54 protein-coding genes and 1 other RNA gene (1 of these 55 running past the window's edge) are annotated in these 57,671 nt (G+C 51.9%); 37 read left to right on the forward strand and 18 right to left on the reverse strand.

From position 1 onward, the window contains the following. The 8 genes from IE092_RS10990 to IE092_RS11025 form a co-directional block, all read left to right on the forward strand. On the forward strand, positions 1 to 1,151 hold a 1,151-nt coding region (locus IE092_RS10990; protein ID WP_189357235.1), incomplete at its 5' end, for a hypothetical protein. Positions 1,152 to 1,550: 399 nt separating this feature from the next. Further along, positions 1,551 to 2,234: a hypothetical protein gene (locus IE092_RS10995; protein WP_189357236.1), complete on the forward strand. Its 684-nt coding sequence runs from the start codon at positions 1,551 to 1,553 to the stop codon at positions 2,232 to 2,234. Between the two features lie 221 nt (positions 2,235 to 2,455). Continuing rightward, positions 2,456 to 3,058 (forward strand): hypothetical protein, encoded by a 603-nt coding sequence (locus tag IE092_RS11000; protein WP_189357237.1) that lies wholly within the window; start codon positions 2,456 to 2,458, stop codon positions 3,056 to 3,058. A gap of 2 nt (positions 3,059 to 3,060) precedes the next feature. After that, positions 3,061 to 4,665 (forward strand): tail fiber domain-containing protein, encoded by a 1,605-nt coding sequence (locus IE092_RS11005; protein ID WP_189357238.1) that lies wholly within the window; start codon positions 3,061 to 3,063, stop codon positions 4,663 to 4,665. An 88-nt stretch (positions 4,666 to 4,753) separates the two neighbouring features. After that, positions 4,754 to 4,930 (forward strand): hypothetical protein, encoded by a 177-nt coding sequence (locus tag IE092_RS11010; protein ID WP_189357239.1) that lies wholly within the window; start codon positions 4,754 to 4,756, stop codon positions 4,928 to 4,930. Continuing rightward, positions 4,927 to 5,337 (forward strand): glycoside hydrolase family protein, encoded by a 411-nt coding sequence (locus IE092_RS11015; RefSeq protein WP_189357240.1) that lies wholly within the window; start codon positions 4,927 to 4,929, stop codon positions 5,335 to 5,337. Before IE092_RS11010 ends, IE092_RS11015 begins: the two co-directional genes overlap by 4 nt. Positions 5,338 to 5,339: 2 nt before the next feature. Continuing rightward, on the forward strand, positions 5,340 to 5,594 hold the full coding sequence (locus IE092_RS11020) for a hypothetical protein (RefSeq protein ID WP_189357241.1): 255 nt from the start codon (positions 5,340 to 5,342) through the stop codon (positions 5,592 to 5,594). 181 nt (positions 5,595 to 5,775) lie between these two features. Continuing rightward, the gene (locus IE092_RS11025) at positions 5,776 to 6,564 is read left to right on the forward strand and encodes a DNA adenine methylase (protein WP_189357242.1); all 789 of its coding nucleotides are present in this window, start codon (positions 5,776 to 5,778) and stop codon (positions 6,562 to 6,564) included. 136 nt (positions 6,565 to 6,700) lie between these two features. Here the strand turns inward: IE092_RS11025 and ssrA are convergent. From ssrA to ompA, 4 genes are all read right to left on the reverse strand, one after another. Beyond that, positions 6,701 to 7,060, reverse strand: a transfer-messenger RNA (tmRNA) gene (gene ssrA / locus IE092_RS11030). A gap of 39 nt (positions 7,061 to 7,099) precedes the next feature. Beyond that, positions 7,100 to 7,789, reverse strand: a complete 690-nt coding sequence (locus IE092_RS11035; protein WP_189357243.1) for an HAD family hydrolase — start codon at positions 7,787 to 7,789, stop codon at positions 7,100 to 7,102. A gap of 43 nt (positions 7,790 to 7,832) precedes the next feature. Next, the gene (ubiG, locus tag IE092_RS11040) at positions 7,833 to 8,543 is read right to left on the reverse strand and encodes a bifunctional 2-polyprenyl-6-hydroxyphenol methylase/3-demethylubiquinol 3-O-methyltransferase UbiG (RefSeq protein WP_189357244.1); all 711 of its coding nucleotides are present in this window, start codon (positions 8,541 to 8,543) and stop codon (positions 7,833 to 7,835) included. A gap of 310 nt (positions 8,544 to 8,853) precedes the next feature. Next, entirely contained in the window at positions 8,854 to 9,513 is a 660-nt protein-coding gene (ompA, locus tag IE092_RS11045; RefSeq protein ID WP_189357245.1) for an outer membrane protein OmpA, read from the reverse strand. A 620-nt stretch (positions 9,514 to 10,133) separates the two neighbouring features. On the opposite strand from ompA, the gene gyrA reads away from it, so the two are divergent. From gyrA to cysM, 14 genes are all read left to right on the forward strand, one after another. After that, positions 10,134 to 12,785, forward strand: a complete 2,652-nt coding sequence (gene gyrA, locus IE092_RS11050; protein ID WP_189357246.1) for a DNA gyrase subunit A — start codon at positions 10,134 to 10,136, stop codon at positions 12,783 to 12,785. A 4-nt stretch (positions 12,786 to 12,789) separates the two neighbouring features. Then, positions 12,790 to 13,890 (forward strand): 3-phosphoserine/phosphohydroxythreonine transaminase, encoded by a 1,101-nt coding sequence (gene serC, locus IE092_RS11055; protein WP_189357247.1) that lies wholly within the window; start codon positions 12,790 to 12,792, stop codon positions 13,888 to 13,890. A 148-nt stretch (positions 13,891 to 14,038) separates the two neighbouring features. Then, the gene (pheA, locus tag IE092_RS11060; protein ID WP_189357248.1) at positions 14,039 to 15,112 is read left to right on the forward strand and encodes a prephenate dehydratase; all 1,074 of its coding nucleotides are present in this window, start codon (positions 14,039 to 14,041) and stop codon (positions 15,110 to 15,112) included. Positions 15,113 to 15,126: 14 nt separating this feature from the next. Beyond that, complete coding sequence (locus IE092_RS11065; protein WP_189357249.1) at positions 15,127 to 16,032, forward strand: prephenate dehydrogenase; 906 nt, start codon at positions 15,127 to 15,129, stop codon at positions 16,030 to 16,032. Positions 16,033 to 16,053: 21 nt separating this feature from the next. After that, a complete protein-coding gene (gene aroA / locus IE092_RS11070) occupies positions 16,054 to 17,391 on the forward strand; it encodes a 3-phosphoshikimate 1-carboxyvinyltransferase (protein ID WP_189357250.1) in 1,338 nt (445 codons plus the stop codon). 54 nt (positions 17,392 to 17,445) lie between these two features. Then, complete coding sequence (gene cmk / locus IE092_RS11075) at positions 17,446 to 18,123, forward strand: (d)CMP kinase (RefSeq protein ID WP_189357251.1); 678 nt, start codon at positions 17,446 to 17,448, stop codon at positions 18,121 to 18,123. 110 nt (positions 18,124 to 18,233) lie between these two features. Continuing rightward, complete coding sequence (gene rpsA, locus IE092_RS11080) at positions 18,234 to 19,934, forward strand: 30S ribosomal protein S1 (protein ID WP_189357252.1); 1,701 nt, start codon at positions 18,234 to 18,236, stop codon at positions 19,932 to 19,934. 26 nt (positions 19,935 to 19,960) lie between these two features. Continuing rightward, positions 19,961 to 20,266 carry an integration host factor subunit beta gene (locus tag IE092_RS11085; protein ID WP_189357253.1) on the forward strand — a complete coding sequence of 102 codons (306 nt, stop codon included), beginning with the start codon at positions 19,961 to 19,963 and terminating at the stop codon, positions 20,264 to 20,266. Between the two features lie 131 nt (positions 20,267 to 20,397). Next, on the forward strand, positions 20,398 to 20,712 hold the full coding sequence (locus tag IE092_RS11090) for a LapA family protein (protein ID WP_189357254.1): 315 nt from the start codon (positions 20,398 to 20,400) through the stop codon (positions 20,710 to 20,712). A gap of 47 nt (positions 20,713 to 20,759) precedes the next feature. Further along, a complete protein-coding gene (gene lapB, locus IE092_RS11095; protein ID WP_189357255.1) occupies positions 20,760 to 21,935 on the forward strand; it encodes a lipopolysaccharide assembly protein LapB in 1,176 nt (391 codons plus the stop codon). A 58-nt stretch (positions 21,936 to 21,993) separates the two neighbouring features. Beyond that, a complete protein-coding gene (locus IE092_RS11100) occupies positions 21,994 to 23,367 on the forward strand; it encodes a UDP-glucose dehydrogenase family protein (RefSeq protein ID WP_189357476.1) in 1,374 nt (457 codons plus the stop codon). Next, on the forward strand, positions 23,367 to 24,296 hold the full coding sequence (gene rfaE1, locus IE092_RS11105; RefSeq protein WP_189357256.1) for a D-glycero-beta-D-manno-heptose-7-phosphate kinase: 930 nt from the start codon (positions 23,367 to 23,369) through the stop codon (positions 24,294 to 24,296). The genes IE092_RS11100 and rfaE1 overlap by 1 nt, the downstream gene beginning before the upstream one ends. Positions 24,297 to 24,404: 108 nt before the next feature. Then, entirely contained in the window at positions 24,405 to 24,788 is a 384-nt protein-coding gene (locus tag IE092_RS11110) for a ComEA family DNA-binding protein (RefSeq protein ID WP_229793139.1), read from the forward strand. Between the two features lie 238 nt (positions 24,789 to 25,026). After that, positions 25,027 to 25,929, forward strand: coding sequence for a cysteine synthase CysM (gene cysM / locus IE092_RS11115; protein WP_189357257.1), 903 nt, complete (start codon positions 25,027 to 25,029; stop codon positions 25,927 to 25,929). A gap of 164 nt (positions 25,930 to 26,093) precedes the next feature. Here the strand turns inward: cysM and IE092_RS11120 are convergent, their stop codons facing one another. The 5 genes from IE092_RS11120 to IE092_RS11140 all read right to left on the reverse strand — a co-directional run bounded on the left by IE092_RS11120 (position 26,094) and on the right by IE092_RS11140 (position 31,794). Then, positions 26,094 to 26,396 (reverse strand): hypothetical protein, encoded by a 303-nt coding sequence (locus IE092_RS11120; RefSeq protein WP_189357258.1) that lies wholly within the window; start codon positions 26,394 to 26,396, stop codon positions 26,094 to 26,096. A 357-nt stretch (positions 26,397 to 26,753) separates the two neighbouring features. Further along, positions 26,754 to 27,881, reverse strand: a complete 1,128-nt coding sequence (mltB, locus tag IE092_RS11125) for a lytic murein transglycosylase B (RefSeq protein WP_189357259.1) — start codon at positions 27,879 to 27,881, stop codon at positions 26,754 to 26,756. Next, positions 27,871 to 29,874, reverse strand: a complete 2,004-nt coding sequence (locus tag IE092_RS11130; RefSeq protein WP_189357260.1) for a transglutaminase TgpA family protein — start codon at positions 29,872 to 29,874, stop codon at positions 27,871 to 27,873. The genes mltB and IE092_RS11130 overlap by 11 nt, the downstream gene beginning before the upstream one ends. Further along, a complete protein-coding gene (locus tag IE092_RS11135; protein WP_229793140.1) occupies positions 29,871 to 30,872 on the reverse strand; it encodes a DUF58 domain-containing protein in 1,002 nt (333 codons plus the stop codon). Before IE092_RS11135 ends, IE092_RS11130 begins: the two co-directional genes overlap by 4 nt. 1 nt (position 30,873) lies before the next feature. After that, the gene (locus IE092_RS11140) at positions 30,874 to 31,794 is read right to left on the reverse strand and encodes an AAA family ATPase (protein WP_189357262.1); all 921 of its coding nucleotides are present in this window, start codon (positions 31,792 to 31,794) and stop codon (positions 30,874 to 30,876) included. A 222-nt stretch (positions 31,795 to 32,016) separates the two neighbouring features. On the opposite strand from IE092_RS11140, the gene IE092_RS11145 reads away from it, so the two are divergent. The 3 genes from IE092_RS11145 to ylqF all read left to right on the forward strand — a co-directional run bounded on the left by IE092_RS11145 (position 32,017) and on the right by ylqF (position 34,925). After that, entirely contained in the window at positions 32,017 to 32,955 is a 939-nt protein-coding gene (locus IE092_RS11145; RefSeq protein ID WP_189357263.1) for a histone deacetylase family protein, read from the forward strand. Positions 32,956 to 32,993: 38 nt separating this feature from the next. After that, positions 32,994 to 33,539 (forward strand): nuclear transport factor 2 family protein, encoded by a 546-nt coding sequence (locus IE092_RS11150; protein WP_189357264.1) that lies wholly within the window; start codon positions 32,994 to 32,996, stop codon positions 33,537 to 33,539. A 438-nt stretch (positions 33,540 to 33,977) separates the two neighbouring features. Next, entirely contained in the window at positions 33,978 to 34,925 is a 948-nt protein-coding gene (gene ylqF, locus IE092_RS11155) for a ribosome biogenesis GTPase YlqF (protein ID WP_189357265.1), read from the forward strand. A 154-nt stretch (positions 34,926 to 35,079) separates the two neighbouring features. On the opposite strand, the gene IE092_RS11160 is transcribed toward ylqF, so the two are convergent. Then, complete coding sequence (locus IE092_RS11160) at positions 35,080 to 35,748, reverse strand: GntR family transcriptional regulator (RefSeq protein ID WP_189357266.1); 669 nt, start codon at positions 35,746 to 35,748, stop codon at positions 35,080 to 35,082. A gap of 502 nt (positions 35,749 to 36,250) precedes the next feature. Between IE092_RS11160 and IE092_RS11165 the strand changes: the two genes are divergently transcribed. Beyond that, on the forward strand, positions 36,251 to 37,018 hold the full coding sequence (locus IE092_RS11165; RefSeq protein ID WP_189357267.1) for an AraC family transcriptional regulator: 768 nt from the start codon (positions 36,251 to 36,253) through the stop codon (positions 37,016 to 37,018). Positions 37,019 to 37,281: 263 nt separating this feature from the next. Here IE092_RS11165 and IE092_RS11170 read toward each other — a convergent pair whose 3' ends face one another. Further along, complete coding sequence (locus tag IE092_RS11170) at positions 37,282 to 38,226, reverse strand: 4-hydroxyproline epimerase (RefSeq protein ID WP_189357268.1); 945 nt, start codon at positions 38,224 to 38,226, stop codon at positions 37,282 to 37,284. Between the two features lie 289 nt (positions 38,227 to 38,515). Here IE092_RS11170 and IE092_RS11175 point away from each other — a divergent pair, with 289 nt between their 5' ends. After that, a complete protein-coding gene (locus IE092_RS11175) occupies positions 38,516 to 40,432 on the forward strand; it encodes a TonB family protein (RefSeq protein ID WP_189357269.1) in 1,917 nt (638 codons plus the stop codon). A gap of 312 nt (positions 40,433 to 40,744) precedes the next feature. After that, a complete protein-coding gene (locus tag IE092_RS11180; protein ID WP_189357270.1) occupies positions 40,745 to 41,656 on the forward strand; it encodes a TIGR01777 family oxidoreductase in 912 nt (303 codons plus the stop codon). Here the strand turns inward: IE092_RS11180 and IE092_RS11185 are convergent. Continuing rightward, a complete protein-coding gene (locus tag IE092_RS11185) occupies positions 41,653 to 42,891 on the reverse strand; it encodes a hypothetical protein (RefSeq protein WP_229793141.1) in 1,239 nt (412 codons plus the stop codon). The genes IE092_RS11180 and IE092_RS11185 overlap by 4 nt on opposite strands. Positions 42,892 to 42,993: 102 nt before the next feature. On the opposite strand from IE092_RS11185, the gene IE092_RS11190 reads away from it, so the two are divergent. Continuing rightward, positions 42,994 to 43,614 (forward strand): tRNA-uridine aminocarboxypropyltransferase, encoded by a 621-nt coding sequence (locus IE092_RS11190; protein WP_268249277.1) that lies wholly within the window; start codon positions 42,994 to 42,996, stop codon positions 43,612 to 43,614. A 78-nt stretch (positions 43,615 to 43,692) separates the two neighbouring features. Here IE092_RS11190 and IE092_RS11195 read toward each other — a convergent pair whose 3' ends face one another. The 3 genes from IE092_RS11195 to groES form a co-directional block, all read right to left on the reverse strand. Next, a complete protein-coding gene (locus IE092_RS11195; protein ID WP_189357272.1) occupies positions 43,693 to 45,672 on the reverse strand; it encodes an OPT family oligopeptide transporter in 1,980 nt (659 codons plus the stop codon). A gap of 276 nt (positions 45,673 to 45,948) precedes the next feature. After that, a complete protein-coding gene (gene groL / locus IE092_RS11200) occupies positions 45,949 to 47,583 on the reverse strand; it encodes a chaperonin GroEL (RefSeq protein WP_189357273.1) in 1,635 nt (544 codons plus the stop codon). Positions 47,584 to 47,631: 48 nt separating this feature from the next. Further along, on the reverse strand, positions 47,632 to 47,922 hold the full coding sequence (groES, locus tag IE092_RS11205; RefSeq protein ID WP_189357274.1) for a co-chaperone GroES: 291 nt from the start codon (positions 47,920 to 47,922) through the stop codon (positions 47,632 to 47,634). A 144-nt stretch (positions 47,923 to 48,066) separates the two neighbouring features. On the opposite strand from groES, the gene IE092_RS11210 reads away from it, so the two are divergent. The 6 genes from IE092_RS11210 to IE092_RS11235 all read left to right on the forward strand — a co-directional run bounded on the left by IE092_RS11210 (position 48,067) and on the right by IE092_RS11235 (position 54,187). Then, positions 48,067 to 48,387 (forward strand): hypothetical protein, encoded by a 321-nt coding sequence (locus IE092_RS11210; protein ID WP_189357275.1) that lies wholly within the window; start codon positions 48,067 to 48,069, stop codon positions 48,385 to 48,387. A gap of 18 nt (positions 48,388 to 48,405) precedes the next feature. Continuing rightward, entirely contained in the window at positions 48,406 to 49,524 is a 1,119-nt protein-coding gene (locus IE092_RS11215; protein ID WP_229793143.1) for an ABC transporter substrate-binding protein, read from the forward strand. Further along, positions 49,521 to 50,849 carry a sensor domain-containing diguanylate cyclase gene (locus tag IE092_RS11220; RefSeq protein ID WP_189357276.1) on the forward strand — a complete coding sequence of 443 codons (1,329 nt, stop codon included), beginning with the start codon at positions 49,521 to 49,523 and terminating at the stop codon, positions 50,847 to 50,849. The genes IE092_RS11215 and IE092_RS11220 overlap by 4 nt, the downstream gene beginning before the upstream one ends. Before the next feature lie 45 nt (positions 50,850 to 50,894). Beyond that, positions 50,895 to 51,284, forward strand: coding sequence for a hypothetical protein (locus tag IE092_RS11225; protein WP_189357277.1), 390 nt, complete (start codon positions 50,895 to 50,897; stop codon positions 51,282 to 51,284). Positions 51,285 to 51,380: 96 nt separating this feature from the next. Continuing rightward, on the forward strand, positions 51,381 to 52,718 hold the full coding sequence (locus IE092_RS11230; RefSeq protein WP_189357278.1) for a TolC family protein: 1,338 nt from the start codon (positions 51,381 to 51,383) through the stop codon (positions 52,716 to 52,718). 14 nt (positions 52,719 to 52,732) lie between these two features. Then, a complete protein-coding gene (locus IE092_RS11235) occupies positions 52,733 to 54,187 on the forward strand; it encodes a multicopper oxidase family protein (protein ID WP_189357480.1) in 1,455 nt (484 codons plus the stop codon). On the opposite strand, the gene IE092_RS11240 is transcribed toward IE092_RS11235, so the two are convergent. From IE092_RS11240 to IE092_RS11250, 3 genes are read right to left on the reverse strand one after another with little or no spacing between them, the layout of a single operon-like run. Then, positions 54,188 to 54,637 (reverse strand): hypothetical protein, encoded by a 450-nt coding sequence (locus IE092_RS11240; RefSeq protein ID WP_189357279.1) that lies wholly within the window; start codon positions 54,635 to 54,637, stop codon positions 54,188 to 54,190. Beyond that, complete coding sequence (gluQRS, locus tag IE092_RS11245) at positions 54,634 to 55,527, reverse strand: tRNA glutamyl-Q(34) synthetase GluQRS (RefSeq protein WP_189357280.1); 894 nt, start codon at positions 55,525 to 55,527, stop codon at positions 54,634 to 54,636. The genes IE092_RS11240 and gluQRS overlap by 4 nt, the downstream gene beginning before the upstream one ends. Positions 55,528 to 55,532: 5 nt before the next feature. Then, complete coding sequence (locus tag IE092_RS11250) at positions 55,533 to 56,453, reverse strand: LysR substrate-binding domain-containing protein (protein WP_189357281.1); 921 nt, start codon at positions 56,451 to 56,453, stop codon at positions 55,533 to 55,535. A 106-nt stretch (positions 56,454 to 56,559) separates the two neighbouring features. Between IE092_RS11250 and IE092_RS11255 the strand changes: the two genes are divergently transcribed. Both IE092_RS11255 and IE092_RS11260 read left to right on the forward strand, forming a co-directional pair. After that, entirely contained in the window at positions 56,560 to 57,267 is a 708-nt protein-coding gene (locus IE092_RS11255; RefSeq protein ID WP_189357282.1) for a pirin family protein, read from the forward strand. Positions 57,268 to 57,386: 119 nt separating this feature from the next. Next, positions 57,387 to 57,671, forward strand: partial view of a flavodoxin family protein gene (locus IE092_RS11260; RefSeq protein ID WP_189357283.1) — the beginning only. 291 nt of this gene lie beyond the right edge of the window; the window shows 285 of its 576 coding nt (coding positions 1-285); its start codon is at positions 57,387 to 57,389; its stop codon lies off the right edge, out of view.

Here is a 57,671-nt window from a genome sequence, read left to right on the forward strand (position 1 = left end):
ATAGTCCGGTATATGTGCGTGCTGCCAGTGCAAGTGGCAGCGGTGCGACTGTAACTGTAGGGGCTGGGCGTTTCTCTGGCGCGGTGCAGCTGTTCAAGGATGGTGTAGATGGAGTGAACGGTCTGAACTCAGTGACAGTGAGTATTTATCAGCGCTCAGACAGCGCAACGCCGCCAGCGCTGCCCAGCCAGCAAGTGACATACACGTTTGCGACAGCAGAAGTATCCGGCCTTGACCGTGGTTGGTCGGCAACGATTCCTGCTGCGGGTGGCAAGTATCTGTATGTGTCGCAGAGTGTTGCAATCAGTAAGGATGCGAGCGACACCATCCTGCCAAGCGAATGGAGCGCTGTAGTGCTGCACGCGAAAAACGGTGATAACGGACAGCCGGGACAAAGCGGCGGCAACGGTGTGACTGCTGTTTATGCGCGCTGTTACTGCTGGGCGTTAAACGGGCCGCCGACAATTATCGGTACAGCAACGATGACGTTTTTGACCGGCGCAATCTCTTCGATTCCGAATGGCTGGTTCGCATCGAGACCTGCGCCTCCGTCTAAGGGTGTAACTTTGTATGAGGCATCGGTCTTGGTGGTCGATGCAACAGGTGCAGCGACTAAGGATTTTGACTGGAGTATTGCCGCGATTAATGCGGTCGGATACATCGGTCTTGATGGTTCGGCTGGTCAAGATGGGGCAGTCGGTGCGCAGGGGGCGTCGGCGGTAACGGCGTATGTGTTGATTGATGGCAGCACGTTAAATGGGTCGCCTGCGTTTTATTCGGTAGATGGCAATGCCTTGCCGCCGCAGGGAGTGTGGGGTGAGGCGAGGCCGTGGCAAACGACGCCGCCTGTTCCGGTTGCCGGGCAATCTGTGATGCAGTCAAACGGGATTTACAACCCGGCGACTAATAGGACGATCTGGAGTCTGCCGATACTTGCGCATTTTCGTGCTGCGTCGCTGTCAGCAATTTCAGCCAATTTCGGGAAGATGACAAGCGGTGAAATTCAGATTGGCGGTGACAGGTTTGTGGTTACTGAAGCGGGTGAGGTTCAGATTAAATCGACGCTCGCAAACGGCACATTTATTTTGAACAGTCGGGGGATTTTTCTAATTGCAAGTAACGGTGTAACGGCTTTTGAAGCGAGTTTGTAAATATGCAGGTTGTTATTCGTGATATAACTACGGGTAGAACGTTACTTGATTCAAATTCACGGCTAGGCCGATTTCTCGGAAAGTTGGAAATAACAGGGTCAAGCGGTAACGGTCAGGTAGAAATAAATTCACTAGCGAACGGAAACCCGTTCGCTTTTTTTTTCAGTGATGGAACCGGGTCGATCATGGTGATGTGTGATGTGACTGTATCTGGAACCACGATTAAATGGGAGTTTAAAGGCAATGGTGCGAACACGGGTACGAACAATCCTTCTGGCTACATTATGTACGGCGTTTTTTAGCGCCTGTGGCGGTGGTTCCGGTGGTGATCAACAGACTGCGCAGCAGGTGCAGCCGGAGGTGCAAATTGATAATTCGTTGTTAGAAACGGTGAAAAATATGCCGCTGAATTTTGCGATCAGAAACGGAAATAATGGTGTTATTCAGATCGGAATTGACTTCTTTAATCTGCAGATGGTGAATAAAGGCTTGCTGCAAATTCCGGCTAGTTCTTCTGATATGTCTTTTGTTGATGTCACAGTATCTGCTGAAAGTCCGATTATCTGTATCCGCCCTACGCAGCGTTATGTCGCGCTGGTGAAGGTGCAAAAAACAGGGAATCAGTACACCTATACTTTCGGCAGCTGGAGCCAGTCAGGGGTGGCAGCAGAGGCTGTGCAGTGGTATCTGTTCGACAGAGTGCCAGTCAATGCGCAGAAAGGGGTCGTGATGGTGCGCAATCCGAATACTGGCGAACTGGTGTTTAACTCAAATTTCCCGGTGATGCGAGTTGCAGCAATTGCGCCGCTGCCAAGTGCCGCATTAACGCAGCAGGCAGCTTCGATTGATGCTGGCGTAGGTGGCACTTATGCAGTCTGTATCAGTCAGGGGCGCATCGAGCATACGTCGCAAAGCAAGGGCGTCGGGTTGGGTTTTGATGGGCAGCTGTGGGTGGAGGGGGTCAAGATGTCCGGAAATGGCGCTGTGACGTCTGCGCTGCTTCGGCAGAGAGACAGTGCAGGGGTGCGGTTTGCTTCTGGTACTGGTGGGCAAATGATGCTGATCGACGTCGCGGGACTGTGATGCCGAATCTGCGTATATCTTCATATAACGCAGCAGACGCCGCTGTGATCGCTGCATCGGCTTCTGCCGGTGCAATGTTGCCAGCGGCTTTGCAGACGTCTGCAAAAAGCGATGTATGGCGCTGCCCGTCTGTTGCAGGTTCGCTGACGCTAACGTGGCAGAGTGGCGTCTGGTTGGCGTGTGTCGCTGCCGCATTTTCCAATTTATCTTCCGGTGCGCTGATGCGTGCGCGGGTGTACGCAAATACAGCTGATGCCGTGCCGGTGCTGGATACGGGGTCGCAGCTTGCTTGCCCGCCGTTGCCGATTGAAAAAACAGACTTCGGGCGGGACCCGCTGGCAGATTATGCGTATGCGGACGGGGAGGCTGTTGGCGTGCTGTGGTTTGAGCCGACATTTGGCCGCAAGCTTGTCATTGATTTTTATGATGCCTACGGTGACGGGTTTATTGATATTGGCAGATTGTGGGCGGGCGACTACTGGGAGTCAGAAAGCAATTTTGATCGCGGCAGCACGATACGCATTGCGGATACTAGTAAGAGTTATCGCACAGATGGCGGTGATTCTCAGACTAGTGTCGGCGTGCGTTATCGCAAGCTGTCACTGTCTTTGTCTTTGATGGGTATGCGCGACCGGGACAAGGTCTGGAAAATACTGCAGAAAAACGGAACGTCGCAGCCGATGCTGATCAGTTGTTATCCGGGGGCAGCAGATACGATGTATGAGCAGATGTGTACGATGATCTGCAAATTAACAAACGAGGCGAACATCAGTTCGCCTTTTTTTTCGCGGTTTAATGTGCCGCTTGAATTTGAAGAGGTGTAAGCATGGCAGATGATTACTTTAAGCGCGGGCAGGCTGATGTATTAGATCGGTTGAATTCTATTAAGACGTTGTTGCAAACATCTGGAAGTGCGGTAAATCCGATATTTCAAAGCTTTGGTGGGGCATGGCGTGTTCCAGACATGCGTTATGTGGGCGCAAGAGCGCCGAATCAATATGCGCAAGAATCGGTTTCTCTTGAGTTTAACTCGCCGGGAAATTTGGGAAGCCCGCCGTTGGCTGGTGGTGCTGGGTTCGGCTACACGATGACTTTTGCGGGCTGGGCGCCGGATGGTAGCGGCGGGTTCCCAGTGCAGCTTAATTTCGGGGATGGTATGTCATACCGACGCGGAGCATCAGCTAGTGCGTGGAGTGGCTGGAAACGTGTGTCGAGTTATGACGATGGGGTAGCCCCGTTTCAAGGTGCAATCACATCAAAAAATGGATATCTTAATAATGCTGTTGGGGGCGATCAACTTATTCAGACATCGTCAAATGGTGGGGCTAATGCTGTGGGGTTGTGGGCAGCCGGAGGTGGATCAACAACGCTATATTCTACGGGAACTCTCGGCATCGTAACCAATGTTCAGGTCGTGCCAGCGGCGTTAGGGCAGGTGCCATCAGGTGGTTCATATGCTGCTACATTTAACAGTTCTGTATCACAATTTTATTCAAGATTAACGGTAAATAATCTTATCTCTGCAAACGGTCAAAGTGAATTGTTACGTTTAGTAGATGACCAAGCTTGTATTTCATTTTTCCGCCCCGGCGAAGCCATTCGAACTGCTTATATTCAGAGCGTCGCGGGTGGGTCACTGAATATTGTGCCGGAGGCTAATAGCTTTATGCGCTTGGGTAGTAATGGCAGTTTCGCTGCAGAAATTGATCTGAGTGGAAATTTTCGTCCGGTAGTTGATGGTGTTAAATATAACGGCGTGGCTGCACTGCGCTGGGCTGCAATGTACTCTGTAACAGGCGCTATTCAAACATCTGATGAAAGAAAGAAAACGCCAGTATCAGCGCTGACGCCAGCAATGCGGGCAGCAGCGCGGGAAATGCTTCCGCTTCTCGGTACGTATCAATGGCTTGATTCTGTTAAGGAAAAAGGTGCGGACAAGGCGCGGCTGCATGTTGGTTTTACAGTTCAGCAAGCGATTGCAATTCTTGAAAAGCACGGCATTGATCCTTTCAGCATGGCGTTTATTTGTCACGACAAATGGGATGCTGAGTATGAAAATCGTCGTGTCAATGCCGGTGAAAAAGTCATAAAGCTGCGAATTGTGCAAAAGCAAAAAACACGCACAGTAAAGCAGCCGCAGGATATGGTCGAATTGATTAACGGAAAGCCGGTACTGGTACGCAAAATCGTCGAAGTTGCAGAACTGGTATTTGAAGAAATGCCAGTGCTGCATGAAGATGGATCGCAGGTCATGCTCGATGAGAATACGCCAATGCTGCATCGGGTCCCGGTGATGGAAACTGTGCAAGAGCCGTATGAGGCCGAAGCAGAGCCAAAGTATGAAAAAGTTCTGGTGCGTGAAGCCGGTGACTGCTTCGCATTCCGTTACGACCAGCTGACGCTGTTTATGTTGTCAGCGCTGGCTGAGTAAGCAAAAAGAAGCAAAGAAAAAACAGGGCCGCGAAAGCGGTTTTTTTATGCCCGGATTCGTCCGGGCTTTTTATTTTGGGGAGGCGGTAATGTCGGGCAAAGAACTGGCAGAAGCAGCGGGAAAAGACGCAGTAAAGCAAGCGCTGAAAGAGTGGCTGGATGAAAAACTGGCCGAATTCGGCTGGTGGAGCCTGAAGATGCTGGCGGCGGGTGCGCTGTTCGCTGGCGCGTATTTTTACTTGATTGCATCGGGTTGGCACAAATGAATACAACAGAACTGGCAAAGCAGCTGCGCATCGATGAAGGCGTGCGCAGCAGGATGTACAAAGACAGCGTCGGCAAGTGGACGGTCGGGGTTGGGCGCAATATTGAAGATAACGGCCTGCGTGACAATGAAATCGAACTGATGCTGCAGAACGATATTGCAGACGTCGAAAAGCAGCTGGATCGCGCGCTGCCGTGGTGGCGCAGTCTCTCGGACGTGCGGCAGCAGGCGCTGGCTAATATGTGTTTTAACTTGGGCATTGCGAAGCTGCTGACATTCAAAACAACGCTGAGCCATCTGCAGGCTGGCCGATACTCGCAGGCAGCAGATTCTGCGCTGGCCAGCTTGTGGGCGGTTCAGGTTGGCCAGCGCGCCCAGCGCATCGCAGAACAGATCAGAAAGGGTTAATCATGGAAAAGTTATTTGCGCTGATGCGCTTATTTGAAGCGGGGCAGGCAGTTGCTGATCCGGCGCTGTGGAAATCGCGGCAGGTGACTGCCACAGCGGTTGGCGGCGTCGTGATTGCCGGTGTCGGCGTCGCCCGCGCGTACGGCATCGAATTGCCGATTGATGAAACAGCCGCAACAGCCATCGCAGGCGGAATCCTGGCGGTGGTCAATCTGGTGTTGACGGTTGTGACAAGTAAGAAAATCGGGCTGAAGTAAGTAGCCTGAAAACAACAAAGCCCCGGAAGGGGCTTTTTTTATGAGAGAGCGACGCGCCGTGTTGCGCTAACAACGCGGCGCGCCCTCAGTACACTGATTGGGCAGTGAACCAAGCAAGGCTCTGCCAGCTCGCGCGAGCGGGCGGAAGTCTAGCATAGATGAATAGAAATGGGTTTACTGTATGGCAATGCCGATTTTTAAATGGTTAGGTGGAAAACGTCGTCTGGCTGATATTTTATTGCCGCGATTCCCGGCGCACACTTGCTATGTTGAGGTCTTTGCGGGCGGTGCTGCAATGTACTTTATGCGGCCACCGGCAGACGTTGAGGTGATCAATGATATTAATGGTGAACTGACAAACCTTTACCGGGTTGTTCAGCATCATCTGGAAGAGTTTGTCCGGCAGTTTAAGTGGGCGATATCTTCGCGGCAGATGTATGAGTGGATGCAGGAATCGTCGCCAGCTGCGCTGACAGATATTCAGCGTGCGGCAAGATTTTTTTATTTGCAAAAGCTATCGTTCGGCGGCATGGTTGAAAATCAGCGATGGGGGAGCGCGACCACGACGCCCGCAATAAACTTCCTGCGTATTGAAGAAAACCTGTCAGCGGCGCATTTGCGCTTATCTGGGGCGCATATTGAAAATATGGACTGGGCGAAGCTGGTAGAGAAGTATGACCGCCCGCATACTTTCTTTTACATGGACCCGCCGTACTGGGAAACTGAGGGTTACGGGGTAGATTTTGGCATCGAGCAGTATATAAAAATGGCAGCGATGCTTAAAAAGCTGAAGGGTAAAGCCATTATCAGCCTGAATGACCATCCAGATATTCGCCGGATTTTTTCGGATTTCTATATAGAAACCGTGCCGATTAAATACTCAGTCGGTGGCGGGGCAAATACGGTAGACCGTCAGGAAGTCATTATTTATTCGTGGGATAAACAGGCGGAGCCTGCGGGATTGTTTTAACCAGAAAACAAAAAAGCCCGGATAACCGGGCTTTTCGTGCTGTCATTTTGTTGTCATTACGGAGCCTAATCAGCCCCAAATAACCCCAATTTAAGACAACCTTAAAAATCTAAGTTGTTGATTTTTAATGGTATTCTGGTGGAGTCGGCGGGAATTGAACCCGCGTCCAGAAGCCCTCTACAGACAGTTCTACATACTTAGTGTTGTCATTTGATTTAACCTGAACGACGCGGACACACACGCTGCGGTCAGGCTAGTTACCTAAAGTTTAGTCATTAACCAGGTAACCCGGTAAATGACGATTTCCTATAAATTACCTTACTGCTGTTGCCAGCCCACCCTAGGAACAAAGTGGTGTAAGGAAAGCCGGATTTAAGCGGCTAATGCGTACGAAGAATCGTTTGCAGTTATATTTTTCAGACTGTATTTGCGAGGTGATCTGGCCTCGGTATGCCCTGCACTGCTTTGCAACCCCTGTCGAAACCAGGTCGACCCCAAAGCAATTGCGAAGTATAACTGATTTAGCGTATTTGTGTTAATTCTGAGAGACGCGCCCTTGCAAATGTTTTGCGCGTATCAGTTCCAGTAATTCCAGCGGACTATCCACAATTGCATCGGCTTTCCAGTGCTGCGGTTCAGTCGCTCCGCAATACCCCCAGGCTGCGGCAATGCTGGTCATGCCAGCTGCTTCGGCGGCCTGAATGTCTCGTAAATCATCGCCGATGTACCAGCATTCTTCCGAGCGCACACCGAGCTGTCTTGCTGCTTCGAGTAACGGTGCCGGATGCGGTTTGGCGTGCGGTGTCGTGTCGCCGCAGACGACGCAGCGGGCTTGTTCTAAGTCGAGCAAGGGCACCAGCGGGCGGGTAAAGCGCTTTGCTTTATTGGTGACGATGCCCCACGGTAATTTCAGGCTGTCCAGTCCGTGTAACAGTGCCGGAACGTGCTCGAATAACTTGCTGTGGACAGCAATCGCTGATTCATACTGGTCCAGAAATTCAGTACGCATCGCTTCAAACTCACTGTCTTCCGGCTTAATTCCGAATCCGGCACCAATCAGTCCGCGTGCGCCGGCAGAGGCAAACGGGCGCAAACTCAGGTAGCTGGCTTCCGGTAAGTCACGGCGGGTGCGCATGGCATTGACTGCTGCGGCAAGATCAGGGGCGGTATCGGCGAGAGTGCCGTCAAGGTCGAACAGAACTGCTGTAGGTGTACGCATAGACAATCCGCTCCGGTTTGAAGCCGGAGCATTACAGACAAACGGTTAATCAGGCAGGACGGCGGCAGGCCACCATGTAGTTGACGCTGGTATCGTCATTCAGGGAATACATTTTGGTCAGCGGGTTGTAGCCCAGACCTTTCATGCCCAGTACTTCCAGTCCTGCATTGCGGATATCCTGTGCCAGCTCAGAAGGTTTGATGAATTTGGCGTAATCGTGCGTGCCTTTTGGCAGCATTTGTAAGACGTATTCGGCACCGATAATCGCAAACAGATACGACTTCGGATTACGGTTCAGTGTGGAAAAAAATACGTGACCACCTGGTTTGACGAGGCGGGTGCAGGCCTGAATGACGGAGGCCGGATCCGGTACATGCTCCAGCATTTCCATGCAGGTGACAACGTCGTATTGCCCGGTTTCTTCAGCTGCGATGTCTTCGACAGCGATGTGGCGGTAGCGCACCTGTACGCCGGACTCGAGACTGTGCAGATCGGCAACTTTCAGCGCTTTTTCAGATAAATCGATACCTGTGACGTCCGCACCTTTGCGCGCCATAGATTCCGCCAGAATGCCGCCACCGCAACCGACATCAATCACCTTTTTACCAGTCAGCGAAGCGCGCTGGTGTATCCACTCAAGGCGGAGCGGATTGATTTCGTGGAGCGGGCGGAATTCCGATGTCGGATCCCACCAGCGGTGTGCGAGGTCGCTGAATTTCTGGATTTCTGCCGGATCGGCATTCAGATGAGTCGTAGTCATGGCGATGGAAAGTCAGGTCTGCGATAAAAGGCCATATTGTAGGCGAAAGCAGGTCCGGATGCTTGGTTGTGGATCAAGCTGTGCAGGCGCATGTCACTTTCTGGTGGAATTTTCTGTGAATTGGAAAGTGGCGGCTGGTGCGCTGACAAGTGCCGTATCGTGCGACGTTTTAGTCTGCTTTGCGCTGAGGAGTGAGCGCTATGGCGGTTACTTGAGGCAAAAAGCAAAACTGAAAACATAGTTGAAGCATAAATTCAAAAAACAAAACCCCGCCGTAGCGGGGTTTTTGTCAGAACAATCTCAGCAGAGATTATTTAACTGCGCGTGTACCAACAACTTCGATTTCAACGCGACGGTTTTTAGCACGGCCTTCAGCTGTTTTGTTATCAGCTACTGGCTGTTTCTTGCCTTTGCCTTCGGTGTAAACACGGTTAGCTTCGATACCTTTGCTTACCAGGTAAGCTTTAACTGCTTCTGCACGGCGTACAGACAGTTTTTGGTTGTATTCATCGGAACCAACGGAGTCAGTGTGACCAACAGCGATCACAACTTCCAGGTTGATCGATTTCAGTTTTGCTGCCATTTCGTCCAGATGGGATTTGCCTTCTGGTTTCAGAACAGCTTTGTCGAAGTCGAACAGTGCGCTGGCTGCGAAAGTAACTTTTTCAGAAGTTGGTGCTGGTGCAGGAGCTGGTTTTACCGGAGCTGGTGCAGCAACAGGTGCTGCAGGTGCAGGAGCTGCTTTTGGTTGTTCAACAACCAGCGGTGCATCGCAACCTGGCACCGCGTCAGCTGGTGTCCAGTAGCCAGTGCGCCAGCACAGACCTGTGGAGTTACGTGCAACAACGCCACGGCCGTCCTGAACGTATGCGCTGTTTGGAGTTGCAGCTTTAATGTCTGTTACTTGAGCAGAAGCAGCAAAAGACGCAACTGCGGACGCTGCGATAACGAGCTTAACTAAATTTTTCATATTTCTCCTCTCGGGTGAGATTTAATTACCGCAGATAAACTGCGCAAAATACTGCATAAACCAGATGATACCACGCGGATGATGACATTACTATTTCAGCAAACCACGCAAGTGCTAACTACCTCATTGTGCCACAGGCACCGGATGCCTGCGGTTAAACTTTGGCAACGCGGCAACCGTGTTGTTAGTTTGTCGCTGCTTAGCAACGATTTCGCATCAAATTAACGTTAGAAAACCGCTTTTACAGATTTGTTGGCAATTTTGGCAAGCAATTTATCTGCTGGCGCGGATTTTACCGCAAGCGCTTGCTGCATTGCGCAAAAAAATGACCTTCAATTGTGAAACATCGTGCAATTTTTGTGCATACGGGTTAATACGGAGTGAAATCTGCACAAAATTGGACGAGTCAGGTAAAACGGGATGTGCTTCAGGTGATCCCGGTATTTTTGTGTGACCAATTGCGGGCGTCCTTTTTGCTACATTCGTTGCGACGGGCTGGTTTGCAAACGGCGCACAGCCTGATTTGCTGCCTAAGGCGGAGGATGGCATGTTAGAATCAAACGTTAAACGCTTGTAAAAGCGGCGTTACTAATTAATAAGTTCTTAACCGCGGTCTGCCAATGGATCAATTCGCAAAAGAAACACTCCCGATTTCCCTCGAAGAAGAAATGCGCAAAAGCTACCTCGATTACGCGATGAGCGTGATCGTCGGGCGTGCCTTGCCGGATGTGCGTGACGGCTTGAAGCCGGTGCATCGTCGCGTTCTGTACGCGATGCATGAAATGAACAATGTCTATAACCGGCCTTACGTAAAGTGTGCGCGTGTGGTCGGTGATGTGATGGGTAAATATCACCCGCACGGCGATGCATCAATTTACGACACGCTGGTGCGTATGGCGCAGGACTTTTCGCTGCGTTACACCCTGGTCGATGGTCAGGGTAACTTTGGTTCTATCGACGGCGATAACGCCGCGGCGATGCGTTACACCGAGTGCCGTCTCGATAAGATCGCTAATGAGTTATTGGCAGATATCGAGAAAGAAACGGTTGATTTCGTACCGAATTACGACGGTAAAGAAAAAGAACCGTCAGTATTGCCGACCCGCATTCCTAATCTGCTGATCAACGGTGCTTCCGGTATTGCGGTTGGTATGGCGACGAACATTCCACCGCACAATATTACTGAAATCATCAACGGTTCCTTGCATTTGCTGCGCAATCCGTCCTGCACGGTGGATGAACTGATCGAAATGATTCCGGCGCCTGACTTTCCGACAGGCGGTATCATTTACGGCGTCTCCGGCGTGCGTGAAGGATATCGCACTGGTCGTGGTCGTGTTGTGATGCGTGCGAAAACGCATTTTGAAGAATTCGGTAAAGATGGCCGCACAGCACTGATCATTGATGAACTGCCGTATCAGGTAAACAAAAAATCTCTGCTGGAGCGTATCGCAGAGCTGGTTCGCGACAAAAAGCTGGAAGGTATTTCGGATATTCGCGATGAATCCGATAAATCCGGTATGCGTGTTGTGATCGAACTCAAACGCGGTGAAGTGCCGGATGTTGTACTGAATAACCTGTACAAGCAAACCCAGTTGCAGGACACTTTCGGCATGAACATGGTAGCGCTGGTGAACGGTCAGCCTAAGCTGCTGAACCTGCGCGAAATGCTGGATTGCTTCCTGTCCCATCGTCGTGAAGTGGTGACACGCCGTACCGTATTCGAATTGCGCAAGGCGCGTGAGCGCGGCCATGTGCTCGAAGGTCTGGCGGTAGCGCTGGCGAATATCGATGACTTTATTGCCATCATCAAAGCAGCACCAACGCCACCGATCGCAAAACAAGAGCTGATGACCCGTGCGTGGGACAGCTCTCTGGTGCGCGAAATGCTGACCCGTACTGCGGCAGATAACGCGGGTGGTATTAATGCTTTCCGCCCGGAAAATCTGCCTGCACACTATGGTATTCAGCCGGATGGTCTGTACAAGCTGTCTGAAGATCAGGCTCAGGAAATTCTGCAGATGCGTTTGCAGCGTCTGACTGGTCTGGAACAGGATAAGATTGTTAATGAATATAAAGAAGTGATGGCGGAAATCGCTGACCTGCTGGATATTCTGTCCCGTCCTGAGCGTGTAACTGCCATTATCGACACAGAACTGACAGATGCGCGTAATGAATACGGCGAAGGCAATAAAGACCAGCGCCGTTCAGAAATCGTTCATAACGCGACCGATCTGGAAACGGAAGACCTGATTGCACCACAGGATATGGTGGTGACACTGTCACATTCCGGATACATGAAGTCTCAACCCTTGTCTGAATACCGTGCGCAAAAACGCGGTGGACGCGGCAAGCAGGCGACAGCAACGAAAGATGACGACTGGATTGAACAATTATTCGTCGCAAATACCCACGATTACATCCTGTGCTTCAGTAACCGCGGACGCCTGTACTGGCTGAAAGTATGGGAAGTTCCGCAAGGTTCACGCGCTTCGCGCGGTAAGCCAATCGTGAATATGTTCCCGCTGCAGGACGGTGAGAAAATTACGGTCATTCTGCCGCTGTCCGGCGAGAACCGTACTTTCCCTGAAGATCGCTACGTGTTTATGTCGACCAGTCTCGGTACGGTGAAAAAGACTGCACTCAAGGAATTCAGCAATCCGCGTAAGGCAGGTATTATTGCAGTTGATCTGGATGATGGTGATTTCCTGATTGGCGCAGCGCTGACTGATGGCGCGCATGATGTCATGTTGTTCTCTGATGCCGGTAAAGCAGTCCGTTTCGACGAAAATGATGTACGTCCGATGGGACGTAATGCCCGTGGTGTGCGCGGCATGAACCTGGAAGAGGGACAGCAGGTTATTGCACTGCTGGTTGCCGAAAATGAGCAGCAATCAGTTCTGACTGCAACTGAAAACGGATTTGGCAAACGAACTCTGATTACCGAGTACACACGCCACGGCCGTGGTACCAAAGGTATGATCGCGATCCAGACTTCTGAGCGTAATGGCAAGGTGGTTGCGGCGACGCTGGTCAGCAGTACAGATGAAATCATGCTGATTACGACCGGTGGTGTGCTGATTCGTACCCGTGTTTCTGAAATTCGCGAGATGGGCCGTGCAACACAGGGCGTTACCCTGATTTCTGTGGATGACGGCACAAAACTGTCTGGTTTGCAGCGTATTGTTGAATCGGATGCTGACGTTGATGCGGAAACCGTCGCTGAGGACGATGCACCTGATGAGGCAGCAGACGGGACGCAGGCGGAGTAATAACATGACTGACATTTTCAATTTTTCTGCCGGCCCAGCAGTTTTACCGAAAGAAGTTTTACAGCAGGCAGCATCAGAAATGCTGGACTGGCATGGAAGCGGGATGTCAGTTATGGAAATGAGTCATCGTGGACCGGAGTTTATGTCAATCATGGACGCAGCTCAGCGTGATCTGCGTGAATTGCTCAGTGTGCCTGAGAATTATCAGATTTTGTTTTTGCAAGGCGGCGGACTGGGTGAAAACGCCATCGTTCCTATGAATCTGATGGGGCGCCGTCCTGATGCAACGATTGATATGGTGCATACCGGCAGCTGGAGTGGTAAGTCGATTCAGGAGGCAGCAAAATACGCGAAAGTCAACGTTGCCGCATCTGGCCAGAGTAGCGGATTCAGCCGGATTCCGGATGTCAGCGAATGGAATCTGAGCGCATCCCCTGCTTATGTACACTTGTGTACCAACGAAACGATTGATGGCGTCGAGTTTCACAGCGTTCCCGGCATCGCAGAACGCACGTCTGGTGCGCCGATTATTGCAGACATGTCATCTCATATTTTGTCACGTGAAATTGACGTCTCTGCGTATGGCGTTATTTTCGCTGGTGCACAGAAGAATATCGGTCCTGCCGGGTTGACGATCGCAATCGTACGTGAAGATCTGATCGGACATGCATTGCCGTGCTGTCCATCTGCTTTCGACTGGAAAAAAGTCGCAGATAACGGATCGATGTATAACACGCCGCCAACCTATGCGATTTATATTGCCGGTCTGGTATTTCAGTGGCTGAAACGTCAGGGTGGTGTTGCTGCAATGGAGCAGCGAAACATTGAGAAGGCACAATTGCTCTATCAGTGCCTTGACTCGACGGATTTTTATGTAAGCAGGGTGGAGGCGCCTTTCCGCTCCCGAATGAATGTACCTTTTTATCTGCGCGATGAAAGCCTGAACGCTGCATTCTTATCCGAAGCTCGCGAACACGGTTTAATTCAATTGAAAGGGCATAAGTCGGTTGGTGGGATGCGTGCTTCGATTTATAACGCGATGCCTTTAGAGGGTGTCCAGGCTCTTGTTGCCTTTATGCAGGAATTCGCTTTGCAACATTCCTGATCAGATTTCGATTCTTTCGGCAGCACTGAAATCTCATGGTTCTCCCGATCACCTGAAAGCCGTGATGCTGCCGTACCGGTTCATAAGACCGGTTGAGTCAGTTTGCGCTGGTTAATGCCAGTGTATCAAGACGGTTTTTAGGTGAAATATGAGTGACGATAAACTCCTCCCTTTGCGTCAGAAAATTGATGCAATCGATGCGCAGATTCTGGATTTACTGAATCAGCGCGCACTTGTGGCCGAAGAAGTAGGTCATGTCAAAGCAGTAACGAATGCACCGGTTTTTCGTCCGGAACGCGAAGCGCAGGTATTGCGCGGTGTTGCTGAAAGAAACCCCGGGCCACTGCTGAGTGCCGATGTGCAACTGATTTTCCGGGAAATCATGTCAGCCTGCCGTGCACTTGAGCGACGGGTGGTTGTTGCTTTTCTGGGGCCGGTCGGTACATTTTCGGAACAGGCAGTTTACAAGCAATTCGGACATGCAATTCAGGCATTGCCATGCGTATCAATTGACGAAGTCTTCCGAGCAACAGAGGCTGGAACGGCGGATTTTGGTGTGGTGCCTATCGAGAATTCCACGGAAGGTGCAATTAACAGAACACTGGATTTGTTGTTGCAGACCAGTCTGGTGATTAGTGGTGAGGTTGCAATTCCGGTACAGCATAGTCTCATGAGTCAGCGCGGCACAATGCAGGGGGTTACCCGCATCTGTGCACATTCTCAGGCATTAGCGCAGTGTCAGGCCTGGCTTAATCAGCATTATCCTCACATCGAACGTCATGCAGTCGCCTCAAATGCAGAAGCCGCAAGGATGGCGGGTGCTGATGCGTCAGTTGCTGCAATTGCAAGTGAAATCGCTGGGCATCAGTATCAGCTCGGTATTGTCAGCGCGCACATTCAGGATGATCCGCACAATCGCACCCGCTTTGCAGTGGTTGGACGTTTACATACCAGTCCGAGCGGTAAAGATCAGACCTCGATGGTACTGGCTACGCCCAATCGTGCCGGCGCGGTCTATCAGTTGCTGGCGCCTTTGTCCGGACACGGTGTATCGATGACGCGTTTCGAATCGCGTCCGGCACGTACCGGAAATTGGGAATATTACTTTTATGTAGACGTAGAAGGCCACGTAAAAGATGAAAAGGTGGCTGCTGCTCTTCGCGAACTGGACGAAAAGGCTGCATTTTTTAAAATACTCGGCTCGTACCCATGTACTGAATAAGCAGGTCATTTGACATGGAACTGAACCTAAAAAAGATTACTATTGCCGGAGTTGGTTTGATCGGCGGCTCGTTTGCACTGGCACTACGAAGTGCAGGTGTAAAAGCAGAGCTGGTTGGAATTGGTCGTGATCCTGACGTAATGCAGCAGGCACTCGAGCTTGGTATCGTTGACCGAGTTGCTGAAAACGCAGCAGATGCCTACAGCGGCGCAGATTTGATTCTGATTGCCGCGCCTGTAGCACAGACCAGCGTAATTCTCAGTCAGATTCTTCCGTTTCTGGGACCGGATACAGTCATTACAGATGTCGGCAGCACCAAAGCGGATGGCGTAGCTGCAGCGCGATTGGTAATGGGGGAGCGAATCGGGCAGTTTGTGCCAGCTCATCCTATTGCTGGGCGCGAACTGAATGGGCCCGCTGCTGCTATTTCTGATTTGTATGCCGGCAAAAAACTTGTCATCACTGCTTTGCCGGAAAATCCAAAAGCATCCGTGAGTTTGGTGGAAGACTTGTGGAAGATATGTGGCGCACAAATCCATTTTCTTACCCCTGAGGCTCATGACGCCGTATTTGCCAGCGTCAGTCATTTACCGCATTTACTGGCTTATGCGCTGGTTGATGAGGTGTCTCAGCGTGAAAATGCAGATATATTGTTCCAGTATGCAGCAAGCGGATTCAGAGACTTTACGCGGATTGCCGGATCCTCTCCGGAAATGTGGCGTGACATAGCAATGGCAAATCGCGATGCTTTGTTGCATGAACTGGATGCCTATATTGCGAACGTTTCTGCCACCAGAACGGCCCTCGCAGAGCGGGATGCAGACAGTTTACTGAGAACTTTTTCGAGAGCACAGAGCGCGAGACAACGCTGGATAGAGGCGATTGAGGCAGCTGAAAAAGACAGACATGCTGCTGTTTAAACCAGGAAGACAGATTTTGATATGAAAACAGCATTAAAGACTTATCCGCCGTTTATTGACCTGCACCCATTAATGAAAGCCGAGGGCAGGATTCGTTTGCCTGGCTCGAAAAGTATATCAAACCGTACGCTATTGCTAGCTGCACTCTCACGTGGCACAACGGAAATTCATGATTTGCTCGCCTCAGACGATACGCTGGTGATGCTGAATGCGTTGCAAAAGCTGGGGGTACACTGGCGTCAGTGTCACGATACGCAAAAGTACACTGTAGAGGGCGTCGGAGGTAAATTTCCGGTTCGTCAGGCTGACTTATTTATGGGGAATGCAGGAACAGCTATCAGGCCTTTGGTTGCTGCTCTCGCTGTCCTCGGCGGAGATTACGCAATTCACGGCGTACCTCGTATGCACGAGCGCCCGATTGGCGATCTGGTTGATGCATTGAATGATGCTGGCGCATCAATTGATTACACTGGTAACGCAGGATACCCGCCTTTACATATCCATCAGGGAGCGTTTCACGCACATCGTTTGCAAGTCAGGGGTAATGTGTCAAGTCAGTTCCTGACAGCCTTGCTAATGGCGGCGCCTTTGATTGCGCAACAACATGACGTAACCATAGAGGTTGTCGGGGATCTGATTTCGAAGCCATACATCGAGATCACATTAAATCTGATGGAGCGCTTCGGAGTGCAGGTTGAGCGTAATGGATGGCAGGCATTCACTGTCCGTCATGGTCAGCAATACCAATCACCCGGGACTATTTACGTGGAGGGCGATGCCTCGTCTGCCTCCTATTTTCTGGCTGCTGGCGCAATTGGCGGCGGACCGGTAAGAGTGGAGGGCGTCGGAGATAGCTCAATTCAGGGAGACGTCCGTTTTGCCGATGCGCTTGCTCAAATGGGAGTGGAAATTCGCAAGGGCGACAACTGGATTGAGGCTGAATGTCATACGCCATTGCAGAGTATTGATCTCGATTGCAATCATATTCCGGATGCAGCGATGACGCTGGCGGTCGCTGCATTGTATGCGAACGGAACAACAACGTTACGAAATATTGCCAGCTGGCGAGTGAAGGAAACGGATCGGCTCAATGCGATGGCGACAGAGTTGCGGAAGCTTGGTGCGACAATTGAAGAGGGCAGCGACTATATGTGTATTTCGCCACCAACCCAAATTCAGTCTGCAGAAATCGCGACATATGATGACCACCGTATGGCGATGTGTTTTTCGCTTGCCAGTCTGGACGGGAAGCTCCGGCGCGGCGCAGCAATGCGTATTATGGAGCCGCAGTGTGTCGCAAAGACTTTTCCGGAATATTTTGATGTTTTTGCAAGCCTGAGGCACGAGGATTTGTTCTGAATCGAACTTTTGGCAAATGCAAAAGACAGGCAGTATCTGGTTGGAAAAGGAAATATGGAAAAAAATTGCAAAGTAATTACGATTGATGGTCCGACTGCTTCAGGGAAGGGAACCGTTGCGCACCGTGTCGCGAAGCATCTCGGATTTCAGTATCTCGATTCAGGTGCTTTGTATCGACTTACTGCACTGAGCGCAATCAATGCGCAGGTGGCACTGGATGATGAATTATCGATCGCGGCGATGGCAAGAGTACTGCCTTGCCATTTTAATCACGGACACGTTTACCTCGCAGATAAAGATGTAACGGACGAAGTGCGGGCGGAGCAAATAGGCGTGGCAGCTTCCCGAATTGCTGTTTTGCCGCAGGTTCGTCAGGCACTGGTTGATCTTCAGCTATCATTTCGTACTGGCAACGGCTTAGTTGCGGATGGACGGGATATGGGGACTGTCATTTTTCCTGATGCAGTGCTTAAAGTCTTTCTGACAGCCTCAGCTGAAGCAAGAGCGTCGCGCCGTTATAAGCAATTGAAGGAAAAAGGAATTGCTGCTAATATGGAAGACTTGGTAAAAGATTTGATCGAACGTGATGCACGGGATAGCTCCCGGACTACAGCGCCCCTCAAACCCGCACCAGATGCATACGTTCTGGATACATCTGCGATGACTGCAGAGCAGGCAGTGCAGCAAGTTCTTGACTGGTATGCGCAAGTCGCAACAAATGTTGCTGACTAATATTGTTTGGCCCCTGAGCAGAGGCAAGCTCGCCCAGGGTTGTTTAACTTAACCCCGTCTGACGCTCCGTGTTAGCCGGCTTACTCTCTATTATTATGTCTACTGTATTCATGTCCCAAGATTTCGCAACCGGTCCAGACAGCTTCGCGGCACTGTTCGAAGAGTCCCTGTCCCGTCAGGATATGCGTTCCGGTGAAGTGATTTCTGCTGAAGTCGTTCGCATCGATCATAACTTTGTAATCGTAAATGCTGGCCTGAAATCCGAAGCATTTATCCCTGTTGAAGAATTCCGCAATGACCAGGGCGAACTCGAAGTGCAAATCGGCGATTTCGTTTCCGTTGCAATCGATTCCCTGGAAAATGGTTTCGGTGACACTATCCTGTCCCGTGACAAAGCAAAACGTCTGGCTTCCTGGCTGGCACTGGAAAAAGCACTGGAATCCGGCGAGCTGGTTACCGGTACTGTTAACGGTAAAGTTAAAGGTGGTCTGACCGTTCTGACCAACGGTATCCGTGCGTTCCTGCCAGGTTCCCTGGTTGATACACGTCCAGTTAAAGATACAACTCCATACGAAGGTAAAACAATGGAGTTCAAAGTTATCAAGCTGGATCGCAAACGTAATAACGTAGTTCTGTCCCGTCGTGCAGTTGTTGAGGCATCTATGGGTGAAGAACGCGCTAAACTGATGGAAACCCTCAAAGAAGGCACAGTGGTTACCGGTGTTGTTAAAAACATCACTGACTACGGTGCATTCGTTGATCTGGGTGGTATCGATGGTCTGCTGCACATCACCGACCTAGCATGGCGCCGTGTACGTCACCCATCCGAGGTGCTGACAGTTGGTCAAGAGATCACTGCAAAAGTTCTGAAATTCGATCAAGAGAAAAACCGCGTTTCTCTGGGCGTAAAACAACTGGGCGACGATCCATGGACAGGTCTGTCCCGTCGTTACCCAGCGAACACACGCCTGTTCGGTAAAGTGACTAATCTGACCGACTACGGTGCATTCGTTGAAATCGAACAAGGCATCGAAGGTCTGGTTCACGTTTCCGAAATGGACTGGACAAACAAAAACGTTGCTCCGAACAAAGTTGTTCAACTGGGTGACGAAGTTGAAGTTATGGTTCTGGAAATCGACGAAGAGCGTCGTCGTATCAGCCTGGGTATGAAACAGTGCAAAGCAAATCCATGGGATGACTTTGCAATGAATCACAAAAAAGGCGATAAAGTTAAAGGCGCGATCAAATCGATCACCGACTTCGGCGTATTCATCGGTCTGGCAGGCAACATCGATGGTCTGGTTCACCTGTCTGATCTGTCCTGGAACGAAGCTGGCGAAGAAGCTGTTCGCAAGTTCAAGAAAGGTGACGAGCTGGAAGCGGTTGTTCTGGCAATCGACGTTGAGCGTGAGCGCGTTTCTCTGGGCGTAAAACAACTGGAAGGTGATCCATTCACTAACTTCACTGCAATGAACGACAAAGGTGCAGTTGTTACAGGTACAGTGAAGTCTGTTGAAGCGAAAGGTGCAGTTGTTCAACTGGCAGACGACGTAGAAGGCTATCTGCGTGCATCTGAAATCTCCCGTGATCGCGTGGAAGATGCTGGTTCTCACCTGAAAGCAGGCGACACAGTTGAAGCGATGATTCTGAACATTGATCGTAAAGCACGTTCTATCCAGCTGTCGATCAAAGCAAAAGATTCCGCTGAAACTCAGGAAGCTATGCAAAAAATGTCTGCTGACGCAAGCGCATCTGCCGGTACAACCAGCCTGGGTGCACTGCTGAAAGCAAAACTGGACAACAAAAACTAATCGTCACTGATTAAGGTTTTGTTGATATGACGAAGTCTGAGCTGATTGCTCGTCTGGCAGAACGATATCCACAGCTTGTTGCTAAAGATGTGGATGTCGCTGTCAAGACCATACTTGACGCAATGACCGATGCTCTTGCAACCGGTCAGCGTATTGAAATTCGTGGTTTTGGCAGTTTTGCCTTGAATTGTCGTCCTCCGCGTATCGGACGTAATCCAAAATCTGGGGATAAGGTGATGGTGCCTGAGAAAAGGGTGCCGCATTTTAAGCCCGGCAAGGAGTTGCGCGAGCGTGTGGATGCAATGGTGGGGCAGCCGATTCGAGACGATTGAATCAGTGATACCTCGTTATGCCAGAATGAAAAAACGGTATACCGGTTCGCGGTATACCGTTTTTTTTCAGTACAATGCTTTCTATTGCGCAGAAACTAATTGTGCCGATCTCATTCTGTCGGGAAACTTTTATGAAATATATCTCAAGGTTATTAACTCTGCTGTTATTCGTCGGCTTTTTTGGATTTGCCCTGAAGAACGATGAAATCGTTACTCTGAAATATTTCTTTGGTTTTCAACAGTCGGCACCTTTGGTAATTATGCTGCTGATTTTCTTTATTGCCGGTGCTGTTATCGGCGCAATGGCAATGGTACCGATGGTGTACAGACATCGCCGTGATCTGACGCATCACAGAAAAACACTTGCTGAAGTTGAAAAGGAGCGTGATGCCGCTCAGCAGGCGGCAACGCAGGCACCTCAGCCTGATAGTGTACGCAACACATAAATTTATTTGTCTGACAAAGACAGTCACATTTTAAACAGATAACGTATATGGAATTTGAAGTCTGGTGGTTGCTGGGTATTCCGCTCTTTTTCAGCCTGGGCTGGATTGCGGCGCGTGTTGACATCCGGCAACTTATCTCGGATACAAGGACTTTGCCCAGAGGATATTTCAAAGGATTGAATTTCCTTCTGAATGATCAGGATGATAAGGCGATCGATGCATTTATTGAAATTGTTCAGTTAGATCCTGAAGCCATCGAGTTACATTTTGCACTTGGTAATTTGTTCCGTCGAAGAGGGGAAACAGAGCGAGCAATCCGTGTTCACCAGAGTTTGTTAGCAAGACCGGATTTGCCAGATGATCAGAAGGTTCAGGCTCAATACGAACTGGGTCAGGATTTTTTTAAAGCCGGTTTGCTAGACAGAGCAGAGGAAGCTTTCCAGCAGCTGATCGGAGGTATATACGAGCCTCAGGCCCGGAAATCACTGTTGGAAATTTATCAACGTGAAAAAGAATGGGCGCGTGCGATTGATGCCGCCGGTTCACTTCAGGAATCCGGTGCCGGTAGCCGTCAGAAAGAGATTGCGCAGTTTTACTGTGAGCTGGCGCAGGATGAATTAGTACAAAACCGATTTGACCACGCATTGGAAATGCTTGAAAAAGCAGTTGCAACGGATCGCAGCAATGTACGTGCTTCGATTCTTACCGGCGATGTATTCCTTAAACAGGGAAATCCCGAAAAGGCGATTAATGCATGGGTAAAAGTTGAGCAGCAAAGTGTGCCACATGTCGCATTAGTCGCACAGCGACTTATGGATGCTTACCGGCAATTAGGAAAGCTGAAGGAGGGGCTCGATTTACTGAAATCATTTCTTGAGCAGGCGCCGTCAGTTGATTTACTGGAGGTCGCATATAAAGCTGCACTTGAGCTTGGCCTGACGCAAGAGGCTAATCAGATGGTGAAGGACGAGCTGAAAAGAACACCAACTTTGCTTGGTCTGGATAAATTGCTGGACGTCCGCATGATGGAAGCACCCGCTGAACTGCGTCCTGAGCTGGGAGTCGTCAAAAATCTGGTCAGTGGATATGCTCATAAATTTGCCCGATATCAATGTGCGCATTGCGGATTTAAAGCTCGCCAGTATTACTGGCATTGTCCGGGCTGCAATGGATGGGATACCTACTCCCCTCGCCGTACAGAAGAATTAAGTGTTATGAATTAAACCAGTGGGCGGATATGTTTTTATACCTGCTATCACTATTTTAGATTGTGGTTGCCAAATGAAAATTACAATTATCGGAACCGGTTATGTCGGTTTAGTTACGGGTGCGTGCCTTGCTGAGCTGGGCAACGATGTATTCTGCCTTGATGTCGATCAGCGAAAAATTGACATCCTTAACGCTGGTGGTATCCCTATTCATGAGCCGGGTCTTGAGGAAGTTGTGCGCAGGAACAGTGCGGCTGGCCGGTTAAAGTTTTCAACCAATGTTGAGGCGAGTGTTGCGCACGGTGATATCCAGTTTATTGCAGTCGGAACGCCACCAGATGAAGATGGTTCTGCCGACTTACAGTATGTACTCGCTGCTGCACGCAACATCGGCAAGTACATGACAGGATTTAAAGTGGTTGTTGATAAGTCAACAGTGCCTGTCGGGACGGCTGACAAAGTCCGGACTGTTATTGCTCAGGAATTGTCGTCGCGTCAACAAGAGTTACCATTCTCGGTGGTTTCCAACCCAGAATTTTTGAAAGAGGGGGCCGCAGTTGAAGACTTTATGCGACCTGATCGCATTGTGATTGGTTGCGACAGTACTTCGGAAGGCGAACGTGCTCGCGATCTGATGCGAAAGCTGTACGCTCCATTCAACCGGAATCATGAACGCACATACTGGATGGATGTCAGATCTGCCGAATTCACTAAATATGCAGCAAATGCAATGCTTGCGACGCGCATTTCATTCATGAACGAACTGGCAAATCTGGCTGATCATGTCGGTGCAGACATTGATGCAGTCCGTCATGGCATCGGATCTGATCCACGCATCGGACACAGCTTCTTATACGCAGGATGTGGCTATGGTGGCTCGTGCTTCCCGAAAGATGTACAGGCTCTGGAAAGAACTGCGCAGGAGTACAGTCTGAATCTGCAAATTTTGCAGGCAGTGGAAGCTGTGAATAACCAGCAAAAGCAAGTTTTGGGCAATAAAATTACGCAGCGCTTCGGAAAAAATCTGACTGGCCGACATTTTGCAGTTTGGGGACTTGCATTCAAACCGAATACCGACGATATGCGTGCTGCACCTTCTCGCGTGTTGCTGGGGGAGTTGCTGAGGGCGGGTGCAACAGTTGCTGTGTACGACCCAGTCGCAATTGATGAAGCAAAACGTGTGCTTGAGCTTGATTTTTACGATGCACCCGAATTACTGACAGCGGTTCGTTATGCGAATAATCCTATGGATGCTCTGGATGGTGCTGATGCATTAGCAATCGTTACAGAATGGAAGGCATTCCGCAGCCCTGACTTCGACAAAGTAAAAAGCAGTTTGAAACAACCGGTCATTTTTGACGGACGTAATTTGTATGATCCGTCAGTGATGAGAGAAATCGGTGTCGAATATTATGGTATTGGCCGCTCTGTTCTCGCAAAAGCGTGATGACGATGGAAGTAACTGAAAAGCGCTTGCTGGTTGCAGGGGATATTATGCTGGATCGTTACTGGTTCGGTGATGTCAACAGGATTTCCCCTGAAGCTCCTGTGCCAGTCGTTCGTGTCAGCAAGAAAGAAGATAGATTGGGAGGTGCGGCTAACGTCGCAGTTAATGCTGCAGCACTCGGTGTGGAGGTTGGTCTTATTGGCGTGGTTGGTGATGACGAGGCTGCCAGTACGATCGAAGAACTGCTGACAAAAAAGCAAATTGATGCGAAGCTTAGCCATGATCCGTCGATTTCGACAATTATTAAGCTTCGTGTGATCGGGCGTCAGCAACAACTGGTTCGCATTGATTTTGAGGAGCCACCCAGCGAGATTGTCTTGCAGACAAAACTCACGGCATTCACTTCCGAAGTTGCCAGTGCAGATCTGGTTATCCTGTCTGATTATGCTAAGGGGAGCCTGACAAATGTTCGCGATATGATTTCTGTTGCGAGGGGGGCAGGCAAGCCTGTGCTGGTAGATCCAAAAGGTACTGATTTTGAGCGTTATTCAGGAGCTACGATACTAACCCCAAACAAGTCAGAACTCAGACAGGTGATTGGTGACTGGCGCACTGAGGCAGAGTTGACTGAAAAGGCGCAGAATCTGAGGGCTTCTTTGAATCTTGGAGGATTACTCCTGACGCGGTCCGAAGAGGGAATGAGTCTGTTCACTGAAGACGCGATTCTGCATATTCCGGCAATGGCGCGTGAAGTGTATGACGTTTCCGGCGCTGGTGATACGGTGATTGCAACGCTGGCAGTGATGCTGATGCAAGGTAAGTCTTTACCGGAATCTGTCATGATTGCAAATCGTGCAGGCGGTATCGTGGTCGGTAAGCTGGGAACGGCAACCGTTTCAAGGGAAGAGTTGTTCGCGAGTTCTACCTGATAAAAACGATAGTTTTGCAATAATTGTAATTTTGATATTCTTGGTGTGCCTCCTTTTTTCGGAGGAATGCAGTTCTTGTTCAATCAGAGATTTTTCAGGAGAACGAATATGTGGAAAAAATGGATTGTTGCAGTTATCGGATTTGTCGCATTAATGAGTACCGCATTTGCAGATGTTGATGCGAACAAAGCAGATCAGGTTGCTCTGGATGGATTGCGTGGGCTGGGACCTGCAAAATCGAAGGCGATTATCGAAGAGCGTACCAAAAATGGCCCGTTCAAAGACTGGCCTGATTTCCAAAAACGTGTCAAAGGTATTGGTGATGTTACATCCACTCGTTTGTCCGAAGCTGGCCTGACTATCAATGGTCAGGCAAAGCCCGGGGCAGATAAAGCTTCTGACGCACCGAAAAAATCATCTGAAAAGCAGGAAAAACTGAAGGCGGAAGCGAAGGAAAAGCCTAAAACTGAACCGGCTAAAGAACCCAAGTAAGTTACGAACTATTTCGAGAAACCCGGTCAATCGAGGCCGGGTTTTTTGTTATTAGCTTATTCGAAAAATATATGTTCCTTATAAGCTCTGTAGAGACTTGATTTTAAAGGCGCAATTTTTATCCCGAGATATAAAACGTCCGTATCTGCTTAAATCAATGTGAATTGACCGGCATTATGAATGCAGTATGTCTTGATGGGGATTAGAATAGGTCAATATTTATCTTCGACATAATCATATGAAATTTCTGACCATAGAAGACACTATCGGTAATACGCCGCTGGTACGTCTGCAACGCATTCCGGGTATCGAAAACGAACGTCGCAATAATATTATTCTGGGCAAGCTCGAGGGTAACAATCCTGCCGGTTCGGTTAAAGACAGACCGGCAATTTCCATGATTAAGCGTGCTGAAGCTAAAGGCCTGATTAAGCCCGGTGATACGCTGATTGAAGCGACAAGCGGAAACACGGGAATCGCTCTGGCAATGGCAGCATCAATGCGTGGTTATAAAATGGTGCTGATCATGCCGGAAAACCTGAGTGTTGAACGTCGCCAGAGTATGGCTGCCTATGGTGCGCAAATTATCCTGACGCCGAAATCCGGGGGGATGGAGTACGCACGAGATCTTGCAGAGGCGATGCAAAAAGAAGGCAAGGGCGTTATCCTGGATCAGTTTGCAAATCAGGATAATCCTCTGGCGCATTATGAGGGCACAGGCCCGGAAATCTGGCGTGATACGAATGGCAGAGTTACGCATTTTGTCAGTGCAATGGGCACTACCGGAACAATTATGGGGGTTTCTTCATTTTTGAAAGAACAAAACCCTGCTGTGCAGATTATTGGTGCGCAACCGGAGGATGGCTCATCTATTCCGGGAATTCGTAAATGGCCAGAGGCTTATTTGCCCAAGATTTTTGACCGGAGCCGTATAGATCAGGTTCTGTCAGTCAGTCAGGCTGATGCGGAGCATATGGCGCGCAGAATGGCGGTGGAAGAAGGTATTTTCTGCGGTATTTCAGCTGCAGGTGCTTGCGAAGTTGCGTTGCGGGTTGCTGAAACTGTCGAGAATGCAGTGATTGTATTCGTTGTTTGCGACCGTGGTGACCGCTATCTTTCTACTGGCGTATTTCCTGCCTGAGCCGGCTTAAAGAAAGCCCGTCAATAAGCAGTTTTACTTTCTGACGGGCATTCTTCTTGTGGTGCATGAATAATACAGCTTCAGAAAATAAAAATACCGAAAGTGCATAAAATGCAATTTCGGTATTTTATCTTTGCCCGTTAATAGCGGGCAGAGACCAAAGATTAAGCTGCTTTATCTTTTGGTTTAAACTGTTTGTCACTGATGCGGAATTTCGCACGACGGTCACCCATCAGTTCACGCAGTTCTTTGATGCTGATGTCGCTGATTTCGTGCATGCGGATCAGCAAGGACGCACCAACCGGCAGGCGGCGATGACGGATTTTACTGATTACAGGTGGTGCAACTTCCAGTGCACGGGAGAGTGCTGCGTCATTTTTTAAATGCAGATGTTTAATCAGTGTATCCAAAAGATTATTTGGATCGTAGTCGATTTCATCCGATTCAAGCTGAGTCAGATTTGCCATAATTACCTCGCTATTGTCTATTGATGCTGGTCTTAGCGCTTCAATGAGAATTAACCAATCGGTAATATTGTAGCTTTAAAATCTAATTCACTTTGCATAAAAAGAGCAAAACATTGTTAAATGTATTGACACAATTTCGCAAAAATTATGACATTGTGATAATGCTTAAATATTACCATTTATTATGGAAAACCGCAAAGAAGCTCCTGGTTGTGTGACGAAAAGAACATAGAGAATCATTTGTTTCTTGCCGGGAATTCGTTTCCCGCATGACTAGTATTGGATAAAAAGTGCCTAAGATCAATTAGTAAGAACGAAAGATATTGTTAAAAGAAATTTGGAAAACGTTAAAAATAATCACTTTTCTTTTGTAATCCTGATGATTCTTCCAAGCTCATACACCGACATGGCATAAAAGTAGCTGCGGTTATACTGAGTGATCGCGTAAAAGTTATCGGTACCCACCCAGAACTCATCTTGTGCTGCACCGTTCTGAAGGTCGATCAGGCCATAAGAAATATGTACAGGAATATTGTCACTGGAAATACCGGCAAGTGCGCTGATTTGCTCGTAGCTGAATGTCGCTTTTAAACCCCGGTCAATTGCTTCGCGTACTGAGGGGTGATCAGCTGGTAAGAGCAGGGTTGCAGGGTACGCGACGGGCAGTGCTCTCTTCCAGCCGTGTTTTGAAAGATAGTTTGCAACGCTGCCGATGGCATCTGCCGGTGAGTTTGCTAAGTCAATTTTTCCGTCACGATCATAATCGACCGCGTAACGCAAAATACTGCCGGGCATGAATTGCGGCAAACCGATTGCACCGGCATAAGAGCCTTTATATGCAAACGGGTCGCTATGTGAATTCTTTGCGATGACAAGCAGTGCTTCCAGCTCATCTCTGAAAAAACGCTGGCGCGACTCGCGATTCGGTGTGTCAGGGTAATCAAATGCCAGCGTCGCCAGTGCATCAGCCACTCTGAACTGGCCTGTATTTTTGCCGTACATCGTTTCAATGCCGATCAGACCGACGATGATTTCCGGCGGAATGCCGAACTCTGCTTCTGCACGTTGCAGCGTAGAAGCATTCTCTTCCCAGAACTGCAGACCTTTGTTGATGCGAACAGCTTCAATGAAGCGGCTTCTGTACGCTTGCCAGTTCTTTGGTTTGCCGGGTGGTGCGGGTTTAATCAGTTGCTTTACTTTTTCCAGATGGACTGCTTCAGCAAAAAATCTGGATGCAGCAGCTTCATCCATAATCTGCTTTGCCTGGATCTCCTGAATAAACGCTTTTACGTCACTGAATTCACTGAACTGTACGTGGCTGACAGCCGTTGCGGCAGGTGGGGCAGTCGCGACTTTTGTTCCCGCTTTTTTTGTTTTTGCTGCGACTGCAGGCGTGGATACTGAAATCATAGCTGCAAAGAAGAGAGCGCCGGCTTTCAGTATTTTGCAGGAGTTGTGAGATAACAGATTGAAGTTACTTGTCATGTTGAATCCGGTAAAGAATGCTTCTTAATTGTTTACAAATGATCTGCTCGGAGCTGGTGTTCTCGGTGTAGCAATACTGCGCATAACAGATCAGAAATTCTTTAATATCTTGAAATTTTTTCGGAGGCGTATGTTGCTCCAGTCTCGCCAGAAAGTGCATGGGACTTTCACTGAGTTCTTTTCGTAAGCCTTGTTTTGCCATGTGCTGACAAAATTTTTCGTAGTAAAAGTCGGCATTCTTCAATTTACGCCTGCCACGAAGTGAAATGATGCCGGCAATACCGAAAACGCCACATGCAAGCGAAGTTGCGACAATCGCAGATTTCTCAAAATCGAGATTGGAGAAATCAAATGAGCGCAGCAAACTTTCTTGTTTTTGCTGACCATATCCGAGAATCCACTGGTTCCATTCGTTATTTGTCGCATCCCAGTACATTTGCAAATACTGCGGCCAGCTCTGATTCTGGAAAACCGAAGATACAACCGCGGCAAATCCGCGCACCCCATTGGATTGATAAAAATTCTGGTGGATGCGCTCGGGTGCAATCGTCGCAGTCGGATCGATTCGCGTCCATCCGGTAGCCGGCAGCCAGATTTCCGTCCATGCGTGCGCATCCGATTGACGTACTTCGAAATATTCGTCAATCGGATTTTGCATACCGCCTTGATAGCCGGTCACGATTCTTGCCGGAATTCCGGCCTCGCGCATCATGAAAGCAAATGCACTTGCATAATGCTCACAAAAGCCTTTCTTGCCCTTAAATAAGAATTCGTCGATCGCGTGCGGACCGGCTTTGGCCGGATGCAGGGTGTATTCGAACCCCTGATTGGTGAAGTATGCAAGAACGGACTGGATATAACGAACATCGTTCGTACTTTGCTTGCGTAACTGTCTGGCAAAAATGCGTGTCTGCGGATTACTGCCACCGGGCAGCAGGAGATTCTGTTGCTTTTCGGCAGGATCGATATTCTTCGCAAAGTGATATGCGGTAAACGAACGCAGGCTGTATTTCTGGCGACTGACGACAGGCAAGCCTGAGCGCAATTCCATATTCATACTGATGTATGAAGGATTCCCCTGAATGCGCGGTGCAGTATCCGGAATATCCAGCGCAAATAACCATTTCTTCTGATGAGGTTCCAGCGTTACGTCGTAGCTGATCATATTGCCACGCGAGGTCAGGCCGGAACTTGTCTGTCCTGAAGCGGTTTTACTTTGTGCAGACGCTTTCCAGCTGCGTCCGTCAAACTCATCCAGTACGATGCCGCGCCAGTACAGAACGGATTTATCTTTCGGGAAATTATGAAATTTGACCCGGAATGCAATATCTTCATTCAGAACCAGATCACTGATGTTGCCCGGGTTCAGCGTGTCAGACAAGCCGGATTTTCCGTGACTTTCGTCGCCGGGTAATCCCCACAGCGGACCGGGAATGCGCGGGAAAAGAAAAAATCCGATCAGCATCACAGGAATGGCTGCCAGCAACAGCTTTGCGCTGGAACGAAGCCGTTGTGCCAATGGTGGTATGGCGGATGTGTACTGAAAAGTACTCAGTGATGCTGTCAGCAATAAAATCGACAGTATGCTGAGTATGCCGGTGAATATCGTCTGATTGTATAAATATCCTGTTAACAGCAAAAAATAAGCGAGAAATACCGCGACATACAAGTCACGCTTTGCATGCATTTCCAGCAGTTTGCAGCTGATCAGTAAAATCAGCATGGTCACGCCGGCATCTTTTCCCAGGAATGTGTGAAATGCATTCCACACGCCGGCCATCATCAGACAGACGTATGGCAACAGAAACACTGGCGACGGTAATTTGCGGCCGGACATGACGAGCCACAGTCGCCAGATCAGCGCAATGCTGCTACCGGCAATTACCCATGCTGCACTGTGGAAAAAATGCGGCAGGACAGCGGTAAAACACGAAACGGTCAGCAGTACGGAGTTGCTTTTATCCTGCGTCATCCTGAATGAAAAAAGACTCATGAGCGCTCACCATATAAAGCCAGTATTTCAAGGCAGCGGCGCGCATGTTCCTGACCGGACGATGCCGGAATACGCAGGTCGCCGGTGTGCAAACCATAGTCGGTGTGCCGTTGCTCCAGTTGCAATATCCACGCAGTTACTCTGGAAAGTGCCTGCTCTAACGGAAGCTGGTGCAGCAGGTGCTGCAGATCGAGCACGGTTTCGCCACCGCCGCGCTGCGTATATTCTTTGGTCAGCAATTCATTGCTGCCATCCGGATCCAGACGTGCGATTTGTTTCCAGGCCAGTTGTTTCAGGGAGTCTCCCTGACGATAGGGGCGAATACCGGAAAACTCACCGCCACCTGCGTTGCCCGCAGTTTCATCCTCGCCTTCACCGGACAAGGGAATGTGCGGCGCGGTCTGTTCCGGTTTCGGATACACGATGGCTTGCATATCCGGATACCAGTAACTCCATGCGCGCAGCAATCCTAACGGAAACCAGGTATGCAGAGTGATGATCGGTACCTGACAGCGACCGCGCTGCGTGGTCATCAGGGGCAGCTGTATGATGATTTCGCTTTCCGGTGCGATATCGTATGCCTGCTTTTGTTCCGGCGCATGCTTCCAGCCTATCCAGATGGCATAGCGCGCACGCTTGCCCGGATTGCGGATTTTCAGCCGGATATTACTGGCATCCTCGGCAAACGTGTTTTCTGCTGCCACCGGTTCCAGTTCCAGATTCACCAGATTAGAAAATCCCTGAAACACACTCACAAAGGCAATGCCCGCAATGGTGAATGTCAGGATAAAACCGAGATTCAGGTTGTAATTGGTTGAAGTGATGAACAGGATCAGCAAAACCAGCAGCAGCATCCAGCCGCTCCGTGACGGTACGGTGTAGATGCGTTTCTGATTCAGTCTGACGATGCCTGATTCGGGCCTGCGCCGGATCCAGAAAAATTGCGCCGGCAAATCGCTGATAACACGCCGCAGTGCGCTGAATGGCGGGAAGCGCATATCAGACGGCGGTTTCCTGCAGAATTTTGCGCAGCAGTGTGGCGCTGGTTTCTGTCCTTCCCTGCGATGTGTTCGCGACTCTCAGACGATGCGCAACAACAGGAATAAACACGGCTTGCACATCTTCCGGCAAGACATGATCGCGACCTTCAGTCAGCGCCCAGGCGCGGGCTGCCTGCACCAGTGCCAGCGATGCACGCGGACTCATACCTTCTGCGAACAGACCGGAATGGCGTGTCGCGGCAGCAAGCGTAAGTATGTAATCGACCAGCTTGTCCGACACAAAAATGCGGCCGGTCTGCTGCTGCAGCGTCAGGAAGGCGTCCAGCGACATCGCGGTTCCCATCGTATTCATCAGCGTTCTGCGGTCATCACCTTTCAGTAACGCGCGCTCGGCCTCACGGTCGGGATAACCGAGCGAAATACGCATCAGAAAGCGGTCAAGCTGAGATTCCGGCAACGGGTGTGTGCCCAGCTGGTGCGACGGATTCTGCGTGGCGATCACAAAAAACGGTAGCGGCAGGCGATGACTGACCCCGTCTGCTGAAATCTGGCCTTCCTCCATCGCTTCCAGCAGCGCAGACTGGGATTTTGGTGTGGCGCGGTTAATTTCATCGGCCAGCAATACCTGACTGAAGACCGGACCGGGATGAAACTCGAATTGCTGGCGCTCACGGTTAAACACAGAAATACCGGTGATATCCGCGGGCAGCAGATCGCTGGTGAATTGCACGCGGGTAAATTTCAGTCCCAGCGACATCGCCAGCGCATGGGACAGCGTTGTTTTCCCGACACCGGGTAAGTCTTCAATCAGCAAATGCCCGCCTGCAATCAGACAAACGACGGCCAGCTTAACCTGAGGTTCTTTGCCGATAATGATGGAATTTAACTGCTCGGAAAGGCGTTGAATGTTCCTGTGCATGACGGATGGAGTTGAAATACGGCAAAGTTGATCGGTGAATTGCTGCGACAATTGTAACTTTTAATTCCCTGCCGGATGTATTGCCAGCCGCCGACTGGTTTAAACTGATTTGTTTCTGTCGCGATCAGCGGCAGAACGGCACAGTGCGTTGTGCAGACACCATTGTGGCTGCATGGCATTCAGTTACGCAGGAAAGCCGCATTTTGTTAGATAGCATTGGACATGAAGACTGCATTTTTCAGCCACGACGACTGTAAATTACACGAAATGGGTGCATGGCATCCTGAGGCACCATCACGTTTGCAGGCGATTGAAGACGCGGTCAGGCAAAGCGCTGTGGCGGCTGCGCTGGACTGGCGCTCGGGCTCGCTGGCAACCGAAGCAGATCTGGCGCGTGTGCATACGGCAGATGCGATTTACCGCATCCGCGAAAACTGCCCGTCGCGGCAATCTGAATATGCGCATTTTCCGCTGGATGCAGACACCGGTCTGAATGCGCACAGCTGGCAGGCAGCACTGCGCGCCGCAGGTTTAGCGATGGCCGCAGTGGATGCGGTAATGCAGGGCGAGGCAGATAACGCCTTTTGCGCGATTCGTCCGCCCGGTCATCACGCCAGTGCATCGCAATCCATGGGTTTTTGCCTTTTCAATAATGTGGCAATTGCCGCGCGCTATGCGCAGGAGCGTTACGGCCTGAAGCGTATTGCGATTGTGGATTTTGATGTGCATCACGGTAATGGCACCGAGGATATTTTCAGCGGCGATAACAGTATTCTGATGACGGGCTTTTTTCAGCACCCGTTTTACCCGTATTGCGGTACGGAATTTCCGGCAGAAAATATGCTAAACACCCCAGTCGATGCAAGCACGGATGGCGAAGTGATACGCCGTATCGTGAATCAAAGCTGGTTGCCGGCGATGCAGCGATTCAAGCCGGAGCTGGTATTGATTTCCGCCGGCTTTGACGCCCATCGTGACGACGAAATGGCGCAAATGCGTCTGACGGAAGCAGATTACGCGTGGATGACGCAACAGATTCTGCAGGTGGCACAAAAGCATGCATCAGGTCGCATCGTCAGTTGTCTGGAAGGCGGCTATAACCTGAATGCGCTGAGTAAAAGTGTAATCGCCCATCTGTCTGTACTGACCGGACTGACCTGAATTTCCTGAATTCCCGCAGACTGAAAGAGCCTGACACTATGCAAAAAATACATCTGATAATCGCACTGAGCGCAGCCACGATGAGCCTGTCTCCGTTTGCGCTGGCAGACGCTGCCACACCTGCCGCTGCGCCGCTTGCGACAACTGCAAAGCAGAATGCAAACAAAGCAGAAAAAGCCATTCATGCATTGCTCGATCAGTGGCACAACGATGCGGCCCGCGCTGACCGCGCATATTTTGACAAAATGACCGGAAACGCCGTGTTTATCGGCACCGACCCTGATGAGCGCTGGACCCGCGCCGAATTCATCAAATGGTCGGAACCGTTTTTTCAGCGCGGCAAGGCCTGGACTTTCCATGTGCGTGAGCGGCATCTGAAACCGGATTTGTCCGGCAAATGGGCATGGTTTGATGAACAGCTGGATACCGATCTGGGTTTGTGTCAGGCCAGCGGCGTGGTGGTGCTGACTGCACAGGGCTGGAAGATTGACCATTACCAGTTATCGATCAGCGTTAAAAATGAACTGATTGAACCGCTGAAAAAACTGACTGCAGATTTGCCTGCGACTAAAAAAGCGCCTTAGCAGCATTGTCAGCCTGTGCTGTCTGGATTTCCGGCATCCTTCCGCAGCATCGCGTGATCGTCCTCTGCGGCGTCTCCTGCAACGAATTTCAGGCATTTTCAGGCCCAAATGCGGTGTTCTGCATAGCGACCCCGCTGTCGTCGGCGGAAAGTCCGGGCCTTCGGAAATGCGTGATGACGATAGCTGCACAATAGCGATGCATTTCCGGCACGGTTTAGCATCGCAATCCTGCTGGCTTGGGTTTGAAACTCCGGATCGCTGAACGGCCTGATCGCTGCAATAAAATCCCTGAAGATCACCGGAATGGTGATTTTGTATATCCATACCGCTCACAATCAGCGGATTTCACGGTTTTTATCGGTCGCCGCGTCCGGTGCAGGTCGTCATTCGGCCAGACTCTCCCGTACAATAGCGGTTTGAATAAGTTTGACGAAAAATATGTCGATACAATGGTTTCCCGGGCATATGAATGCCGCCCGGAAGAAAGCTGCCGAGGCGATGGAAAGCACCGATCTGGTGATCGAAGTGCTGGATTCCCGCATTCCTCAGGCCAGCTGTAATCCCATGGTGGAGCAAATCCGGGCAGCACGTCAGCGTCCTTGTCTGAAGATTCTGAATAAAGCGGATCTGTCTGATCCGGCAGCGACCAAAGCCTGGCTTGATTTTTACAATGCGCAGAAAAACGTGCATGCGGTAGCACTCAGCTGTAAAAAGCCGGCTGACGTGGCGAGAATCCCTTTGCTGGCGCAGAAAATCTGCCCGCATCGTGCGGTGCCGACCAAGCCTTTGCGCATGATGATCATGGGCATTCCGAACGTCGGAAAATCCACGCTGATGAATGCCTTGCTGAAAAAGCGGGTAGCCAATGTCGGTGATGAACCGGCTGTTACCAAAACCCAGCAGCGCCTGTATCTGGGCAAAAACATGATCCTGACGGATACGCCGGGGATGCTGTGGCCAAAAATTGAACATCCTACCGATGGTCTGATGCTTGCTGCCTGCCATGCAGTCGGCGTGAATGCAGTGATTGAAGAAGAAGTCGCGGTGTTTCTGGCCGGGCAGTTGCTGGATAAATATCCTGCAGCGATCAGCGCACGTTATAAGTTTTCACTGGACGGGCTGGATGCGGTCGGGGTGGTCGAAAATATCGCGAAACAACGTGGTTTCCGAATCAAGGGCGGTGATCTGGATTTTGAAAAAGCGTCGCACACGCTGTTGCTGGACTTCCGCAGCGGTGCGCTGGGCCGTATGAGTCTGGAAACGCCAGACAGCCGCGCTCATCTGCTGGCAAACTATGTTGAAGAACCTTCACTGGGCTTAAGTCGCAGCGTGCAGGAATTCCTGAAGACGGAAGAGGGTGGCGAGCCACAGGAAGACGAAGACTGATTTCGGTCCTGCATCGTTCGCAGTCAGTGTTGACCGCAGACGACGCAACGGACCGGACTGACTGAGCAAATCAGCGATATCAGGCAAAACGGGGCAATTTGATTGCCCCGTTTTATTTCTGAATCGCGCTTTTGTCTGAAGACAGAGGATGCGGTCAGCCGATCACTTTACGGGCGAATGACTCCAGATAATCCATCAGACCATCGGATGCTTTCATCGCCAGATCTTCATTGCCTTTGGAAATCGCTTTCGCGACCAGCATATGGTTACGCGCACCTTCTTCCACATCGCCTTCGTGCTGGAATGCATACCAGAAGCGGCGGCATTTTATAATCATCGGAATCACCGCCTGCACCGCAGACGGGTTGCGGCAGGCTTCGTGGACTACGTAATCGAATTCCTGATCCGCTGCCATGTATTCATTCAGATCGTGGCGTTTGGCGGCAATCAGCATCTTTTCAGCACATTCCACCATCGCTTTGCGTTGCTGCGGATTGGCGCGACGCGCAGCACTTTGCGCAATCAGTCTTTCCACAACGCGACGGGTTTCCACCAGTGTCATGTGTTCAGCTGGCTCAATATCGCTGATGATCAGGCCGCGGCGCGGCATCTGAATGATCAGACCATTGGATGACATACGCATCAGCGCTTCGCGCAGTGGCGTGCGGCCCAGTCCGGTACGTTCAACAAGTTCAGATTCCACAATCGGTGCGCCCGGTTTCAGATCCAGGCTGACGATCATGCTCTCAATCGCATCATAGGCGATATCTGCAGCACGCTTCTTGGGCGCGCTAGGTGTGGTCGCTTCGACTTTGGTAAGCATCTTTATTCCCTGAATATTCCAATATTTTTTGTATATATTACTGCTTTTTCTTGAATTTTACGCTGAATAAGTTCATTCAGCATATTATGCATTTTGAAAGTAACTTGAAAGCTTTGACACGGCCTTGCGCTGAAGGTTCACGCTGGTAATATAAAACTGAAAATCCCCGGTTTCAGGGAATTTAATTTCACAGATGTTCAGTAATGCTATTCTGATTTCATGTTTTGTGCAGGAGGTGATGTAGATTTCTGCACAGTGTGTATCGCAGTTACGTTATGATTCAGCGTTTAAAATGCAGTTAGTATATTTAAAAACGCTGATTTTTTTCCTTGTGGCAAATACTTATTGACGAGAAATCGTTTGCGCCAACTTTTGTAGGTTCATAAGCACATTTCGCACACGTTTATGATGAAAAGTTAAGCCTTTTTATCCGGAATCAGGTATGCTCTCATCCTTAATATATTAGATAAATATATTAAGCTCATCTTGTGAAAGTGATCCGATGGAAAAACATGCAATTTTCTCAGCTGTAGAGAAGCGTCATAATCTCGCAAACCAGCTTAGTGATGTATTTTTTGCTGAACAATTGTTCGACACCATGTCTGATATCGTCTTTTTCGTAAAAGACACGGAAGGGCGTTATGTCGTTGTGAACCAAACCCTGGTGCGCCGCTGTGGTTTGCGTGAAAAAAATGCATTGATTGGTCGTAAGGCAGAAGATGTATTCCCCAGCTCGCTGGCAATCAGCTATGCCGCGCAGGATGCCATAGTGCTGCGCGGTTCGCGTGAGTTGCGCGATCAGCTGGAATTGCATCTGTATCCGAACCGTTCTCCGGGCTGGTGCCTGACGCAGAAAAATCCACTGCGCGATGAACGTGGTCACATCGTGGGTATGTGCGGCATTTCGCGTGATCTGGCGACGCCGGATCAGCATCATCCGGTATATGCAAAAATCGCCGCTGCCGTGAAGTATCTGCACCAGAATTATGCGCAGACAGTCACAATGGCAGAACTGGTGAAACTGACCGGCTTATCGATTGCGCAGCTGGAACGGAATTTCCACAAAATCTTTTCGCTGACACCACGTCAGATGATGGTCAAGATTCGTCTGGATGCGGCATCGATTATGCTGGCAGAAACCAATACCAGTATTACGGAAATTGCACTGGCATGCGGCTATCAGGATCACAGCGCATTTTCCCGCGTATTTAAAGCGACAGTGGGAATGACGCCGAGTGAATACCGTGAAGTGATTCGCAAAAAAGTCTGATTCCGCTTGCCGGATTCAGGCAAAAAAAGCACCGCAGTTGCGGTGCTTTTTTATTTGTTGTGTAGCGAATTGCCGTTCGTGATCAGTGTGTTTGCGGAGATTGCTGCAGGCTGAACCTGATGGTGATACGGATAGGTTTGCGCTTTAGTTTGCGCGGACAGGTTACCGCTTGAGGTAAGGAAATGTGGCGGGAATAAAAAAAACCTGCTGCGCGCGCGAGGGGGATGGGGTGCGGGGCAGCAGGGCGGAAAGGATATCGCCGGTTAGCGGATACCCCAGATGAAAGGGTCACGTTCGTTCAGAATCAGCTGGCTGTCGGCATTCACGAAGGCTGTGCCGCGCAGCGTTGGCAGAATTTTGTGTTTTTCAGCATCGGTAAAGCGATACGAAGCATGGAATACGCTGCCGAGTATGCTTTCCTGATGCCAGATACTGTCTTCCTGCAGTTTGCCATCAGCGGCCAGACAGGCCAGCTTGGCGCTGGTGCCGGTGCCGCAAGGAGAGCGGTCATAGGCTTTGCCCGGGCACAGTACAAAACTCTTGCTGTGATTTTCAGCGGACTGCGGCTTGCCGAATAATTCGATGTGATCAATCAGACCGCCGTTTTCGCCGGTGATGCCTTGTGCTTCGAGTGCTTGTCTGACCTTCCATGCGTACTCGGTCAGGCGTTCAGTATTTTTCAGCGATAAATCCTGACCGTGATCGTTGATCAGGAAGAACCAGTTGCCGCCCCATGCGATATCGCCGGTCACGACGCCTTCGCCCGGTACTTGAACACGTACAGCTGCCTGATAGCGGTAAGAGGGAACGTTGCGGACAGTGACGCTGAAATCTTCGTTCAGTTCCGCCTCAACGATACCTACTGGCGTTTCGACTTTGTGTATGCCGGGCTGAATTTTGCCCAGATACGCCAGCGTGACGATGTAACCGATCATGCCGTGACCGCACATGCCGAGATAGCCGACGTTATTGAAAAAAATCACACCGGAAACGCAGTCCGGATGGCTGGTTTCGCAGTGCAGTGCACCGACAATCACGTCCGAACCGCGTGGCTCGCAGACGGTAGCGCTGCGGTAGTGATCGAACTGTTCGCGAAATACGTGCAGGCGCTGTTCCATGCTGCCGTTACCGAGTTCTGGTCCGCCGCCAATAATGACGCGGGTGGGTTCTCCGCCGGTGTGGGAGTCGATAATGTGAATCTTCTTCATCTGCGACCTCGTTATAGTTTGATACGGAGAGAGAATACTGAGCTGTGTGTGCAGCGTCTTGATATGAAATTTGCTTATGCTGCTTTAAATGTGCATAGCAATTTTTGCATTAGTGTGGCTGTTTTGGTAGTTTCATCGCTGCAAATCTGTCGGTCTGCCGGAAATATGGCAGACTCCTGCACTGCGTCACCGTGCGCCAGTGTCAGATTGTGGCCGACAGGCGACAAGCAGCCTCCGCGCAGCGGTATGATCAAATGTGTCAGAGATTGAGTACCGGACCAGATAAACAATGAGTGTGTTGCAGTTGACGGAATCAAAGCAGACGAACCAGTCAGACCTCAGTCGCTTGCGGCTGGGGCTGTTGTTGTCATTGCTGGTGCATGTGTTGCTGTTGTCGCTGCAGTTTGGCGGGGACAGCAGGGAAGCTGCGGATGCGTCCGAAGCGGGCAAAGCGGCGGAGCTGGTGCCGCCCCCTTTGCAGGTTCGCCTGCAGACAGCTGAACCGGTGGCGCAGGAAGAGAAAACTGCATACTCAGTGACACCGCAACCACCGGCACCGCAGTCCGCAATTAAGGCACCGGAACAAGCTGCTGACGCGGCACCGTCAGCGCCGCGTACCGGCATACAACTGGTGGAGTTGCCAAAAACGGTAAGGTCAGCTGCGACTGCGGAACCGGCACAGAAAACAGTGACGCAGCCGCGTAAATCCGTCAAAAAAGCGCCTGTCTCAATAAAAAAAGGTGCGCCTGATGCTGCACCGCTGATCATCGCGCAGGATCGTTTTCGGGTTGACAGTTTTTTAGTGGCGAATCCGCATCCCGATGATCCGGTCAAAGTGTCCGGCACGACCGAGCAAAGCAGCGAACCTGCGCAAAAAGTTGCTGTCGCTGAAGAGTCGCCGAAAACCGTGACGGAACCGGAAACCGAACAAGAACCTGCGCCAGCGCCGGCAAAGTATGTTCCGGCGCCGGAAAAAGTGCAGGCTCGTCAGAAAACGCTGGCACCGGAAGCGTTGTTGTTCGCGACACCGGCATCCGGCGCCGAGCTGACAAAATCTATGCAGTCCGATGTGAAAGTCCAGGCAGAGGCAATTCGTGCACAAATCAGTGCGGAACAACAGCAGTTGCGTGAGCAGGAGGCAGCTAAGGCAAGAGAGGCACAGCGACTGGCGGAGCAGCAACTGGCCGAACAGCGTCTGGCTGAGCAGAAAAAAGCCGAAGCGCAGCGCTTACAGCAAAGTCTGGCAAGTCTTGATCAGATGGCGACTACCGCACTGCAAGCACGTCCTGCCGAGCCGGTGCAGGATGCCGTAGCGCAGCGTTTGCAGGAGCAGGCAGCGGCGGAACGGGAGCTGCGACGTCAGCGCGCCCGTGAACAGGCGAATTTCAGAGTGACGGACCGCGAACAGCAGGAGCAAGTCAGTGCGCTTGCGAAAGCACAGGAGCAAGCGAAGCGTGAAGCCGAATCCGTGCAGTCGCAGCTGGATCAGCAAGCGGCGGCCAGCCGTCAGCAGCAAAAAGAGGAGATGCGGCGTGCCACCGAAAGCCGGCTGGCGCAGATGGCCGCAGCGCAGGCGGAAGCGGGGCGTTTGCAAAGTAAGGCTGCGACGTCCGGGGCTGGCACTGAAGGCAAGGGCAGCGGTGCGCGTCAGGATGGCAGTGCAGCGACACCAAAGGCGGGTGTTACGCAGGGTGGCGGCAATGATCCGCTGGCGACAGGCACCAGCAAGGGCAATGAAGCGATTTCTTCCGGCCCCGGCGATTTTGCGAGCCGTCTGCGCGATCAGGCACGCGGGCTGAATTTACTGAAGGGGGCGCCGCCCACCAATATGTTGACCGAGGGCGGTCGCCGTAAGCTGTATCTGGGTGCAACGGAGCGTAACGTGCATTTGCGGATGTATGCAGACAGTATCGCGCAGAAGTGGGAGCGTAACGGCAATCTGAATTACTCCGACAGCGCCCGCAATAAGTCGCGCGGCGATGCGGTGGTGACCGTGGTGATCCGGAAAGACGGCAGTGTGGAGGAAGTGGTGATTCACCGTTCCAGCGGCAGTAATGAGCTGGATCAGGCGATCCGGAATATTGCGAAGCTGAATGCCCGCTATGCCATTTTTCCGGAGGCAATCAGTGCTGATTACGATGTGCTGGAAATCCGTAAAGTCTGGCGTTTTGATGAGCGTCTGAGTATCGGCGAAGAGTGGCGCTGAGCCAGTGCTAGCCGTGCAGGCTGGAAAATGCCTGAAATTGCCCGAAATTGCCTCAAATGCGGTTTTCTGCACAGCGATCCGGCGGTCGTCGGCAGAAAGTCCGGGCCTCGGGAAATGTCGAATGACGATAGCTGCATAGCTGGTGCTGCTGTCGCTGTGTTTCAGCGCCGGAAAAGCATGTGTCAGACAGGAAATGCCGCACGGGTGTAAGCTTGCATTTTTGTGATCAGCGATCAGGGCAGGGCATGACAGCTGCTGATTCGCGCCGCCCGTTTAACCGGAGTTAATCAGGGTTCTTCAGGATCCATCAGTATGAATATTTTGATGACAGGCGGCACCGGTCTGATCGGCCGCCGACTATGTGCAGATCTTCTTCGTCAGGGACATCAGCTGACTGTTCTGAGCCGTCAGCCGGCTACGGTGGCGCGGCTTTGCGGGCAGGGTGTCAGCGCAATGGACAGTCTGGATGCGTACACACCGGACCGCGTTTTTGATGCGGTGATTAATCTGGCCGGCGAACCTATCATCGGCGCACGCTGGACGGCAGCGCGCAAAGCCAGACTGCGGGAAAGCCGGATTTTTCTGACTGAGTGTCTGGTGCAGAAAATGCGCGAAGCGCGTGTCAAACCTGCTGTTTTCCTGAGTGGTTCCGCGATCGGTGTGTACGGTGATACCGGTGCAGACCGGATTGATGAAACCCGTGCCGCAGGCGGCGATTTCGGTGCGCAGCTGTGTGTGGACTGGGAAGCTGCAGCATTGTCGGCTGCGCGTGATGGTATTCGTGTGGTGTTATTGCGTACCGGTGTGGTGCTGGATACGGCGGGTGGCGCACTGACCAAAATGCTGCTGCCTTTCCGTCTGGGGCTGGGTGGCAAAATCGGTGATGGCCAGCAATGGATGAGCTGGATTCATTATCAGGACTATGTCGGGCTGATCAGCCTGCTGTTGCAGGATCAGCGCATCAGCGGCAGCGTGAATATGGTCGCGCCGGGCGCCGTTACCAACGCGGAGTTCACGCAGGCACTGGCCGCTCAGCTGCACCGGCCAGCGCTGCTGACCACGCCGGCATGGGCGCTGAAACTGGCAATGGGTGAAATGGCGATGCTGCTGACTGGCGGGCAGCGTGTGTTGCCTGTACGGGCGCAGCGCGCCGGTTTTCAGTTCATGTATCCGAAAATTGACGGTGCGCTGGCGGCATTATTGTCCGCCGCGCCGGATGCTTAAGGCAGCGCCGTCGGATTGGCGAGATAGCTGGTGCTCAGAGTTTTAAACTGTCCGCCATCGGTGTTAATGCTGGTCTGATTGACTTCACCGGTACTGAACACCACGCCCAGCCCGCCAGCGGCGACCATTTCAGCGGTGTGGGTCAGGAAGTAGCTGGCGCGGTTGTCGCGGTAACGTCCGGCAACGCCGCCTGGTGTCGATGAAGGTACACCCAGCGGTGTTTGCCACCAGATGACAGGCAATTGCAGGCCGGTGTTGTAGCTCTTGGTCAGTGCAAAATGCTCGGTGAAGTTCGGCGATGTTTTATTCGTCGCATCCCAGTACCAGCCTGTTCCGGCACGCTGGCAATACGATGGTTGCGGGCTGACTTCAAAGCAGCCGGAATCGCGGTCCAGTGTCTGCATCACAATGAAATCGGCTTTATCTGCCCCCAGTTTTTGCATATAACCGAGCGCAGTCGAGTACAGATCACCGAACAGCGCAGGCGGAAAACCGACATAGGCATTATTCGGCGCATATTTTCGCGCGATCTGAATCAGGCACTGGGCGATACCGGTGACGTTGTCCGGCTGATTCGTGCAATCCTGATCAAAGCTGACCAGCGCTTTCACGGTGGACGGGTCGGCATTCACCGACAGCCTTTGGGTATAACCCCAGAAATCCGGTTCAAAATTCACCAGCACCGGTTTGCCGTAAGTCGCGATTTGCTGAAATAACAAACGGACATTATTCCAGTAGCCGGTCATGAACGTCTGATTCGTCAGACCGGACAGATTGCCATCGCCGTTGCTGGCCATCTGATACAGCGTGAACATCGGCACTGCACCGAGCGTATCAGCATTTTTCGCGACGACCTGCACATACGCACCGGACGGACTGTTCCATGTTGGCCATGAACCAGCACCGACGCCATTCAGGTACTGATCATAAATATCAATACGGATGCTTTGCTTCTGGATGTCGGCCACGCTGGTGGTGCCCAGTCCGACCAGAAAACGGCTGCTTTTACCGAGCTTGGCTGCCAGCGCGGCTGCTTTTTTCTCCAGTGTGACGGCTGTGCCACCGCCGGTTCCGCCACCTGTACCACCACCGGAAGTACCGCCAGAACCACTGCCTGATCCCGAACCGGAACCGGATGTGCTGGTTGCAGAATCCGCGGAGCTGCTGCCCCCGCCACCTCCGCAGGCTGCTGCAAGAAGGACAATCAGGGAGATAAGTATGGCAGGTGTTTTCATGATCTGAATCTGGGTGCGGCGAATGAAATTTTCTCTGACTGTACAATAGCAGACTTTCAGGTGGTCTACTTGCGAGAGCGTAAAACAATGTCAGTCAAACGAATGCCGTGTCAGCGGTGCCTGCGTATGCAGTGTCTGTGTCATCGCGTGGTGCAGATCAGTAACAGCATTCCTTTGCTGATCATCCAGCATCCGCTTGAACTGACGCATCCAAAAGGCAGCGGTAAATTACTGCATCTGAGTCTGCAGCAGTCAACCCTGATCAGTGGCGAAACATTTGATGAAAATGACTTACGCGCGGCACTTTTCGCTGACGATGCAGAAGCGGCGCTTGCGGAGACAGTTTTGCTGTATCCCGATACCAGTCTGGATCAGTCGGAAGATGCAGTGCAGGAACCCCTGCATTTTTGGCCGGATGACTGCCGCCCGCAGCGTCTGGTGGTGATAGATGCGACCTGGCGTAAGAGTCGCAAAATACTGTATGCCAATCCTTTGCTGCAGAAGTTACCGCGACTGAGTCTGACAGATGTTGAGACCGGCAGTTACCGGATTCGCAAAGCACACCGGGAGGGGCAGTTATCGACACTGGAAGCCAGTGTGCTGGCATTATCGCGCTGGGACGGTGCTGCGGTGTACGCGCCTTTGCTCAGCGCATTCAGTGGTCTGATGCAGGATTACGAAGATAATCTGCTGGCGCAGAAAAACAAAAAAGCCCTGACGTAAGCGACAGGGCTTTTTGCATCCGGTCCGGCTTGTTTGTCCTGACTGTTGTGACAGGCAGGACAACACCGGCGCAGATGATCAGAGCAGTACGTTAATGATCGCGTTACCGATACCCATCAGTGCAGCACCGGAAATCAGGCCGGCACAGATTGGTTCGCAACCTTCCACCCAGAACTGGTGACCGGAAGATTTCGGGTCAGGGTGTTTGCGACCCATCCACCAGAACAGTGCTGCACCAATCCACATTGCCAGACAGGAATCCGGTGGCAGTACCACGCCCAGACCGATCGATACTGCTGACAGCGGGAATTTACCCTTGGTCACAATACGGCTGACTTCGATCACGATTGCCGCGATCGCCGCCACTACCATGGCGATAATCGCTGATGCTGGCAGGCTGCTGACACCTTTCGCGATCAGTTCTGCCACGCCTTTCCATTGCATTGCTGCAGGGAACGCGAACTTCTCAGAAATGATGGTCGCGGTAGAGCGCAAGCCCTCTGCATCCGGCGGCAGGAACAACAGGTAATACAGCGGGATACAGGCGATCGCGCCGGAGAAAATACCGATCACGTGGCCGATTGCCTGCTGACGTGGCTTCGCGCCCAGCATGTAGCCCGGTTTAATATCGGACAGCAGATTGGAGGCATTCGATGCGACTTCTGCAGTCATACCGGCTGGAATCAGGTTGCTGGCCGGATTGGTGGAGTCAATCGCACCCATGCTGAACTGCGTGATTTTCGACAGTGCGCCGGTCGGTGTCCAGGACGTCAGTGCCATTGCATTCGCGCAAATCACGGTCAGGATGAAAATCAGCGGCAGACTGATGAAAGACAGCAGCCAGGGTACGTTGAAGAATTCATGGGTTGTCCACGCAGCCAGCACACTGAAAATCGGGATGCCGATATAAGACACCATCAGTGGCAGTTCGATATGCGCGACCGGATCAGGACCGGTTTGCTTTTCTTTTTTGCCGAAGCCTTTGAACAGGCCGGTGAACAGTTCCGGTTTTGCCAGCAGACCGACAATCGAACCAACCACCATGATTGCGACCGCCCACCACAGACCCCACTGGTTCACGATTTCAACGCGGGAAATCGGAACGACTTTGCCGCTCGGTGCAATACGTTCGATGATATCGCCACGCTGAATCATCCACGGTGCGAGGAACACAAAGTTGATGATGGAGCCAAGCAGAATACTGTTCGCAACGCGGATACCCATCAGGCCGCCGACACCAACCATCGCCAGATCAGCATTGAAGCGCAGACCCAGTGCACGGAAATCGGTACCGAGAATTTTCGGGATCAGCAAATCGGCTTTTGCGGCATACATATAGTAATAATCGTCAAAACGCTCATGCAAATGCCACGGTTCAACCAGACCAGCCCATTTATCCATCATCAGCAGTTTAAACTGGATCAGTTTCATCCAGCCATCGCTGACAATGGCCTGAAATGCCGCAGTCCACAGAGCAGTTTTTGCCAGCAGTTTGGCCTGACGCATACCGGTGTCGCCATCATCAGAATACAGCGTATCCAGTACCACGCCGCAGGCGCGGCCTTCAGGGAAAGGCAACTGATCTTCATTGATGAAGCGGCGTTTCAGCGGGAACGCAACCAGCACGCCGAGGATAGAGCAGGTGCTCATCCAGATCATCATCTGCCACCACGGAATAATTTTTCCGGTAATCAGCATATAGGCTGACAGCGCAGAAATCATCGGCATGACCATGTAACCGGCAGCGGTAGCGATGGATTGCGAGCAGTTGTTTTCCAGAATGGTGAAATCTTTTGCCAGACCGGAACTGGCCAGTAAGCGGAAAATCGCGAATGCCAGAATGACGGAAGTCAGACCGACCCCGATAGAAATACCGGTTTTGCCGCCGATATACAGCGCTGTACCGGACAGGATGCCGCCGAGTAAGAAGCCAGTCAGAGCGGAGCGCAGTGTCAGCTGCGCCATATCGCCGCGATAGACGTTTTTTAACCACCATTCGTCTTTTTGCGTTCGCGACCAGGTGCGGATCTGCTCTTCAGATAGTTGCTGCAGGGCCATTGTGTCTCCAGAACAAATTGAAAATCGGATTGCTTTTGACTGAAACGATTTGCTGCAATATGCAGTAATACGTTACAAAAGCTGAAAATATACTTACAGGTGCGGCAGTATCTAAGTGCCGGTTTTCTCTGTCAAGTCGCATTGCGGGAAAAACGCTGCTGTGTGTCGCAGTGTTGCGTTTTGATGGAATTCCAGTCATGGAGTTCTCGGAATCCGGAAAAATAAAAAGCCCCGTGAAACTCACGGGGCTTTGACTCAGCTGACTGAGAGGGATGATTACATCATGCCGCCCATGCCACCCATACCGCCCATGTCCGGAGCAGCTGGTTTGTCTTCAGCAATTTCAGCAACCAGTGCGTCGGTTGTCAGGATCAGGCCAGCTACCGATGCCGCGTTTTGCAGTGCGGAACGGGTTACTTTTGCAGGATCCAGAATACCCATTTCGATCATGTCGCCGTAGGTATCGTTTGCAGCATTGAAACCGAAGTTGCCGGAACCGTTTACGATGGCGTTGACAACAACGCTTGGTTCGCCACCGGCGTTAGCAACGATTTCACGCAGAGGCGCTTCGATCGCTTTCAGAACCAGTTTGATACCGGCTTCCTGGTCAGCATTGTCACCTTTGATTGCGCCTGCAGATGCACGTGCACGCAGCAGAGCAACGCCACCACCTGGCACAACGCCTTCTTCCACTGCTGCGCGGGTTGCGTGCAGAGCGTCTTCAACGCGTGCTTTTTTCTCTTTCATTTCAACTTCGGTTGCAGCACCGACTTTGATCACAGCAACACCGCCTGCCAGTTTGGCAACGCGTTCTTGCAGTTTTTCACGATCGTAGTCAGAAGTTGCCTGTTCGATTTGTGCACGGATTTGTTTTACGCGTGCTTCGATGTTAGCAGCTGCGCCAGCGCCGTCGATGATGGTGGTGTTTTCTTTACCGATTTCAACGCGTTTTGCCTGACCCAGATCTTGCAGAGTTGCTTTTTCCAGTGTCAGACCAACTTCTTCAGCGATCACATTACCACCGGTCAGGATAGCGATGTCTTCCAGCATCGCTTTACGACGGTCGCCGAAGCCAGGTGCTTTCACTGCGGAAACTTTCAGGATGCCGCGCAGGTTGTTCACAACCAGGGTTGCCAGTGCTTCGCCTTCAACGTCTTCTGCGATGATCAGCAGTGGACGGCCGGCTTTTGCAACTTGTTCCAGAACTGGCAGCAGATCACGGATGTTGGAGATTTTTTTGTCGAACAGCAGGATGAATGGATTTTCCAGAATCGCAGACTGTTTTTCAGGGTTGTTGATGAAGTAAGGAGACAGGTAGCCGCGGTCGAATTGCATACCTTCTACGATATCCAGTTCGTTTTCCAGGGATTTACCGTCTTCAACAGTGATCACGCCTTCTTTGCCGACTTTTTCCATTGCGTTAGCGATGATTTCGCCGACAGCAACGTCAGAGTTAGCAGAGATAGAGCCAACCTGAGCGATTTCTTTGGAAGTCGTGGTTGGTTTGGACATGGTTTTTACTTCAGCAACCAGCGCTGCAACTGCTTTGTCGATACCGCGTTTCAGATCGGTAGGGTTGAAGCCTGCTGCAACATATTTGAAGCCTTCGCGAACGATAGCTTGTGCCAGCACGGTAGCGGTTGTTGTACCGTCACCTGCGTTGTCGGAAGTTTTGGAAGCAACTTCTTTAACCAGTTGCGCACCCATGTTTTCCAGCTTGTCTTTCAGTTCGATTTCTTTTGCAACGGAAACACCGTCTTTAGTCACGGTCGGCGCGCCGAAAGAGCGTTCCAGAACAACGTTACGGCCTTTAGGGCCCAGAGTGACTTTCACTGCGTTTGCCAGAACGTTTACGCCGTTAACAACTTTTGCACGTGCGTCATCGCCAAATACAACTTGTTTTGCTGCCATGTTTATTCTCCAGAATAATTCGGATTAATTCAGTACGGGAAGCGCAGATTACTTCTGAATGATCGCGAAGATGTCTTCTTCACGCATTACCAGGTATTCCTGACCATCCATTTTTACTGCCTGACCAGAGTATTTGCCGAACAGTACGCGGTCGCCGACTTTGACTTCCAGCGCGCGAACGGAACCGTTATCCAGTTGCTTACCTGCGCCAACGGCCAATACTTCACCTTGGTCTGGTTTTTCAGCTGCAGCGTCAGGCAGAACGATACCGGAAGCGGTTTTTGTTTCTTGATCCAGACGTTTAACGATCAGACGATCGTGCAGGGGACGAAGGTTCATACGAGCTCCTTTAATTAACGAGTCATTACCAGAAATTGATTTTAAGGCTGGGGAGTGAGTCATTGTTAGCACTCTATCCCAACGAGTGCTAATTATATGGGCGACCTATAGGCATTTCAAGGAAGAAAAAAGAAGGAAATTTTCATGTGCAGCCGTATTTCATTCGGCAGGCTGGCGAAAACAGCTTTGACAGCGGCGATTGGACTTCATTTTTTTCTGACTGGTATTGCCATAACCGTCGAAGGATCGTTTTTTTTGACGCTGTCCTACCTGCTTAAACAAACACTGAAGAAATCAGGCTGGACGGCAGTGAAGATCGTTGCCTCAGAATGTGAGTTATTGTCAATAGTGAGCGCAATTCGCAGAAAATATATGAAAATGATGCATATCAGAAGGCTGTTTGCAGCAAACTGGTGCGTCGCTCTGCCTGCACTGCGGCTGCGCCGGATTGCGCACAGGGAATAAAGCGAGCGGGAGACGGTGGTGAAACGAGTATGCAAGGTAATTTTCTTATGTCTGGCGCTGATGCCGGCATGGTGCCTTGCTATGTCAGTGGTATTCATCAACCCCGGAAAAAAAGATGAAATTTTCTGGCTGACCGCAGCCCGCAGTATGGAGGCAGCTGCCAGTGATCTCGGTATCAGGCTGGAAGTGATGTATGCCGAGCGTAACCATCTGAACGCGCTGTTGTTCGCACGTCAGCTGGCCGAACGTCCACGCAGTCTGCGGCCGGATTATCTGATTCTCAGCAATGACTACGGCGTCGGACCGGAAGTTTTGCGCCTGCTGGAAGGAACCGGCATCCGGACTTTTTTTGCCTACAGCGGGATCACCGATCCGCGTGACCGGCAGAAAGTACAGGCGCCACGCAAAGTCTATAAAAACTGGATCGGCGTGCTGGAGCCGAATTCAGAGGAGGCAGGCTATCTGACTGCCTCAGTGCTGATCAGCAAGGCACGCGCTCAGGGTTTATTTGGCAGCGATCACAAGTTACATATGATTGCGATTGCTGGCGACCGCTCCACAACAACTTCGCTTAAACGCAATCAGGGCATGCTGCGCGCCGTCACTGAACAAAAAGATGTGGTGCTCGAGCAGCAGGTTTATGGTGAATGGAACCGCGCGAAAGCCCGTGAACAAAGCGAATGGTTGTATCAGCGCTATCCTCAGGTCAGACTGGTCTGGGCGGGTAACGATCTGATGGCCTTCGGTGCGATGGAAAGCTGGGCAGAGCGCGGCGGCAAACCGGGTGGTGATGCCCTGTTCAGCGGCATCAATACCTCGGAAGAAGCAATGACAAAACTCCGTACCGGCAGTCTGGCTTCACTGGCCGGCGGGCATTTTATTGCCGGTGCGTATGCGCTGGTAATGCTGTACGACTATCACAACGGCCATGATTTTGCTGATGAGGGTATGGAACTGGAACGCTCAATGTTCGTCCTGTTTTCTGCAGACGATGCGAAGCGTTTTCAGAGTCAGTACGGCGATCTGGATTTTCACAAAGTGGATTTTCGTCGTTTCAGTAAAGCCCTGAATCCGGCTGTTCGCCAGTATCAGTTCAGTTTTCGTCAGATACTTTCTCCGGGCAAGGGGCGCACATGAGCAGGTTTGTGCAGGAACCCATCGCTTCGGTACTGTTGCGGCAGTTATTCAAATGGGTCATCTTATGCGTTGTACTGTTCAGTACTTTGCAGGGCTGGCTGAACTACCGTGCCGGAGAGCAGAAGTTTGAGACCGCGGTCCGCAGCGTGGCGGAAACGCATTTGCCACTGCTGTCCGTCGCGATCTGGGATATCGAACCGCAAACCATCGAAAAACAAATGGGCTTGTTACTGAACAGCCCGGACGTGGCCTGGGTGGCGATTTACACGAGTACCGGAAAAGTATTCACACAGGGTAGCAAGGAAAATGTTTCACAGTCGCAGACACTGCGCATGGATATCCCGGCACCGATGGCTAGCAATGGCAGTGTCGGCACGCTGGAGCTGGTGCTGGATAAAAGCAGTCTGCGTTCTGAGCTGATCCGGAATCTGATTATTGCCATTCTGGAAATTTTGGTGCTGGCGCTGGTGTTATTGTTTGCCGTGGCAAAAGTTCTCAAACGTGATCTGGAGCAGCCTTTGCATGAACTGGCAGACTACGTGCGCAAGCTGGAGGCGAATCAGCTCGGGGCAGTGTTCAGTCTGCACCGGCGCAAGCGGCGTGGTTATAACGAAATTGATCTGGTGGTTGATGGTTTCCGGGAAATGCAAAGCAGTCTGCAGCGGCATATCCGTGATCAGGATCAGCTGGTGCTGGAGCGCACGCAGCAACTGGAAACAGCACTGGCGACGCTGAAAACTTTATCGAATACTGACGCACTGACGCAAGTCTTTAACCGGCAGTATTTTAATGAGCAGATGCCTGCAGAACTGACCCGCGCGCTGCGCTACGGACGCCCGGTGGCAGTGGTGTTTTGTGACATTGATTTTTTCAAGCAGGTCAACGACACCTATGGTCATGCGATTGGCGACCGCGTTCTGATTACGTTTGCCAGTCTGGTCAGGCAAAGTTTATATGCGGACCGCGACTGGCTGGCGCGTTACGGCGGCGAGGAATTTGTTATCGTGCTGCCGGAAACCGATCTGAATGCCGCGCTGGAACGTGCTGAGCAAATCCGCAAAAAAGTGGAAAGCGACTTACAGTTTTTTCTGGAAGACGGCCGCCATTTCAGTGTCACCACCAGCTTCGGGGTGGCTGTGATGGAAAGCTCAGACAGTGTCGATACCCTGATGAAACGGGCGGATCTCTGCCTGTATGAAGCAAAACAAAACGGCCGCAATCAGGTACGTCCTGCATTGCTGCGCCGGACCGCAGCACCGGTATTTCAGGTGCATGCACCCCAGGTAGATGGCTGGCAGAACAGCCGTGGCGGCTCGGATCGCTGATAAAGCCTGTGGGGCAATGGCATGAATTGTGATAAGGTTGCGCCCATGCCGATTTCTTTCCGACAATTGCTGCTGTGCCTGATGATACTGGTTTTGCCTTTGCAAAGCCTGCTGGCACTTGCGCACGCCAGTTGTCTGCCGCTTGCAGAACCTGTGACCCACACGGCAACAATGGCGCAGTCGCATCATTGCGATGAGATGCAGGACGACAGCGCGACGCTGAAGCCGGATACATCTGCTACGCACACCACAAAAGCCCATCCGAAAAGTGCGGGCTGCCATCAGTTGTCACCATGCTGCTCGGCACTCGCATTTCTGACCTCACCTGTTACTGCGCTGCCGCAAGCGCCGGCAGGATTCTTACCGCTGCTGCTTGTTGAGCAAGCGCAGTCTGTCACATTATCGGTTCCTGTACCGCCGCCACGGCGTGGCTGAACTGCGGCATATTGCCGCGCAACTGACCAATTTCAACTCTGACAGTCTCTGCTTCCGTTTCCGGGGCGGCTGTTGCGTTTGTACAGGAAATTTTCAATGAAACCGATGTTACTCACCGGCAGCCTGCTGTTACTCAGCGGTTGTGCCGGTATCTCTTCTGCGCCGCTGACGGATGCGGCTTATCTGCCGGTCAGCGTGCAGAGTCATGCGACCGGGACATCCTCCCGTTTTCAGATACCTGCCGGGCAAGTCCTGCAGCAAAGTGATGCCGTGCAAATGGCTTTGCACCAGCATCCCGCTATCCGTGCACTGTTTGCAGATGCGGAATCCGGCGCTGCGCTGCGCGCCAAAGCGGCTGCGCTGCCGGTGCCCGTATTCGGCTTCGAGCGGGTGCATGCACCTGAGCTGGAAATTGTGCGCAGCCTTAGTCTCGGGCTGTGGGAACTGTTGCTGTGGCCGCAGCGCCGTCAGCAAGAGCAGGCATTGCAGTCGCAGGCGCGTTTGCAGCTGACCAGCGAACTGGTGCAGAAAATTGCTGCGGTACGCATGGCCTGGGTCGATGCGGTGGCGGCGCAGGAACAATGGCGTTACGCGATACAGGTGGAGCAGGCAGCGGCGGCGGCATCTGAACTGGCAGAAGCGATGAAAGCCAGAGGTAATCTGAATGCGCTGAAAACCCTGCGCCATCAGCAAACGGCGGCGGAAGCACGTCTGTTACGCACACAGGCAGAATTGCGTGCGCTGGCAACACGCGAAGCCTTGTTGCAGGCTATCGGCGCAGATGCAGAAACCAGAATCCAGTTGCCTGATCGCCTGCCGGATCTGCCGCAACAGGCGATCAGTACAGATCAGTTGCAAGGTACTGAGCGGCCACAGCGACTGGATGTGCGGCTGGCACAGGAACGCTGGCAGGCGGCGCGTTTACAGGCCGGACTCAGCCGGGTTGAAAGCATTGCCGACATCGGCTTGCAGGCCAGGCGCGGCAGCAGTCAGGGCTGGGAAGTGGATATTGCACTGCCTTTGTGGGACGGTGGCGCATTGCAACGTAAAGCGGCAGAAGCCAGCGTGGAAGCAGCGCGTCAGCAGGCACTGGCAGTCACCCTGCAGGCGGCATCGGAACAGCGCGTGACGTATGCGGCCTATTTACAAAGTTATGACGCTGCGCGTCAGCACCGTGATGTACTGATCCCGGCACGTCGCAAAATCTCGGATGAAATGCTGTTGCGCTATAACGCAATGCAGATTTCCGTCTTTGAGCTGCTGGCAGATGCCCGTGAACAAAGGATGGCGGTAACGGCAGCAATTGATGCACTGGCCGCATTCTGGCGCGCCGATGCTGCATTGCAGGCCAGTCTGACCGGCGTGCCGTTGCAAGCCGTGCAGACGATCAGACCGCTGGCGGGTACAAGCACAGCCAGCGAAGCCATCCACTGAATACGGAGAACATGATGAATCAACGCAGACAATTTTTTAAACTGGCTGGCCTGACGGGTGCCGCCGTTGCGAGTGCTGCCGTCAGCCGTGTGGCCATGGCCGGACTGCCGGAACCGGTAATCCGTTCCGGCCCCGAAACCGCCGCACCGTATCTGCCGCCGGACGGACGTCCGTATCGGCCAGTGGTGACGCTGAATGGCTGGACCTTGCCGTGGCGTATGAACAAAGGCGTGAAAGAGTTTCATCTGATTGCTGAACCGGTGATGCGTGAATTTGCGCCGGGCATGACGGTGCAGTTGTGGGGGTATAACGGACAAAGTCCGGGTCCGACCATCGAAGTCGTGGAAGGCGATCAGGTCAGGATTTTTGTGACCAACCGTTTACCGGAACACACCAGTATGCACTGGCATGGTCAGCGTTTGCCGAATGGGATGGATGGCGTTTCCGGCCTCACGCAGCCACCGATACCTCCGGGAAAAACCTTTGTGTATGAATTCACCGCGCGGCGTCCGGGCACGTTTATGTACCATCCGCATGCGGATGAAATGACGCAAATGGCAATGGGGATGATGGGCGCATGGGTGACCCATCCTAAACATCCGCATCCGCAGATTGATCAGGTAGACCGCGACTTCATCTTTCTGATCAATGCCTATGATGTGGAGCCCGGTGCATCGGTACCGAATATCATGACCATGAATGATTTCAATCTCTGGTCATGGAACAGCCGCGTGTTTCCGGGGATAGACAGCCTGCCGGTGCGGCAGGGCGATAAAGTACGTATCCGGGTCGGTAATCTGACCATGACGAATCACCCGATTCATATTCACGGACATGAGTTCACGGTGACCGGAACCGATGGTGGTCCTGTACCGAAAACAGCGCGCTGGCCGGAGGTAACGACGGATGTCGGTGTCGGGCAAATGCGCCAGATTGAATTCATCGCCGATGAACCAGGCGACTGGGCGTTCCACTGCCATAAGAGCCATCACACCATGAATGCGATGGGACATAATCTGCCGACCATGATTGGTGTTGATCAGCGTGCAGTCGCCAGAAAAATCCATCAGCTGATTCCGGGTTACATGGCGATGGGCAGTAATGGTATGGCGGAAATGGGCATGATGGAAATGCCGCTGCCTGAAAACACGCTGCCGATGATGACCGGTGAAGGGCCGTTCGGTTCACTGGAAATGGGCGGCATGTTTACTGTGCTGAAGGTGCGCAAAGATCAGAAGCCGGGTGACTACACCGATCCCGGCTGGTATGAAGCACCGGCAAATACCCGGGCGCGTTTGTATGAAGGGCCTTTACCGGAATCGCTGCGCCAGAAATCCGTTCAGAAATCTGTGAAGGATGCAGGTAAAGCTGCAGATGTACACAGCGGACATCAGGGACATGTGATGCCGGAAAAAGCCAGTGAGGATGCAGCGCTGAAAGTGGTGAAGCCGCGTCAGCATCAGCACTGATCAGCGTACTGCCGGCGGTTCCGGTGGCGGCAGCATTGCTTCCAGTTCCGCCACGCTGCTGAGAATTTCTGTGGTTGTCCAGTTGCGTGTCAGCCAGATCGTCAGGGCACTGACGGCCAGCTGGCGCGCAGCCGGATTAATCGCTGATCCGTTCTGGCGAAAGTGGTGCGCGGCAATCCGGCCGGCAAACAGCGTCATCGGTTCCGGCATCTGATCCGCCGTCAGGATATAGCTGACCGGATTCAGTTTCTGATCCTGCGGTGCGCCCTGAAAACCGGCCTTATCCCACAGCGCCTGCTGGTCGCGTATCGAGATCAGTCTGGCCGGTTTATCCGGCATTTTGCTGAAGCTGCTCAGCCCGAACTGATACAGACTCCACGGGATGCCGTGTACCAGTAACAGCAAAAAGCCAATCGTCAGGCTGATGCGTTTTACCCATCGTAAATTCATAAATCCCCCGGATATTGTGCTGCCCATGCAGCGGTGGCTGCTTGCCAGAATTGTTCTGATGTTTGTATGCCGGACGGTAATGTCAGTCCGAGAAAGGCGGCAGCCGGTTTCAGTGCTTCGGATAACAAATCATTATCGCCGCGGTCAAATGCGATTGCACCGGTTTGTTTGGATAATTTTTCGCCATCCGGATTATTCACAACAGGTACATGGAGATAATGTGGTGCAGGTAAGCCCAGACATTCCTGCAGATACAATTGTCTTGCCGTGGAATCGGTCAGATCTGCACCGCGCACGATGTGCGTAATACCCTGCGCACCGTCATCCACCACCACAGCCAGCTGATAAGCCCAGAAGCCATCGGCGCGTTTTAACACGAAGTCGCCGACCTCAGTCGATAAATCCTGTTGCAAAGGTCCGAGTAAGCGATCTGTGAAATGCCGGATCGCGGTTTCGCCGTCCGGCACCCCCAAGCGCCATGCGCGCGGGCTGCGGCCCGCTGCCAGACCGTTGCGGCAAGTGCCCGGATAGACAAGGCTGGCAGTGTCGCCGAGCCGCAGACGCGAATCGGCAATTTCACGGCGCGAACATCCGCACGGATACACCAGCGTCCCCAGTTGCTGCAAAGCGGCTTCGTACAAAGGCTGGCGCTGACTTTGCCAGACCACATCACCATCCCAGTGCATGCCGCAGCGCTGCAGCGTCTGCAGAATGGCGTGATCGGCACCGGCGACATTGCGGTCAAAATCCAGATCTTCAATGCGCACCAACCAGCGTCCATGATGGGCGCGTGCGTCCAGATAACTGGCCATCGCCGCGACCAGTGATCCCAGATGTAAGGGGCCGGTAGGCGAGGGCGCGAACCGGCCGGTATAAGCAGTAACAGTCATGTTTTTTATTGATAGCCGAGCAAATGCTGTTGCACTGCCGGGTCACTCAGTTTATCGACAAACCAGCGCAGAGCTTTACCCCGGTGGCTGCTGCGCCAGACTAAGCGGTTGCTGCCGGTGGGTTTGCTGTTGACGGTTTGTTTTTCGATCAGCCGCCGGTTTTGCAGATACGGCATCGCCAGCCGGCGCGGTAAATGACCGCATCCCAGCCCCGCCAGTTGCGCGGCCAGTTTGGCTTCCAGCGTTGGTACGGTCAGCACATCCTGTCCGCTGAACAAGCCTGCCGTCATCGACGGCAGTTCGCGGCCAGTGTCGCCGACCGCAATCGCACGATGTGCCTGTATCACGCTGGCGGGTAAGGGATCGGGAATCGCGGCCAGCGGATGCCCGGGCGCAACGGCAAATACCCAGTCGATATCGCCCAGCAATTTCGTCTGAAACTCACCCTGCATGCGTATGGTTTCCGGCCCGTCGTAGGCGGCACCAATTGCCAGATCGGCACGGCCCGAGGCCATGGCTTCCCAGACGCCGGACAGCACTTCCTGCGAAATCCGCAGGCGGGTGCCGCATTCCTGTTGCTCAAATTCACGGATCAGCGGAATCAGATCATCAAAACGGATAATGCCGTCGATCACGATACGGAATTCGGCTTCCCAGCCTTTGGCGGTGCGCCGCACCTGATTTTCCAGTTGCTGCGCCGCTTGCAGCAAATGCCGCCCCTGCAGCAGCAATTCTTCGCCGGCCTCGGTCAGCCGCGCTTTATGTCCGCGCCGGTCAAACAGCAGTACATCCAGATCATCTTCCAGCTTGCGCACGCTGTAAGTGATGGCGGAAGGCACTTTATCCAGTGCTTCAGCAGCGGCCGCAAAGCTGCCTTTACGGGCAATGGCGTCCACAATCTGCAGGGATTCCAGCGTCAGATTCATAGAGTTCAAAAAATTTGAATGATTTCGTGCAAATTTACCCCTCAACTCCGCAGACGACAAGAGCTATAGTGCATCTCAGCAATCAATTTTTTTGAACAGGTGACGTATGAAAGCAATCAGATTAGCGCAGGACCGTGGTTACGCCGAGCATGGCTGGCTGAAATCCTTCCACAGTTTTTCGTTTGCGGAGTACTACGATCCGCGTTTCATGGGCTTTGGCCCGCTGCGGGTGATTAACGATGACTGGATCGCGCCGGGTATGGGTTTCGGTACCCATCCGCATCAGAACATGGAAATCATTACCTATGTGCTGGACGGCGCAATTGCGCACAAAGACAGCATGGGCAATGGCAGCACGATTCTGCCGGGCAATGTGCAGTACATGAGTGCCGGCACCGGTGTGCGTCACTCAGAATTCAATCCGGATACCAGACAGGCCACCCGCCTGCTGCAAATCTGGATACAGCCGGATGTGACCGGCGTGGCGCCGCGCTATGACGAAAAAACCTTCAGCCGCGAAAGTAAGGACGGCAAGCTGGCGCTGGTGGTATCGCCGGACGGGCAGGATGGTTCGATCGCGATTCGTCAGAATGCCCGCTTGCTGATCGGTATGTTCGACGGTGCGCAAAGCCAGCAGCTGCCGCTGCAGGCAAATCGCCTGACTTACGTGCATCTGGCACGCGGTACGCTGGAAGTGAACGGTGTCAGCATGAAAGAAGGGGATGCGCTGATGTTGTCCGAAGAAAATCTGCTGGAGATCAGCGCCGGTCAGCAGGCAGAAGTCCTGGTGTTTGATTTACCGCGTCTGGGCTGAGTGGTCACAGTTCCGCAGTGAATGTTTTGTAACCCGTGCGGCAACACATTGCCGCTCAGACATACCGGACGTATCAGATGTATGTCGTTTCTTATTGAATATTGTAAAAGGAATCCATCATGAAAAAAGTCGCTATCGTATTTCACTCTGGTTATGGCCACACTGTGAAAGCTGCTGAAGCCGTGCAGGCAGGCGTGATTGCAGGTCAGGCAGAAGCGCATCTGGTTGCTATCGGCGCCGAAGGCACACTGACCGACGAGCAATGGGCAACGCTGAATACCGCGGATGCCATCGTGTTCGGCAGCCCGACATACATGGGTATGGCTTCGTGGCAGTTTAAGAAATTTGCCGATGCCACATCCCGCATCTGGTTCACACAGGGCTGGAAAAACAAACTGGCAGCA

This window comes from Cognatundibacterium squillarum (assembly GCF_014652435.1).
In the GTDB taxonomy this organism is placed as follows: domain Bacteria; phylum Pseudomonadota; class Gammaproteobacteria; order Burkholderiales; family Burkholderiaceae_D; genus Undibacterium; species Undibacterium squillarum.

Excerpts from the sequence above, each read along its gene's own strand:
- IE092_RS10995 (WP_189357236.1), top strand. The coding sequence starts at position 1,551 with ATGCCGCTGAATTTTGCGATCAGAAACGGAAATAATGGTGTTATTCAG.
- IE092_RS11000 (WP_189357237.1), top strand. The coding sequence starts at position 2,456 with ATGCGTGCGCGGGTGTACGCAAATACAGCTGATGCCGTGCCGGTGCTG.
- IE092_RS11005 (WP_189357238.1), top strand. The coding sequence starts at position 3,061 with ATGGCAGATGATTACTTTAAGCGCGGGCAGGCTGATGTATTAGATCGG.
- IE092_RS11010 (WP_189357239.1), top strand. The coding sequence starts at position 4,754 with ATGTCGGGCAAAGAACTGGCAGAAGCAGCGGGAAAAGACGCAGTAAAG.
- IE092_RS11015 (WP_189357240.1), top strand. The coding sequence starts at position 4,927 with ATGAATACAACAGAACTGGCAAAGCAGCTGCGCATCGATGAAGGCGTG.
- IE092_RS11020 (WP_189357241.1), top strand. The coding sequence starts at position 5,340 with ATGGAAAAGTTATTTGCGCTGATGCGCTTATTTGAAGCGGGGCAGGCA.
- IE092_RS11025 (WP_189357242.1), top strand. The coding sequence starts at position 5,776 with ATGGCAATGCCGATTTTTAAATGGTTAGGTGGAAAACGTCGTCTGGCT.
- ubiG (WP_189357244.1), bottom strand. The coding sequence starts at position 8,543 with ATGACTACGACTCATCTGAATGCCGATCCGGCAGAAATCCAGAAATTC.
- ompA (WP_189357245.1), bottom strand. The coding sequence starts at position 9,513 with ATGAAAAATTTAGTTAAGCTCGTTATCGCAGCGTCCGCAGTTGCGTCT.
- gyrA (WP_189357246.1), top strand. The coding sequence starts at position 10,134 with ATGGATCAATTCGCAAAAGAAACACTCCCGATTTCCCTCGAAGAAGAA.
- serC (WP_189357247.1), top strand. The coding sequence starts at position 12,790 with ATGACTGACATTTTCAATTTTTCTGCCGGCCCAGCAGTTTTACCGAAA.
- pheA (WP_189357248.1), top strand. The coding sequence starts at position 14,039 with ATGAGTGACGATAAACTCCTCCCTTTGCGTCAGAAAATTGATGCAATC.
- IE092_RS11065 (WP_189357249.1), top strand. The coding sequence starts at position 15,127 with ATGGAACTGAACCTAAAAAAGATTACTATTGCCGGAGTTGGTTTGATC.
- aroA (WP_189357250.1), top strand. The coding sequence starts at position 16,054 with ATGAAAACAGCATTAAAGACTTATCCGCCGTTTATTGACCTGCACCCA.
- cmk (WP_189357251.1), top strand. The coding sequence starts at position 17,446 with ATGGAAAAAAATTGCAAAGTAATTACGATTGATGGTCCGACTGCTTCA.
- rpsA (WP_189357252.1), top strand. The coding sequence starts at position 18,234 with ATGTCCCAAGATTTCGCAACCGGTCCAGACAGCTTCGCGGCACTGTTC.
- IE092_RS11085 (WP_189357253.1), top strand. The coding sequence starts at position 19,961 with ATGACGAAGTCTGAGCTGATTGCTCGTCTGGCAGAACGATATCCACAG.
- IE092_RS11090 (WP_189357254.1), top strand. The coding sequence starts at position 20,398 with ATGAAATATATCTCAAGGTTATTAACTCTGCTGTTATTCGTCGGCTTT.
- lapB (WP_189357255.1), top strand. The coding sequence starts at position 20,760 with ATGGAATTTGAAGTCTGGTGGTTGCTGGGTATTCCGCTCTTTTTCAGC.
- IE092_RS11100 (WP_189357476.1), top strand. The coding sequence starts at position 21,994 with ATGAAAATTACAATTATCGGAACCGGTTATGTCGGTTTAGTTACGGGT.
- rfaE1 (WP_189357256.1), top strand. The coding sequence starts at position 23,367 with ATGACGATGGAAGTAACTGAAAAGCGCTTGCTGGTTGCAGGGGATATT.
- IE092_RS11110 (WP_229793139.1), top strand. The coding sequence starts at position 24,405 with ATGTGGAAAAAATGGATTGTTGCAGTTATCGGATTTGTCGCATTAATG.
- cysM (WP_189357257.1), top strand. The coding sequence starts at position 25,027 with ATGAAATTTCTGACCATAGAAGACACTATCGGTAATACGCCGCTGGTA.
- IE092_RS11120 (WP_189357258.1), bottom strand. The coding sequence starts at position 26,396 with ATGGCAAATCTGACTCAGCTTGAATCGGATGAAATCGACTACGATCCA.
- mltB (WP_189357259.1), bottom strand. The coding sequence starts at position 27,881 with ATGACAAGTAACTTCAATCTGTTATCTCACAACTCCTGCAAAATACTG.
- IE092_RS11130 (WP_189357260.1), bottom strand. The coding sequence starts at position 29,874 with ATGAGTCTTTTTTCATTCAGGATGACGCAGGATAAAAGCAACTCCGTA.
- IE092_RS11135 (WP_229793140.1), bottom strand. The coding sequence starts at position 30,872 with ATGCGCTTCCCGCCATTCAGCGCACTGCGGCGTGTTATCAGCGATTTG.
- IE092_RS11140 (WP_189357262.1), bottom strand. The coding sequence starts at position 31,794 with ATGCACAGGAACATTCAACGCCTTTCCGAGCAGTTAAATTCCATCATT.
- IE092_RS11145 (WP_189357263.1), top strand. The coding sequence starts at position 32,017 with ATGAAGACTGCATTTTTCAGCCACGACGACTGTAAATTACACGAAATG.
- IE092_RS11150 (WP_189357264.1), top strand. The coding sequence starts at position 32,994 with ATGCAAAAAATACATCTGATAATCGCACTGAGCGCAGCCACGATGAGC.
- ylqF (WP_189357265.1), top strand. The coding sequence starts at position 33,978 with ATGTCGATACAATGGTTTCCCGGGCATATGAATGCCGCCCGGAAGAAA.
- IE092_RS11160 (WP_189357266.1), bottom strand. The coding sequence starts at position 35,748 with ATGCTTACCAAAGTCGAAGCGACCACACCTAGCGCGCCCAAGAAGCGT.
- IE092_RS11165 (WP_189357267.1), top strand. The coding sequence starts at position 36,251 with ATGGAAAAACATGCAATTTTCTCAGCTGTAGAGAAGCGTCATAATCTC.
- IE092_RS11170 (WP_189357268.1), bottom strand. The coding sequence starts at position 38,226 with ATGAAGAAGATTCACATTATCGACTCCCACACCGGCGGAGAACCCACC.
- IE092_RS11175 (WP_189357269.1), top strand. The coding sequence starts at position 38,516 with ATGAGTGTGTTGCAGTTGACGGAATCAAAGCAGACGAACCAGTCAGAC.
- IE092_RS11180 (WP_189357270.1), top strand. The coding sequence starts at position 40,745 with ATGAATATTTTGATGACAGGCGGCACCGGTCTGATCGGCCGCCGACTA.
- IE092_RS11185 (WP_229793141.1), bottom strand. The coding sequence starts at position 42,891 with ATGAAAACACCTGCCATACTTATCTCCCTGATTGTCCTTCTTGCAGCA.
- IE092_RS11190 (WP_268249277.1), top strand. The coding sequence starts at position 42,994 with ATGCCGTGTCAGCGGTGCCTGCGTATGCAGTGTCTGTGTCATCGCGTG.
- IE092_RS11195 (WP_189357272.1), bottom strand. The coding sequence starts at position 45,672 with ATGGCCCTGCAGCAACTATCTGAAGAGCAGATCCGCACCTGGTCGCGA.
- groL (WP_189357273.1), bottom strand. The coding sequence starts at position 47,583 with ATGGCAGCAAAACAAGTTGTATTTGGCGATGACGCACGTGCAAAAGTT.
- groES (WP_189357274.1), bottom strand. The coding sequence starts at position 47,922 with ATGAACCTTCGTCCCCTGCACGATCGTCTGATCGTTAAACGTCTGGAT.
- IE092_RS11210 (WP_189357275.1), top strand. The coding sequence starts at position 48,067 with ATGTGCAGCCGTATTTCATTCGGCAGGCTGGCGAAAACAGCTTTGACA.
- IE092_RS11220 (WP_189357276.1), top strand. The coding sequence starts at position 49,521 with ATGAGCAGGTTTGTGCAGGAACCCATCGCTTCGGTACTGTTGCGGCAG.
- IE092_RS11225 (WP_189357277.1), top strand. The coding sequence starts at position 50,895 with ATGCCGATTTCTTTCCGACAATTGCTGCTGTGCCTGATGATACTGGTT.
- IE092_RS11230 (WP_189357278.1), top strand. The coding sequence starts at position 51,381 with ATGAAACCGATGTTACTCACCGGCAGCCTGCTGTTACTCAGCGGTTGT.
- IE092_RS11235 (WP_189357480.1), top strand. The coding sequence starts at position 52,733 with ATGAATCAACGCAGACAATTTTTTAAACTGGCTGGCCTGACGGGTGCC.
- IE092_RS11240 (WP_189357279.1), bottom strand. The coding sequence starts at position 54,637 with ATGAATTTACGATGGGTAAAACGCATCAGCCTGACGATTGGCTTTTTG.
- gluQRS (WP_189357280.1), bottom strand. The coding sequence starts at position 55,527 with ATGACTGTTACTGCTTATACCGGCCGGTTCGCGCCCTCGCCTACCGGC.
- IE092_RS11250 (WP_189357281.1), bottom strand. The coding sequence starts at position 56,453 with ATGAATCTGACGCTGGAATCCCTGCAGATTGTGGACGCCATTGCCCGT.
- IE092_RS11255 (WP_189357282.1), top strand. The coding sequence starts at position 56,560 with ATGAAAGCAATCAGATTAGCGCAGGACCGTGGTTACGCCGAGCATGGC.